This window comes from Pseudomonas sp. m6p (assembly GCF_055760375.1).
Map to the genome: position 1 here is coordinate 3,427,232 of NZ_CM147084.1, position 56,727 is coordinate 3,483,958.

A 56,727-nucleotide genomic window follows, 5' to 3' on the forward strand; every position below is an offset into this window, starting at 1 on the left:
CTGCCCAGGCAGTACCGTAAACGCGCTGCAGCTGCTCATTCTTGGCATCACCGCGCCAGTAGGCACCGGACAACTTGGTCAGCTTGAAAGATTTCAGGAAGCGAGTGTTCGGCACGTGCGGGCCGCGGCACATGTCGACGTATTCTTCGTGGTAGTACAGGCCCATGGCCTGCTCGTTCGGCATGTCCTCGACCAGACGCAGCTTGTAGTCCTCGCCGCGGGCCTTGAACACTTCGATCACTTCGGCGCGCGGAGTGACTTTCTTGATGACGTCGTAATCCTTGTCGATCAGCTGATGCATGCGCTGTTCGATGGCGGCCATGTCGTCCGGAGTAAAAGGACGCTCGAAGGCGATGTCGTAATAGAAGCCTTCGTCGATAACCGGGCCGATGACCATTTTCGCAGTCGGATACAGCTGCTTGACCGCATGGCCAACCAGGTGCGCGCAAGAGTGGCGAATGATCTCCAGCCCCTCTTCATCCTTTGGCGTGATGATTTGCAGCGTTGCGTCGCTGTCGATGATGTCGCAGGCGTCGACCAGCTTGCCGTTGACCTTGCCGGCCACGGTGGCCTTGGCCAGACCGGCACCAATGGATGCGGCGACCTCGGCAACGGAAACCGGGTGATCGAATGAACGTTGACTGCCGTCGGGAAGAGTAATAGTTGGCATGGCGCCTCCTCTCCTAGTGGTGACCCCTACCAAAGGTCACGTGGGTTGGGATGAGCCAGTACAAGATCCGATCCAGGCCATTCAATGACGAACGCCTGCCTTACAGCGGCAGGAGCCTTGCGGCCAACCGGAAAACCGAACCAGAGTGACTGGGATTCAAATCAGGGTTTCGCACGCTGACCGCTTCGGGGCTGAAGGCCATCCGGAGCCTGAGAACGCTTGAGCCCGGCATGCTAGCACAGATGAGCGGTCATCGAGTCGAAGGATTTTCAGTGCTGAAGATTTGTGCATTTTTGCGGCGCAAAGTGAACTTGGGATATACGCTTTGCCTCAAATAAGCTGAGAATCGTCGCCGATATCAACCCAAGGAGTTTCCGACATGCGCCTTATCCGACTTTTTGCTTACGCGGCCCCGCTGGCCCTGCTACTGCCGCTGAGCGCCAACGCGGCCTGGCCTGCCGGTGTCAAAGCCCAGTACATGAACGACTGCACCGCCGCAGCCAGCAAGAGCGTCAATCCAGCCGAAGCCAATAAACACTGCGCTTGCGGTGCCGATGTGCTGGAAAAGAAATTCACCACGCAAGAGATCGCGCAACTGATGGACAAGAACACCCCGCCAAGTGGTGAACTGGGTCAGCGCGCACTGAAAGAAATCTCGGTTTGCCGAGTGCAGAAATAAGCGCTGACGAATGTTTTTTCGGGCGTCCGGCAGACCAAAAACCGCCAAAAAGACCCCGAAATCGATAATTTACGCAGGTTTTATAGCTTTTTTTACACCCTCTTCTTTCGGCCAAAAGCCACTGAAACCGGGGCTTGCAGACATTTCAGAGGTTGAAATCGATGCAATATGAAAGCAAACAGCACGTCCGGGGGGCTACCAAAGCGAACATTTCGACTATGATACCCGGGTGTGCCCAGTTGGCCTGAGCAGCACAGTACTACTGAAAATATATGTTTCTTGGAGATACACCATGTCTAATCGCCAAACCGGCACCGTTAAATGGTTCAACGATGAAAAAGGCTTCGGCTTCATCACTCCTCAAGGTGGCGGTGACGACCTGTTCGTACACTTCAAAGCTATCGAATCCGACGGTTTCAAAAGCCTGAAAGAAGGCCAGACCGTCTCTTTCGTGGCTGAGAAAGGCCAAAAGGGTATGCAAGCTGCACAAGTTCGCCCAGAGTAATTTCCCGGCGCACTAAAAAAACCCCGTCCATGTGACGGGGTTTTTTATGCCTGCAACAAAAGCGCTCTGCGATCAACCGCAGCTGACGCGAGTGACCACCAGGTTGTTGTCGGTGTTCAGATTCAAGCGATCGGAGCGGTATTCCAGCGTGATCATGTCGGTTGGCTTGAGGAAACGGGCGTTTTGCGCGCCAGACTTGGCACGCGCCTGATCGAGCAGTTCCGGCGAAGCCTTTTTACCGATGGCAAATTCCGCTGCCTTTGCTTCACAGCGGCTGTGACCGGCATCGGTCGCCACAGGATCCTTTGCCGACTCGCTGGAGGTCGTGCTGCAACCGGCCAACATGGCAACGGCCATAAGTGCACCCAGAGACGCGAACTTCAAAGGCATGAAGCCTCCTTCTTTCAAATGGTTAAGCTGAGATCGTGCGACCGCCAATCTGGCGTTTGGTTTCACAACCAATGCTGCCACCCTGCCCCACGATCCGGAAAAACGCTGAGTCTGCCTGAAGAGCGTGCAGCGCATCCTCACACAATCGTCACCGAATATTAACGAAGCTCAATAGACGTCGATGTAGTCGAGCGGCGGATTCGGCCAGTTGTCTTTCAGCGCATTGAAAATCTGCATCACCCAGACTTCATCGCTGGCCGCGACGTTGCCGACATACCCCGAACCCTTGGCCCAGGTCTCCAGGCGAAAGAGCAGGCCATCAATATCCTGCCCGCCGGTCACACCGGACGAAATATAGGCAATCCCCCCCTTGGTCACACGCAGCTGCGTATGCACATCATCGCTGGCCGACGCGAGCAACTGGCGCACAGCGTCGAGTGTGAGGCCGTCGGGGGAATTCAAATCGATCTGCACAGCACATTCCTTGGTTCAGCCGGAAAAGACCAAGTGTCGCATAGCGTCGCGCCCATGCCTAAGTCGCAGTGCCAAACGCCCGACAAAGTGGTTAACTCGCGCTCAGACATTCCCGACTTTTCGAGCGCACTCATGAGCACCGTAAGCATCTCCGCTGACATCAAGGTTTTGTGGCCGAAGGGACACAGTTCGTATAGCCCTGGCAGTTCGGAGGAGCTGGCGCTGATCAGCATCGATCTGCTGGTCAAGACGATGGGAACCCAAGGCGCACAAACGTTTATCGCTCAAGTGTTCGAGCGGTACCAGCATGACGACAAGAGCACGCAGGACACGGAGAGGGATTAAAAACCCGCAGGCTTGCACCTGCGGGTCCTGGCCTTACTTCAAGCGCTTCAGACGCTCAGTCAGCAGATCGAAGAAACCTTGGGCATCGCCATTCTCGACCCAAAATGCGTTTTTCGGCTGTTTCAGACCGTCGTACCAGTCGACCACGGTCTGACCGAATGTGATCCCCTCACGGCTGTCGATGGCCACGTTCACCGAGCGACCAGTGAATAGCTCCGGCTTGAGCAGGTAAGCAATGACGGTAGCGTCATGCACCGGGCCACCCGGAATGCCGTAGTGCTCCATGTCGCCCTTGATGTACTCGTTGAGGATGTCGCCGACAATCTTGCTCGCATTGTTGTTGAGCGCGGCAATCTGCTTCAGGCGGGCGTCGCTGGTGAGGATCTTGTGGGTCACGTCCAGCGGCAGATAGGTCAGTTTTACACCGCTCTTGAGTACCACTTCTGCCGCTTGCGGGTCGGCAAACAAGTTGAATTCGGCCACCGGGGTGATGTTGCCGCCATTGAAGTGCGCGCCGCCCATGATCACCACTTCCTTGATACCGTTAACGATCTCCGGCTCCTGGATCAGCGCCAGCGCCAGGTTGGTCTGCGGGCCAAGCATGGCGATGGTGATGCTGTGCGGCTTGGCTTTTTTCAGGGTATCAATCAGGTAGTTGACCGCATTGCCTTCGGCCAGGCCTTTTTTCGGCTCATGCACGGTGACACCCGACAGGCCTTCCTTGCCATGGATGTTCTCGGCGTAAATTGGCGTACGCATCAGCGGCTTCGGCGCACCGGCGTAAACCGGAACATCCTCGCGCCCTGCCCACTCGCGAGCCAGGCGCGCGTTGCGCGACGTTTTGTCGAGGCGTACGTTGCCGGCCACGGTGGTCAATGCGCGAATGTTCAGTTCATCCGGCGAAGCCAGGGCGAACAGCAAGGCGACCACGTCGTCGGCACCCGGATCGGTGTCGATGATCAGGTCGATCTTTTCAGCAGCCTGAGCGCTGGTGGCGGAAATAAAAGACAAAAGCAGCAGACTCCGAAGCAATTGATGGAGTTTTTGAGCATAGCGGTGCATGGCGCATTCCTTGTGCTGATGAAAATGAAAAGGGCGAAAACCCTATTAGAACGTTACTCCGGCCACCAGCACGATGTTGCAGTACGGCTGACATTCGCCTGTACGAACAATCGCCCGTGCCTGTCGGCTAAGAACCTTGAATTGCTCATGAGTCAGCAGATCGCGCCGACCGAGGGCGCCCTCTTCTTGCAACTCGTCCAGCACAACCATGGCGGTCGGCTGCTTGTCGAGGATTTCGTTGGCCAGCACATGGCTTTCCACCTGCATCTCGCTGAGCACGACTTTCAGGGTACTGACGAAATCCGGAACGCCGTGGGTCAGCGCCAAATCGATCAATTCAACGCCAGGAGGAACCGGCAGTCCGGCGTCACCGATCACTACCATGTCGCCATGGCCCAGGGATGCGATCAGCCGCGACAACGCGACGTTGAGCAAAGGAGTCTTTTTCATGCGGGTTTGAACGCCTGTACGTCGGACATGGTGGGAATGGAAGGCTGTGCGCCGGCCCGGGTCACAGATAACGCTGCAGCGACTTGCCCGTAACGGATCGCCTCAGCCTCGGATTTGCCACTGGCGAGCGCTGCGGCAAAACCACCAACAAAGGTATCGCCCGCGGCGGTGGTATCGACCGCCTTCACCTTGGGCGCCGGGAAATGCTCGAAACCTTTGCCATTGGCAAATAGCGAACCTTGCGCACCGAGGGTAATGATGACCTTGCCCGCGCCCATGGCGATCAACTGGCCGGCAGCGCTTTCTGCGGCTTCCAGCGAATCGACTGGCAACCCGCTCAACGCAGCGGCTTCGCTTTCGTTGGGAATCAGGTAATCGATGGCGGTAAACCAGTCTGCCGGCAACGGACGACTGGCCGGCGCCGGGTTTAAAATCACGGTCTTGCCCAGCTCACGCGCACGCTTGAGCGCATGCCCCACCGTGGCATCCGGGATCTCGAGCTGGCAGATAATCACGTCGGCCGCTTGCAGCACCGCATCAAAACGGTCAATCACCGCCGGGGTCATTGCACCGTTGGCGCCAGCCACGATCACGATGGCGTTCTGACTGTTGTCATCGACCACAATCAGCGCCACGCCACTGGAGTCGGCAACCGTGCTCACCGCCTGACAATCGATCTGCTCGGCCAGCAATGCGTCGCGCAATTGCACGCCGTAGTCATCGTTGCCAACACAGCCGACCATCGCCACCTGCGCACCCAGGCGCGCAGCAGCGACTGCCTGATTGGCGCCCTTGCCGCCGGAAACGGTGGCAAAGGAATGACCGATCAGCGTTTCACCACCCTTTGGCAGCCGTGGCGCCCGGGTGACCAGATCCATGTTCAGGCTGCCTATTACCACTACATTTGCTGGCATACATCACTACTCGTCAATTCGATTTCAGCGGTACTCGGTGAACACGCCTGACAGCGGTGCAGTCGATTCGCGCAAGACAATACTCGGGGTCACGATTCGTTGATCGGTGACCAGACTCGGGGTAGCAATCCTTCGCAGCAGCACTTCGGCAGCCATCTCGCCCAACTGCAGGATCGACTGACCAACGGTGGTCAGCGCCGGGTACACATAACGGCTCATCTGGATATCGTCGAAGCCGATCACCGAAAGCTCGCTTGGCACGCGCACATTGCGCTCGGCCGCCGCACGCAGCACACCGATACCGATCATGTCGTTTCCGGCGAAGATCGCGCTCGGCGGATTGCCTTCGAGCAGGATCGCCGCCGCGCTGTAGCCACCAGTACTGGTGAAATCGCTTTCCAGCATGCGTTCGGGCCGCACGGTGATGCCCGCCTCCTGCAGCGCCCGACAAAAACCGGCCTGACGCATTTGCGCCACGCTGGTGCTCGACGGACCACCGATGGTGGCGATGTCACGATGGCCCAGCTCCAGCAGGTGCCGCGTCGCCAGATAGGCACCATATTCATGATCGATGCGCACCAGATCGGCGTCCACGCCATCCAGTCCACGGTCGACGATGACCATCGGCGTTTTCACCCCGGCCAGCCCTTGCGCGAGCCCGATGTCGCCACCGGCGGAGGCGACGATCAGGCCGTCAATGCGCTTCTCCAGCAGCACGCGCAAATAGCTGCGCTGTTTTTCCGGGTTATCGTCAGAGTTGCAAAGGATCACGCAATAGCCGTTACGCTCACAGTAATCCTCGATACCCCGAGCCAACTCGGCAAAATACGGGTTGAGGCTGTTAGGCACCAATAAGCCAATGGTCGCAGTGGTCTTGGCTTTCAGTGAGCGCGCCACGGCACTTGGCACGTAATCGAGGCTTTTGATGGCCGCCTCGACCTTCAACCGCACCTCCTGACTGACCGGCCGGGTCTTGTTCACCACGTGAGAAACCGTGGTGTAGGAAATCCCCGCGAGCGCCGCCACATCCTTGATCGTTGCCATGACTTAGCCCCGTCGACTGGCGCGTTGACTGCGATAGGTATCGAGTACCACCGCAATGACGATCACCGCACCGGTGATGATGCGCTTGGTCGGCTCGGTCGCACCGATCTGCGCCAGACCGGCGGCGAGCACCGAAATGATCAACACGCCGAAGAAGGTGCTGATCACCGAACCACGCCCCCCCATCAGGCTGGTGCCACCAATGACCACGGCGGCGATCACTTGCAGTTCGAGGCCGGAGCCGGCATTCGGATCCGCCGCTTCCAGACGGGAAATCTGGAACAGCGCGGCGATGCCCGCAAGCAGCCCCATCAGGCTGAACACCAGAATCTTGTACGGTTTTGGATTGATCCCGGCCAGACGCACCGCTTCTTCGTTGGTGCCGATACCAATCAGGTAGCGACCGAACACGGTACGGGTCAACACCGCTTGCGCGATGAAGATCACCAGCAAGGCAATGATGAACGACGGCGAGATACCGAAGGCGATCGGGTTCGACAGCCAGGCAAACGAATCACCGATGTAGGCGGTGCGCGAACCGGTCATCTGATAAGCCAGTCCACGGGCCATTTCCAGCACACCGAGCGAAACGATGAATGACGGAATACGCCACGCCACAGTGATCGAACCGGTCACCGTACCCGCCAGTGCAGCCACCGCCATTCCAAGCAGAGCGGACGGCAACACGCTCCAGCCCCAGCCGAGAATCGCTACGCTGACTGTCGAGGCGGCAAGTGCCAGCACCGAACCGACCGACAGGTCGATGCCGCCGATGATCAGCACGAAGGTCATGCCCACCGCCAGCACCATCAGATCGGGGATCTGGTTGGCCAGCGTGCTGAAGGTGTCATAGGACAGAAAGTGGCTGCTCATGACCGAGAACAACGCCACCATCGCCAACAAGGCACCCGCCAGGCCCAGATAGGTGCCAAGACCGTAGAAATTGCCACCACGTTTGCCGGCAGAAGATGCAGTTTTCATGGGAGTTCCCTAGGCGCCGCTTCATTGAGCTGCGCATCACGTTTTTGGTAGCCGGCGAACGCGGCAGCAAGCAAATCATCCTGGGTCCAGCTGTCGCGCTCGAAGGTATCGATCAAACGCCCTGCCGACAGAACGCCGATCCGGTCGCAGATCAGCATCAGCTCGCGCAGGTCACTGGATACCACCACCAGCGCCTTGCCCTGACGTGTCAACTCGCCCAGCAAGGCATAGATATCGAACTTGGCACCCACATCAATGCCGCGAGTCGGCTCGTCGAACAACAGCACCGAGCAATCACGCTCCAGCCAGCGCCCGATCACGACCTTCTGCTGATTGCCGCCAGACAGCTCGGAAACCAATTGGGTCGGGCTCGAACTGCGGATGCGCATGGCGTTGATCTGACGCTGCGCCAAGGAAATTTCGTTGCTGTTATTGACGACCCCGGCCCGGGAAATTTCCGGCATGTTGCCCAAAGCAATGTTGGCGCTGATCGACTGACTGAGCAGCAGGCCTTCGCCCTTGCGGTCTTCGGTGATCAGGGCGATGCCGTGCTTCACTGCATCAACCGGTGAACGCACACTGACCTCCCGCGCCGGCGAACCCAGCGCGATCGTGCCGCTGTCGGCCAGATCGGCACCGAAGATCAGCCTTAGCAATTCAGTGCGCCCGGCTCCGATCAGCCCGGAAATCCCGAAAATCTCGCCAGCACGCACTTCAAAGGAAACATCGCGCACCTTGTCGGAGCGGGTCAGGCCCTTGACCGTCAGGGCTGGCGCGCCAATCTTGCGCGGGCCCATGTCGATGTGTTCGCCCAGCTCACGGCCGACCATCAAGGTCACCAACTGCTCACTGTTATAGTTGGCCATCGGCTCGACGCAGACCAGATTGCCGTCACGCAGCACAGCAATGCGTTGCGCAACTCGGGCCAGCTCTTCCAGGCGGTGGGAGATATAGATGATCGCAACGCCTCGCGCCTGCAAACGGGTGATCTGCTCAAAGAGCATTTCCACTTCACGGGCAGTGAGCATGGCCGTCGGCTCATCAAGAATCAGCACATGACAATCGCCGATCAGGTTGCGCGCGATCTCGACCATCTGCTGATGCCCGATACCCAACTCGCCGACCAGAGTGTCCGGATCAATCGCATCGAGACCGACCTGCGCCATGGCTTCGATGGCGGCCTTGCGCAATTGCTTGCGACTGATCCAGCCGCCGTTGCTGGGCAGGTTGTCGAGAAACAGGTTTTCCGCCACCGACAGGGTTGGCAGCAGATTGAGTTCTTGCATGACCATGCGCACGCCCAGCTCTTCAGCCTGGGTACGGCTGCCGGGGCGGTAGTCTTTGCCCTGGAACTGCATCTGGCCTGTGGTCGGCGTAACCAGACCACCAATGATCTTCGACAGCGTGCTTTTACCGGCACCATTCTCGCCGGTCAGCGCCAGCACTTCACCGCGCATCAGCGTCAAGTCGATGCCCGTGAGCACCGGCTGCGCATAGGTCTTACCGATACCGCTGACCGAGAGGACAGCGTTCGGGGCGGAAACTGACATAAAAACTCTCCATGCGCTCGTCCGGACGGACGAGCGCCGTTGTGTCGCCGGAAGACTTACTGGGTGACCAGCTCGACTGGCGTTTCGATCACGCCATTGGCGCCGCTGTCGACTTTTTCGCCCTTGAGGATTTTCAGCGCGGTCTCAATACCGAACACAGCCTGCTTGGCAGCGAACTGATCGGCCGTCGCCAGCACGCGACCGTCCTTGAGCATCGGCTTGATCGCGTTGATATTGTCGTAACCGACCACTTGTACCTTGCCCGCCTTGCCGGCAGCGCGCACAGCGGAAACAGCGCCGACAGCCATGCTGTCATTACCCGCCAAGAGCGCTTTCACATCCGGGTATTCGCTGAGAATCGAAGCTGCAACCTTGTTGCCCTTGTCGATTTCCCAGTCGCCCGATTGCAACGAGACCACCTTGATCTGCGCCGCATCCATCGCATCCTTGAAGCCGGCGGTGCGCTGCTGGGCGTTGGTGGTGGTGGACACACCTTCGATGATGCCGACTTCGTCACCGGCCTTCAGTTGCTTGGCCAGGTACTCACCGACCAGACGCGCACCCTTGCGGTTGTCCGGCCCTACGAATGGCACACTGATATTTTTGCTTTTGACGATTTGCGGATCGAGCTGGTTGTCGATGTTGATCACGGTGATGCCGGCATCGACGGCTTTCTTGATCACCGGCACCATGGCCTTGGAATCGGACGGTGCAATGACCAGCGCGTTGACCTTGGCCAGAATCATCTGCTCGACGATGCGGGTCTGGCCGGCGGTATCGGTCTCGTCCTTGATGCCGTTGGAGATCAGGTCGAAATCAGCGGAGTGTTCTTTCTGGTAAGCCTTGGCGCCATCTTCCATGGTCAGGAAGAATTCGTTGGCCAGGGATTTCATGACCAATGCGACTTTGGGTTTTTCCGGGGACTCGGCGAAGGCCGAAGAGACAGGTAGTGCGGCGGCTGCGGCAGCCAGCATAGCGACAGCAAGAAGACGTCCAGCGAATGGCAGCTTCATGGGTTCACTCCGATCTTATGATTATTGTGAGCAACGCTCGCGCTGGCGTAGGCTTCAGCGCTCTCTTCCGGCCAATAGTGCACCGGGGAAGCCGCGCAAACGTTTGCGTAGACCGAACTATGCGAATCCCGCTGACATTTGTCAACAATCAGAAATCATCGTTTTATTGCAGGGCGAATCGTCGGATTCGCCCTTCCCCGCTTAAGCCGTGGTGCTGACCAGGTTGCCGCTGGTTGAATCCTTGGACATTTCCTTGACCAGTGCCGCCGCGACTTCCATCAGCGCGCCGCTGGTTTGCGCGATCTGGCCCTGAACGGACATGACCGCCTGTGACTTGGCCTCGGGCGTCGGATAACTTGCCGCCTGCGCCGCCGCCAATTGCTGTTGCTGTTCTTGCAGTTGCTTCTGCAATTCCTGCATCCGCTTGAGCAGCATTTTGACGGTGATGCTCAGGCTATCGCCGCTGTCAGCATTACTCGCCTGGCTGGCTTCTTGCGCAGGCCCACCGGTTCTGACCTGGTTGCTTTGCTCTTTTTCAACGCCCAGCGCCTCTTCGGATGCGTCTGCTTCCGCCTGGTTCATTGCATTGATTGTCGCTGCGGTTTTACCGCCGATGGTGACTGCGCCGGGATGTGAAAAACCGATCGTCAGTGACATGTGAACTCCCTAAATAATCGTTTCCTTTAACACCCATCGGCCTGCTGACGGGTTTCTTTAGCAGAAAAGCCGAAACCGGGAAGCCGTTTCGTTCACCAAGGCCTGTAGTCCTTTTCGGTGAACCGAACATGAAAGGCCCCAATATTCGGAAACCCGGACAGGTGATCGGCCCAACCATTGGCCATTTCAAAAAAACCTGATGCAAATCATGAAGTTAAACATCTCTCTGAAGCAAAGTAGCACTGGTACGGATCCTGCTCCCTAGCCTGCACCCGAGCATTCAGATCGGCTCGGGGCGCATCTAGATGAACCTGCATCAGCACCGTCTCACTACTAGAGAGAAAAATAATGAAATCTGCTTTCAACACCTTGGTACCGGGCGCTTTGGCCCTCCTCCTGCTCCTGCCAACCGCCCTTCAGGCAAAAGAAGTCGAAACCCAGACCAAACTCGCCAACGTCGTGGTACTTGCCACTGGCGGCACCATTGCCGGTGCCGGCGCCAGCGCAGCCAACAGCGCCACTTACCAGGCGGCCAAGGTTGGCATTGAACAACTGATTGCCGGCATCCCCGAGTTGAGCAAACTGGCAAACGTGCGTGGCGAACAAGTCATGCAGATCGCCTCGGAAAGCATCACCAACGACAACCTGCTGCAACTGGGTCGCCGCGTATCGGAACTGGCCGACAGCAAAGACGTCGATGGCATCGTCATCACCCACGGCACCGACACCCTGGAAGAAACCGCCTACTTCCTCAACCTGGTAGAGAAGACCGACAAGCCGATCATCGTCGTCGGCTCGATGCGTCCAGGCACCGCCATGTCGGCGGACGGCATGCTCAACCTGTACAACGCCGTCGCCGTCGCCAGCAGCAAAGAAGCGCACGGCAAAGGCGTGCTGGTGACCATGAATGACGAGATCCAGTCCGGTCGCGACGTGAGCAAAATGATCAACATCAAGACCGAGGCGTTCAAAAGCCCTTGGGGTCCGCTGGGCATGGTGGTTGAAGGCAAATCCTATTGGTTCCGCTTGCCAGCCAAGCGCCACACCATGGACTCGGAATTCGACATCAAGAACATCAAGAGCCTGCCTGACGTAGAAATCGCCTATTCCTACGGCAACGTTGATGACACCGCCTACAAAGCACTGGCCCAGGCCGGCGCCAAGGCCATCATCCATGCCGGTACCGGTAATGGTTCGGTTTCTTCGCGCGTAGTGCCGAGCCTGCAAGCCCTGCGCAAAGACGGCGTGCAGATCATCCGCTCGTCCCACGTGAACGCTGGTGGTTTCGTTCTGCGTAACGCCGAACAGCCTGACGACAAATACGATTGGGTCGTCGCTCACGACCTGAACCCGCAAAAAGCTCGGATCCTGGCCATGGTCGCCCTGACCAAAACCAACGACAGCAAAGAGCTGCAACGGATGTTCTGGGAATATTGATTGACCCTCGCCTGAGCCTTTCCGGATCGGGCAACCTGCTCACCACTCGCCCGCGCGGCGGGTGGTGCAGCCACCTACGCTGCGCGCGACTTTTTCGCACAAAATAATCGACCCGGCTTACACCAAAATCGCAAAAGCGCTGTCAGAGGATTTTCTTGAATTTTAAGCAGTTGCGAAAATGCTTACAGTTAAATACTGTATACACGTACAGCTTAATAAGGATAACCTCGTGGCCACCTCCCCTGATGCTCCTGACGCTTACGAACGCATGGGTATGCGCGTTCAAAAAATCATCAATTCCCCTACCGCACAAAAAGCCAAAGCCGCCTTGATCTTCCGTCTGCCGGACGAGCCTGTGGATGCATGGGAGCAACTGCTCGAGGAAATCGACGAGAACGACAACGTCACACTCGCCTATCGCGACGATGGCGGCGTGCAGATTTTTTGGGTTGTGCCGAAGGAAGATTGATTCAATGAGTGTCCGCTGTTTTGCATTATTGTTGCTGTTCATCGCTTTTGGCGCCCAGGCTGGCGCTCCCCGCACCTTTACCGAGGCCAAGAAAGCCGCCTGGAAGCTGTATGCACCGCAGTCCACCGAGTTTTACTGCGGATGCAAATACACTGGCAACAAGGTGGACTTGAAGGCTTGCGGTTATGTGCCACGCAAAAATGCCAAGCGCGCTTCGCGCATCGAATGGGAGCACATTGTCCCGGCGTGGGAATTCGGTCACCAGCGTCAATGCTGGCAGTCGGGCGGGCGCAAGAACTGCACACGCTACGACCCGAGTTATCAGAAAGCCGAAGCCGACCTGCACAACCTGGTACCGAGCATTGGCGAGGTCAACGGTGATCGCAGCAATTTCAGTTATGGCTGGCTGCCGGTGCAATCCGGTCAGTATGGCTCGTGCCTGACTCAAGTCGACTTCAAGGCCAAGAAGGTCATGCCTCGCCCGTCGATTCGCGGCATGATCGCGCGCACCTATTTCTACATGAGCAAGCAGTACGGCTTGCGCCTGTCGAAACAGGATCGGCAGCTTTACGAAGCCTGGGACAAGACGTACCCGGTGCAAGACTGGGAACGCCAGCGTAATCAGAGCGTGGCGTGCGTCATGGGACACGGCAATGAATTTGTCGGCCCGGTGAACCTGAAAGCCTGCGGCTGACCCTCCAGCTCAAAGGAAAAGGCCTCGAACGTGATGTTCGAGGCCTTTTTTGTGCCTAACTGCCAGCCTTGTCGTAGCGCCAGTAGCCCATCAGATTGAGTGACTCACGGGGGATACCGCATTCCTTGATCAGGTATTTGCGCAGACGCATGACCGCAGCACTTTCGCCGGCAATCCAGCCATAAAAACCTTCGGGGGCCGTGTTGGCGATCTCCCAGAGAATGTCTTTGTCGATATCGACTTCGGCGAGTTCGGCTGCTTGCCCGACCGATGAATCCTCTGCAGGCAAGAACGCCTGCTGCACCGCCTCGACCATCAGCGCGCCAGCCACTGCTTCTGGCCCCTGATCGCGAACCAGCCACTGCACCGCCAGCCCGGGCCAGTCTGGCACCGAGAGTATGTCTGCCAAACTGTCGACTTCAAAGTACGCCTGAGTCTGGGGCGGCTCAGCCATGGCGGACAATTCTTCAAGAATACCCATCGCCGCCGGCAATGCCGTGGCATCGGCCACCAGCAAAACCTGTTTGAGTAGCTTTGGCGGTTTCCATTCGAACCCTCCGGCGTCCTGCGCGGAAAAACCGCTGCCGGGAGCAAGAATCTGCATCGACGCTCCCGGCTGCGCACGCAGCGCCCAGCGCGACGCGGGACCGGTCTCGCCATGCAGGACAAAATCGATGTCGACCTCGCCCAGATCAGCGCGTAAATGACGAATGGTGTAAGTGCGCATTGCCGGTCGACGGCTCGCCAACATCGAACGAAAACGCGCGTACCAGCCCTCCTCCTGTGCAAGGCTCGCAGGGGATCCATCTTCAGCAGGGAAGAACAGTTTGACGCGCTGATCCGGCGCCCAAGTGGCCATGCCACCTATTGAAGGGTCGGCGAGCGTGATCCGCATCATGTGCGGACTCACCAGCGTCTTGCGGCGCAAAACCGCATTGAAAAGCTTATAGGGAGCGGCGGAGGCCATGCGGAGCTCCTTCGAGAAATCGTGATTGACTCGTATAAGACGAGTCGACTGCGATGTCCTTTAGGCCGCTCCGCTGAAAGTGCGGCTTACGGTGCGAGCGGATGCTCGACGATCACCGATTCGACGTTCTGCTTCTTGGCCTTCACCAATGCTGCATCCACCTCGACCTTGCGCGCTTGCGCGTCGGCCTGGGAGTTGAACGGACCAATCAGGATCCGCGTCTTGCCGCTGCTGTCCTTGATCACGGTCGGCACGAACGCATGCTCGATCAACCAGCCACTCAGGTCGCTGACAGCCTGAGGTGTTTCGCCGCGCACTTCGAGGTCCCACTGCGCAGAAGATGCCGCCACAGGCGCGGCTGCGACTGTCGTTTTCGGCTTCTGCACGTCTACACTCTTGCCTTCGCCACACCCTGCCAATGCCAGTGCCGCGACCATCCAGACCAATTTGCGCACAACGCTTTCCTCGAAAATCACAAAGCGGCGATCTTAACATTCATAAATACTTCGCGAGGCCCGCAAAATGGGCACAAAACAACGAGATTGATGATTGCAGCCTCTGTATAGTTACGCCCTGGGAATTAATGCCGCATCTGCGCGTCAGAAAGAGGCACCCAAACCGTGAGACTTCGCACTAATCTATACGTACCACCGACCTCTGCACTGTCTGAATCAGGTGCCCTACAAAGCAATCAAGGAGAAGACCATGCTGATACTCACCCGCAAAGTCGGTGAAAGCATAAATATTGGTGATGACATTACGATCACCATCCTCGGCGTAAGCGGTCAGCAAGTCCGTATCGGCATCAATGCTCCGAAAAACGTTGCCGTACACCGTGAAGAAATCTATCAGCGCATTCAGGCCGGCCTGACCGCCCCGGACAAGCCACAAACGCCCTGAACCGCATTGCAGTCAGTAGCCAGTTCGTTTGCTTTGCATAATGACTGGCTAGAGATACACGCGCCGTATTGCCATCCGCTCCCCAGCCCACTGGGCACGGCGCCTGACACATCCCATCGCTCTACTTCATTCGCCCCCGTCCTCCCCTGCAGCGCGATACTACCTGCGACTGCCCAGCCTGGCTGTCAGACATTTCCGAGAGCACACAGGGAATTGCTCCTTGTTAGCCGAACGTCACGCCGCGCGCCATGCCGGTGGCTGCAATCACCATCAATACCAACAACAGCGCCTCGACGTGACTGATCCGTGCATACAGCTTTGCACGCGTGGTATCGAACACCTTGCCTCGCGCCAATGCGATCCGCCATTTGACCAGCGTGATCATCGGCGCCAGCTCAATCAACAGAAGCAGCACGAACAACGTCATCTTCAAATGAAACAGCGGCTGGTGCAGATAGTAGTCAGCGCCCTTTTCAAACCCGCCAAAGGCGCGCATGCCGCCAGTCACCAGCAGCACCAGCGCAGCAATGCCCCACAGATTATCAGCGAGCAAAACCCGCTTTGCTTCACCGACGCCAGTCGCCAGACGACTGAACGCCGTGCCACGGGTCAACACGGCCCAGAAGCCCAGTGCAAAAGCCAAGAGATGAATAGCGGCGAGAAACCAATGAACCAGCATCGACGAACTCCTTGAGAAAGCCGTGGAAAACGCCAGTCAGTAGTAGTCGAAAAAAACCGGTTTCGCCCGCACACAGCAGTGGGACTGGAAAGCTTCGCGCAGGAAGCAAGGGGACAGAGAACGGGATTGGCCAAATCGCAGGCAAAAAAAATCCCAAGCAGCTGATGGAAGCTTGGGATTTAAAAATGCATAAACCGTGGTGGTGAACGCGGGGCAGATGTTACTGAAGTTCACGATCAGCAACAACATTTTTTTGATCACCGGCCGGTTAAAAATACGGGTAACCCCTTCAATATCCACACTTTTTCGACGGATCCAAAAAAAGCACAGAACGCCATATCAGCAGGTCGTGTTATTTCGAAACACGCTAAGCGGTCAGGGTAACGAAAGATCGGATGGATTGAGGCGAGCGCCTGGAGCAAGGCTTTGACAAATCGCAGACAACAAAAAAGGGCCCACCTTTCGGTGAGCCCTTCCAGACCGCCCAGCAGAGCGGATTTTGTTTGGTAGGCGCGATTGGACTCGAACCAACGACCCCCACCATGTCAAGGTGGTGCTCTAACCAACTGAGCTACGTGCCTGCTGTGAGGCGGCATTCTACGGAATTCCGGAGGGGTGTCAACACCTTTTTTTTACCTAACCCTATGAATATGCAAAATATTTAATTTCGGGCCGGTAGATAAGATTTTCCGGTGGCTGGCGGAGGTTTTTCAACTCGGGTAGGATCGGCGCACTCGTAAAATATATTAAACAGAGGCTGCAGGATGGCGAACACCCCTTACCCAGAGTCTTATTACGCTGCGTCGGCCAATGCCGTACCGCCACGTCCGACCTTGCAGGATGATGTGGAGACGGATGTCTGTGTGATCGGCGCCGGGTACACCGGGCTGTCCTCGGCGCTGTTTCTGCTGGAAAATGGTTTTCGCGTCACGGTACTGGAAGCGGCGAAGGTCGGTTTCGGTGCGTCGGGGCGCAATGGCGGGCAGATCGTCAATAGCTATAGCCGCGACATCGACGTCATCGAGCGCACAGTCGGCCCCAAGCAAGCACAACTGCTCGGGCAGATGGCCTTCGAAGGCGGTCGGATCATTCGTGAGCGCGTGGCCAAGTACAACATCCAGTGCGACCTGAAGGACGGCGGCGTGTTCGCCGCCCTCTCCGCCAAGCAGATGGGTCACCTGGAATCGCAGAAGCGCCTGTGGGAGCGCTTCGGCCACACGCAACTGGAACTGCTCGACCAGCGCCGCATTCGCGAAGTGGTCGCCTGCGATCAGTACGTCGGCGGCATGCTCGACATGAGCGGTGGTCACATCCACCCGCTGAACCTGGCGCTCGGTGAAGCCGCTGCGGTGGAGTCCCTCGGCGGCACGATTTATGAGCAATCGCCGGCCGTGCGCATCGAGCGCGGTGCCAACCCGGTGGTGCACACGCCACAAGGCAAGGTCAGGGCCAAGTTCATCATCGTCGCCGGCAACGCCTACCTCGGCAATCTGGTGCCGGAATTGGCAGCCAAATCGATGCCGTGCGGCACTCAGGTGATCACTACCGAACCGCTGGGCGAAGAACTGGCAAAATCCCTGCTGCCACAGGATTACTGCGTCGAGGACTGCAACTACCTGCTCGACTACTACCGCCTGACGGGCGACAAGCGCCTGATCTTCGGCGGCGGTGTGGTTTATGGCGCGCGGGACCCGGCGAACATCGAAGCGATCATCCGCCCGAAAATGCTCAAGGCTTTTCCGCAGCTCAAGGACGTGAAGATCGACTACGCCTGGACCGGCAATTTCCTGCTGACCCTGTCGCGCCTGCCGCAGGTCGGACGCCTTGGCGACAACATTTATTACTCGCAGGGCTGCAGCGGCCACGGCGTGACGTACACGCATCTGGCCGGCAAAGTGCTGGCGGAAGCGTTGCGTGGTCAGGCTGAGCGTTTTGATGCGTTTGCCGATCTGCCGCACTACCCGTTCCCGGGCGGGCAGTTGCTGCGCACGCCATTTGCGGCGTTGGGTGCGTGGTATTACGGGTTGCGTGACAAGCTGGGGTTCTGATCAGTTTTCTTGACTGGCAAACAACTGTGGCGAGGGAGCTTGCTCCCGCCGGTTCGCGCAGCGGACTCCCTTTTATCTGAAAAGAAGGCCTGCTGCGCAGTCCAGCGGGAGCAAGCTCCCTCGCCACAAATATTTGCAAAATCCAGATCAGAGCTGATCCCGGGCGATCCCGCTACGAATCCGCAAGATATCCGCCAGCACCGCCAAAGCGATCTCCGCCGGTGTCTTGCTGCCCAGGTTAAGCCCGATCGGCGCATGAATCCGCGCCAGTTCGATCTCCCCCAGCCCACCAATCCTGCGCAGGCGCTCAAAACGTTTCTGCGAGGTCTGCTGCGAGCCCATGACGCCGATGTAAAACGCTTCGGTGCGTACCGCTTCCATCATTGCCAGGTCGTCGATGCGCGGATCATGGGTCAGCGCTACCACCGCGGTATCGCTGTGACAGCCGCCATCGGCGATAAACACTGACGGCAATTGCCGACGAATCTCCACGCCATTCAGCACCACGCCTTCGAGCACTTCGTCGCGCGGATCGCAAAGAATCACTTCGAAGCCGAGACCGACCGCGAACTCGGCACAGGCCTGCGCCACGCTGGAGTAACCCGCCAGCAGCAAGCGCTGCGCGGCACCGATGCGAATCCGCACCCGGTCGATCTCGCGCTCGATGCGCGCGCCCTGCTCGCGATCCGCGAACAGACTGCGCGCACCACTGCCCAGATCGACCTCGCGAATCAGACGACGCTGGCCGAGCAACGCCGATTCAAGCTCAAGAAGATGCGCCTGCACTTCACCGTCGGCGTCAAATTTCTCTACCAATACGTCGAGAATACCGCCACAGGGCAGGCTGACCCGCGAGCGCGGATCATCACCTTCGCCGTAACGCACCACATTGACCGCATCGAGAAACGCACCTTCAGCGACGCGCGCGAGAAAGTCTTCCTCGACGCAGCCACCGGACAGCGACCCGATCCACTGGCCGCTATCGTTCACCGCCAGCAGCGAACCCGGCGCACGCGGCGCCGAGCCGTAAGTGGTCAGCACCGTACAGAGCCAAATGCGCTGCCCCGCCACCGACCACTCCAGTGCCCGCCGCACAACCTGTAGATCGAGATGCTGCATGTCAGTGCGCCTTGTGCTCGACGGCCGGAGCGTCAGCCTGCAGCTTCTGCACGTCGCTGACCGCCAGTTCAGCCGATTGACCGCCCCAGCCTTGACGCAGGTAGTTCAGCAGATCGGTCAGTTGCTCAGGCTTGAGCTTGTCGGCGAAACCCGGCATCGGCTGCATGTGTTCGAACCCGGCGAATTTCTGCTCGCCGATGCCGTCCTCGATCACCCGCAACAGATTGCGCGGATCTTCCAGACGCAGCGTGGTGTTGCCGCGCATGGCCACGGCGATGTGCGGCTTGCCTTCGCCACCGGCAGCATGGCAACCGGCGCAGACGTTCAAATATTCCTGACGGCCGCGCTGGGCGCTCGGGCTGAGCTTGTCCAGCGACACTTCAGTCAGCTCTTTCGCCGCGGGCGGCTTGTCGCCAAGCAGGAACGTCGCCATCGCCGCCAGATCCTGATCGTTCAGGCCCTGGGTGCTGTTGTGAAACACCGGGAACATCTCGTTGAACATCGTGCCCTGGGCGCTCATGCCGTGCTTGAGGAACGCGCTCAAGTCCTGCTGATTCCAGCCACGCGCCGCCAGATCGGTGGCGAGCAGGCTCGGTGCCAGATAACCGTTGAGGATGCCGCCGGTCAGGCGCTTGTCCAATTGCATCGCGCCCGGCAGACCGCGTGGCGTGTGGCATTCGCCGCAGTGACCGAGCACTTCGACCATGTACTGGCCGCGCTTCCAGGCTTCGCTTTTGCCTTCGGCAGATTCCAGCTTCAAGGCCTTGCCGTACAGCATGTTCCAGCCGATCAGACCAGGACGCACGTTGAACGGAAAACTCAGGCTGGTGACCGGCGCGGCGCGCTCGATTGGCTCGATGGTTTTCAGGTACGCATGAATCGCGTCCGAGTCTTCCCGCGGCACCAAGTGATACGAGGTGTAGGGCATCGCCGGATACAGATTGGCGCCGTCGCGACGCTTGCCTTCGGTCAGCGCAGCGAAGAATTCGTCATCGCTGTACAAGCCGATGCCGTGCTCTTTGCTCGGGGTGATGTTGGTACCGTAGATCGTGCCGAATGGCGAGACGATCGGCAGCCCGCCAGCAAACGGCGCGCCGCCCGGTGCGGTGTGGCACGCCATGCAGTCGGCCGCGCGGGCGAGGTATTCGCCACGCTTGACCTGATCATCCGCGTGAGCAAACAACACCGGCGCAGCCAGCCCGACCGCCAGGGTCAGGCGGGTCAATAGATGCTTCATGCTCAACCCTCCTTGACCAGGCCGAGATCGGTCAGCACGTTGCGCGTGGCGTTGTAGTAACGCACGTACCCGGTGCAACGGCAGATGTGGTGGCCGAGGCTGTCCTCGATGACTTTTTCCAGCTGGCTTTTGACGATCGGCTGGCGCTGCAGCTTCTCCACCAGCACCGTCGCGGCGTTGACGAAGCCCGGCGCGCAGTAGCTGCACTGGAAGGCGAATTCGTCGACGAACCGCTGCTGGATCGGGTTCAGCTCGGTGACCTGACCGCTCTCATCACGCTTGGCATGACTTTCGATGGTGCGGACTTTTTTGCCTTCGAAGTAATGCGCGCCAGTGATGCAGGTGCGCACTTCTTCGCTGGTGCCGTCCGGGTTGTCGACGATCACCACGCAGGCGTGGCAGATACCCTGGCCGCAGCCCAGGCGCGAACCGGTGAGGTTCTTGTATTCGTGCAGATAGTCGATCATCGGCAGGTCATCAGGGATGTCCACCGGGCCGACGGATTGACCATTGAGGGTCAGTTGAAGCGGACGGTTAGCCATTGAGGGCCTCCTTGATGCGCGCAGCAGTGATTGGCAGATCGCGAACACGTTTACCGATGGCGTGCGCCACCGCGTTACCGATGGCACCGACCACCGGGATCATCACCACTTCAGCGATGCCTTTGGACGGATCGCTTGGTGACAGCGGCGGCAGAATCTCCGCAGTCTGCTTCCACACCGCGACGTGACGGGCCATCGGCAGGCGATAACGGTTGAAGTTCCAGTCACCCTCCCCCGGTCCGCCTTCGTACAGCGGCATCTCTTCCATCAATGCGTGACCGATACCCATCGCGATCCCGCCTTCAAGCTGGCCCTTGACCAGTTCTTCGACCAGCACCCGACCGCACTCGACCCACGAATGGTGGTTGAGCACTTCGACTTCCGCCGAGCCTTTATTGACCTTCAGCTCGACCAGCGTCGCGACCGGGCTGTAGTAAGTCACCGCAGCGTTGTTCAACTGAACCACCGGGTAGTTGATGTTCTGGCGATCCAGCAGGTGGAAACCCGCCGTGTTCATCAGCGCCTTCTTCGCCTTCGGCGCACCATCGCCGTACTTCACCGCCAGACCGTCGAGCGGCAGACGCTCGCGCACACCGTCGATGCTGTATTCGGCCTCGGCCCAGCTCCAGCGGTTGAACGCGTGAACGGTGGCGCCGGTGACCAGACCGCGCTCGTGAGCGCGCTTGGCCAGCTCTTCAAAACTCAACGGCTGCATGCCGTTGGCAGTGAGTTTGCCGTCGACCCAATGCGCATCTTCACGACGCACCACGTAAGGGTTGGCTTGACCGCCGTAAGGGCCCTGACGCCAGATTTCCATAGCCGCCGGCCACAAGCCGTTGTTGAACAGCACGCGCGCCGCTTCACGGGTGGCGTGGCTGAAGTAGTAAGCCGAGTTGGTCGCGGACGATGCCGAGGCCAGCTTGCCAACCCAGCGCGGGTTGCGCAGCAGGTTGTCCTGCTCGGCCTGACTCATGATGTAAGGGTTGCCGCTGGTGATCAGCTGCATTTCCTGCCATTCGGTTTCGCCGGTCTTCACGTCGTGCGCCGGGCTGCCGAGGAAATCGGCAACGACCAGCGCCTGCGACGTGGACATGCCGGTGCCGATTTCGATACCGATGTGGCGCAGGGTGATGCGACCTTCAGCGGTGAATTCGATGCTGGCCATCGGCGCTTCCGAACCGGTGCCGAAGTCTTTCTGGCAAATGGCGAAACCCACGCCGTACCAGTTGTCCGGGTCGGCAGCTTCGCGCTGTTTCTTGATCGCGTCGCGGTTTTTCCAGACTTCGTGCACCGAGGCCTTGTCGAGAATTTCGTGCAGGCGCAAAGCACCCGCCGGGATCGCGCCCTGGGTGTTTTTCATCCCCGAACGCAAGGCGTTCTTGCGACGCAGATCAATCGCGTCAACGCCGAGACGATTGGCGATTTCGTCGACCATCATTTCGGTCGAGGCCATGCTTTGCAGGGTACCGTAACCGCGCATCGAACCCGCCTCAACACCTCGCGAATGGTAAGCGGTGACCTGCAGGTCATTCTGCGGCATGTAGTAGATCGACTGCGCAGCCGTAGCACCCACCGCCGCCACCGACGGGCTGTAGTTGATGCGACCGCCACCATCGACGCTCATTTCAGCGCGGAAAATCTTGAAGCTGTAGTCGTTCTTGTCCACCGCCAGTTGATAGCGGATGTCGAACGGGTGGCGCTTGATGCCGCTCTGGAACTGCTCGTAGCGGTCATTCGCCAGACGGATCGGCACACCGGCACCGTACAGCGCCGCGAGGGCCGCGTAGTAGACGAAGATGTTGTGGTCTTTGGAACCGTAACCCACGGTGTAACCCGGGTGCATGTTCAGGTTGGCCAGGCCGAAGCGCGATGGCGCGATCATTTTCGCGGTCTCGGTCGCCGCTTCCAGCGGGCACTGAGTGGCGACCACGAAATGCAGGGTCTTGGTTTTCGGGTCGTACCAGCCGTTGCCGTTGTCCGGCTCCATTGCGGCCGGTTCGATCGACGGGGTCTTGTAGCGCTCGTCGAACACCAGCCAGTTGTCTGGCGGGGTGTCGATCTGTTTTTTCATGCGATCGGCGTAGAACAGACCGCGCTCAGTCAGGTTGCCGTGCAGGTTCGGCTGGGAATTCCACACCGGCCGACGGTTCTTCAGCATCGGGAACAGGATCGAGTCTTTCAGGCTGGCGAATTCGTCTTCGTCGGCCGAGGTCGGACCGCCCACGCGCACGTAGCGGAAGCTGCCATAAGGGTCGCCTTCGTAGTACGGCACTTGTGCACCGTAACGAATCGCCTTGTCATTGAATTTGAGTTTGTTCTTGGCCTGGCGGAAACGCTCGAAATCGTTCCAGATCAGGATTGCTACCGGGTGACCGATGAACATCGGCACTTTGCCTTCCGGCAGCAAGGGGTCCGGCGCGTGCTCTTCCGGGAAGACGATGCCGTCCTTGTCCAGATCGGCGGCGGTGACGATGCGGTCAGGTTGCAAGTCGGCACCGAGCCACGACAGGTCGTAGCCAGCGTAGATACGGTCGGCCTTGATGGTTTTCAGCAGCATGGCGTGGCCCTGTTGCTCAGGCCAGCCCGGCATGTCCTTGGAGCGAATGTCGCGGGCAAATACTTTGCTGCCGCAAACTTTGGACAGCGCATCATTACGTTGACGCGCCTTGCCGTTGTTGCCGAGCCACTTCTCGGACGGCACGGTGACGCTGGTTTCCATCAAGGCAGCCAGCGCCTGGCTGCTGAGCGGCGTGAGCGTGACGCTCACACCCGCCACCAGCCCGCCCTGGAGGAACGAGCGCCGGGATATATCACGGTTGGACATGGATCATCCTCTGGGCGGTTATGTGTCCGCCCTTCTGGTTATCTACTGGGAATCTCGAGTCTTGCAGAAGCCCTTCTTGGCGAAACAAAGGGCGTGTTGACAGTGCAAAGCTGACCGAAAGGTTAACTTTAAAGGTTTCCGCGCTCGCAGCAAACAACCAGTTACAAAAATTTGACTAAAGAATCAAAAAATCAATGCGACGTGGCACCGCAGCAGATCGCAGGGCATATCGACACCCCTTGTGGGAGCGAGCCTGCTCGCGAAAGCGTTCTTCCAGCCAATACTGATTTTTAACGTGCCGACGCCTTCGCGAGCAGGCTCGCTCCCACAGGGATTTGCGCTGGATTGAGGAGGGAGGAAGAGAGGAAAGCCAAATTTCAGACACAAAAAACCCCGGTCTTTCGACCAGGGTCTTTGCTATCGATTCCGAAACAACCAGCGGTTGCTTTCGGTGTTTCAAGGCGTTCAGTGGTCCTTGAAACAGATATGGCGCAGCGGACGGGACTCGAACCCGCGACCCCCGGCGTGACAGGCCGGTATTCTAACCGACTGAACTACCGCTGCGTATCGCTTTGAGCTTGCGCTCAATTAACTCGTTTTGACTGAAAGCTTCGGTGCTTTTCAATCGCGAACCAGACAATGTCTGACTCGTAAAATATGGCGCAGCGGACGGGACTCGAACCCGCGACCCCCGGCGTGACAGGCCGGTATTCTAACCGACTGAACTACCGCTGCGCGTCGGTGGAGGCACTTTCAGCCTACCTCTTGCTTTCGCAAGTTTCTCGGGAGTGGTGGGTGATGACGGGATCGAACCGCCGACATTCTGCTTGTAAGGCAGACGCTCTCCCAGCTGAGCTAATCACCCGTTTGCATCTCCGAGGCCGCGAAATTTACGCAGGTAGCGAACCTAAGTCAATAGCAGGATTGAAGTTTTTCTGAAAAAGACGAAATTGTTTCCATCCTGCAAGACTGCATTCGCGAGCAAGCTCGCTCCCACAGGGAAATGCATTCCTCATGTGGGAGCGGGCTTGCCCGCGAAGACGTCAGTTCATTCAACGCAAATTCAGTAGAAAAAGGAGATCTACTCGCTGTAGATCATCTTTTTCGTCATGCCACCATCCACGACGAATTCCTGCCCGGTCACAAACCCGGCATTGCGCGACAACAGCCACGCAACCATCGCCGCCACATCCTCGACCGTCCCTACCCTGCCCGCCGGATGCTGCGCATGATCGGCATCGGCCAGCGGCTCAGCTCGACGCGCAGAAGGATCCCGCGCATCGATCCAGCCGGGACTGACCGCGTTGACCCGAATCTCCGGCCCAAGACTGATCGCCAACGCATGAGTCAGCGCCAACAACCCGCCCTTGCTCGCCGCATAAGCCTCGGAATCTGCCTCCGACTGCCGCGCACGGGTCGAGGCCAGATTGACGATCGAGCCGTTGTGCGCGCGCAGATACGGCGCGCAGTGCTTGGCCAGCAGCATCGGCCCGCTGAGATTCACTGCCAGCACCCGATTCCAGTACGCCAGATCCAGACTTTCCAGGGTGATGTTGTGCGGATCAGCCACCGCCGCGTTGCACACTAACGCATCGAGACGACCGAATTGCCCAAGCACTTCAGCAACACCCAATGCCACCTGACTTTCATCCGCCACGTCCATGGCGATGAACCAGGCATTCTCGCCCAGCACCTTCGCCACTTTCGAACCGCGTGCCCGATCAAGATCGGTCAGCACCACTTGCCAGCCTTCGCTGATCAGCCAGGCCGCGATGCCCAGACCGATGCCACGCGCGGCGCCGGTGACCAGCGCCACACGGCCATGGGTACCCGCCGTCGGCGTCGACAACTCGATCACAACGCCGCCAGACCGCGCGACAGGTCGGCCTGCAGGTCCGCCACGTCTTCCAGACCGACCGCAATGCGGATCAGGCTGTCACGAATCCCCGCCGCCTCACGCTCCTGCGGCGCCAGACGGCCGTGGGAGGTGGTGCTCGGATGGGTGATGGTGGTTTTGCTGTCACCAAGGTTGGCAGTGATCGAGATCAAGCGGGTGGCATCGATAAAGCGCCATGCGCCCTCTTTGCCGCCCTTGACCTCGAAACTGACTACCGCACCGAAGCCCTTCTGCTGACGCTGGGCCAGCTCGTGTTGCGGATGGCTCTTGAGCCCGGCGTAATGCACCTTCTCGATACCGTCCTGCTGCTCCAGCCACTCGGCGAGTTGCTGAGCGTTGGCGCAGTGCGCCTTCATCCGCAGGTTCAGGGTTTCCAGGCCCTTGAGGAAGATCCACGCATTGAACGGGCTCAGGGTCGGCCCGGCGGTGCGCAGGAAACCGACGACTTCTTTCATCTGTTCGCTGCGACCGGCCACCACACCGCCCATGCAACGGCCCTGGCCATCGATGAACTTGGTCGCCGAGTGCACGACGATGTCCGCACCGAGTTTCAGCGGTTGCTGCAAGGCAGGCGTGCAGAAGCAGTTGTCGACCACCAGCATCGCGCCTTTGGCGTGAGCGATTTCCGCCAGCGCGGTGATATCCACCAGCTCGGCCAACGGATTGGACGGCGACTCGACGAACAACAGCTTGGTGTTCGGCTTGATTGCCGCTTCCCAACCCGACAGATCGGCCAGCGGCACGTAATCAACTTCCACGCCGAAACGCTTGAAGTACTTTTCGAACAGGCTGATGGTCGAACCAAACACGCTGCGCGACACCAGCACGTGATCGCCGGCGCTGCACAGGCTCATCACCACCGCCATGATCGCGGCCATGCCCGTGGCAGTGGCAACCGCTTGCTCGGCGCCCTCCAGCGCAGCAATACGTTCCTCGAACGCGCGCACAGTCGGGTTGGTGTAACGCGAGTAAACGTTGCCCGGCACTTCCCCGGCAAAGCGCGCGGCCGCGTCGGCGGCGGTACGGAACACATAGCTGGAAGTGAAGAACATCGGATCACCGTGTTCGCCTTCCGGCGTACGGTGCTGACCGGCACGTACGGCCAGGGTATCGAACGCTACGCCTTCGAGGTCGCTGTCCAGCCGACCGGCATCCCATTCCTGACTCATGCTGTCACTCCTTGCCCTGTTCTGAATAAATGAAAGTCTTTTGCCAGATACAAAACCGGCCCCTCAGGGCCGGTAGAAACTCAGTTGTTGTACAGATCGATAATCGCACTGACCGCCTGGGTCTTGACCTTGGAAGCATCGTTGCGTGCCTGCTCGATCTTGTCCAGGTAAGCCTCGTCGACGTCGCCGGTGACGTACTTGCCGTCGAACACCGCGCAATCGAAGTTTTCGATCTTGATCTTGCCGCCACCGACCGCCTCGATCAAGTCAGGCAAGTCCTGATAAATCAGCCAGTCTGCGCCGATCAGATCCGCCACGTCCTGAGTCGAACGATTGTGTGCGATCAGTTCGTGAGCGCTCGGCATGTCGATGCCGTAAACGTTCGGGAAGCGTACGGCCGGGGCCGCCGAGCAGAAGTAGACGTTTTTCGCGCCGGCTTCACGGGCCATCTGGATGATCTGCTTGCAGGTGGTACCGCGCACGATCGAGTCGTCGACCAGCATCACGTTCTTGCCGCGGAATTCCAGCTCGATGGCGTTGAGCTTCTGGCGAACCGACTTCTTGCGCGCCGCCTGGCCCGGCATGATGAAGGTCCGGCCGATGTAACGGTTCTTGACGAAGCCTTCGCGGAATTTCACGCCCAGATGGTTCGCCAGCTCCAGCGCGGCGGTGCGGCTGGTGTCCGGAATCGGGATGACCACGTCGATGTCGTGCTCCGGACGCTCGCGCAGGATCTTCTCGGCGAGTTTCTCGCCCATGCGCAGACGCGCCTTGTAAACCGACACGCCGTCGATAATCGAATCCGGACGCGCCAGGTAAACGTGTTCGAAGATGCACGGGGTAAGGGACGGGTTGGTCGCGCACTGACGGGTGTGCAGCTTGCCGTCTTCAGTGATGTAGACCGCTTCGCCCGGGGCCAGGTCGCGGATCAGGGTGAAACCGAGCACGTCCAGCGACACGCTTTCGGAAGCGATCATGTACTCGACGCCTTCGTCGGTGTGACGCTGGCCAAACACGATCGGACGGATGCCGTGCGGATCACGGAAACCGACGATGCCGTAACCGGTGATCATCGCTACCACCGCGTAACCGCCGACGCAACGGTTGTGCACGTCGGTCACGGCGGCAAACACGTCTTCTTCGGTCGGCTGCAGCTTGCCGCGCTGGGCCAGCTCATGGGCGAACACGTTGAGCAGCACTTCCGAGTCGGAACTGGTGTTGACGTGACGCAGGTCGGATTCGTAGATTTCCTTGGCCAACTGTTCAACGTTGGTCAGGTTGCCGTTGTGCGCCAGGGTGATGCCGTAAGGCGAGTTGACGTAAAACGGCTGCGCTTCGGCCGAGGTCGAGCTGCCGGCGGTCGGGTAACGCACGTGGCCGATACCCATGTGGCCGACCAGGCGCTGCATGTGACGCTGCTGAAACACGTCACGCACCAGACCATTGTCCTTGCGCAAGAACAACCGGCCATCATGGCTGGTCACGATACCGGCAGCGTCCTGGCCGCGGTGCTGGAGCACGGTTAGCGCGTCATACAGCGCCTGATTGACGTTCGACTTACCGACGATACCGACGATGCCACACATGCGACGCAACCCCTACTTAATGGATCTGAACTGAACAACACTCACTGAGGCGTTTTGGCCGACGGCAAGAGTTGCTCCTTGAACGGAATATCAGCGGGTACGCTGATTCCGCTGGCAAGCCACTGACTGCTCCACCCGAGAATCAGGTTTTTGGACCAGTCGGCGACCAATAGAAACTTTGGCACGAGCTGTGATTCTTTCCACCACCCGTCCTGCTGTACCGGCCCCAGGCTCAACAGCCCGACTGCCACGACCACCAGCAACACGCCACGCGCCGCGCCGAAGGCCATGCCCAGGAATCGGTCGGTGCCAGACAACCCGGTCACGCGCACCAACTCGCCGATAAGATAATTGATCATTGCGCCCACGATCAGTGTGGCGACAAACATGATGGCACAGCCCGCGATCACGCGAGCCGATGGGGTTTCGATGTATCCGGCGAGGTACTCGGACAGTGAGCCACCGAACATCCAGGCAACCGCTCCTGCGATGATCCAGGTCACCAGCGATAATGCTTCCTTGACGAAGCCGCGGCTCAAACTGATCAAAGCGGAGATGGCGATGATTGCAACGATCGCCCAGTCAACCAGGGTAAATGGCACAGTGCAGCCTACAGACGGATAAGGCGGCGCATTTTAGCAGAGCGCACCGCTGTCGGTAAGCTGCGATTTTCAGTGCATTTCAATCGAATCGATAGATCCTAGCCGCGCTCGGGCTGAAAGCGCACGACAAAACCCTTGAGGTTCTGCTGACGGCTCAACACATCCCGCAGGCGATCAGCCTCGGCACGTTCGATCAGCGGCCCGACGAACACCCGATTCTTGCCATCGGCGGAACGGATGTAAGCGTTGTAGCCTTGGCTGCGCAGGGTTTTCTGCAGCGATTCCGCGCCCTCTCGGCTCGACAGGCTGGCCAGTTGCACCGACCAGCTGACCGACAGACCGTTCGCATCGACCCGGCTTTGCGCGGTGTCAGGTTTGGTCGCAGCCGCAGCAATCGGCTGAGCCGGTGCCGGAGCAGGTTTGGCAACGGGCGCAGGCGCAACCGGTTTGGCTGCCGGAGCCGGGGTCGGCGCGGGTGCCGGTGCAGGTGCTGCGGCAATCGGCATCGACGGCGCCGATTGCTCGGCCACTTCGTCATCGCTCGGTACCGGCTCCTGCGGCAGCGCTTGCGGCTCAGGCACGGCCACCGGCTCGAGCTGCACTTGCGGCACAGCCGGCGCTTGCGGTGCAGATGGCGCCTCGACTGTCACTTGACGTTGCTCGTCCTGGCGGGAAAACAGCATCGGCAGGAAAATCACCGCCAGTGCCACCAGCACCAGGGCGCCAACCATGCGCTGCTTGTACGCTTTATCCAGCAAAGCCATTTGCCGCTTCCTCCGTGGAGCGCCGGGCCAGCCATTCAAGGGCCTCGGCGACACAATAAAATGATCCGAACAACAGAATCTCGTCGTCACTGGTGGCCACTGCGCACTGCCCTTCCAGCGCCGCCGCGACACTGTCATAGGACGTGACGGATGCGCCAAGGTTCTGCAACCCGGCGTGCAATTCACTGGCCGGACGCGAACGCGGCGAATCCAGCGGCGCGACCGCCCAATGCTGGACACTAGCATTCAATTCGCCGACAACACCATCCAGATCCTTGTCGGCCAGCAAGCCGAACACCGCCAGACGTTTGCCCGCCGGTGGCCGACTGACCAGACGCCGCGCCAGATACTCCGCCGCGTGCGGGTTGTGTCCCACATCCAGCAGCAGGTTCAAGCGCTTGCCATTGAAGTCAAAGGAGCGACGATCCAGACGCCCGACCACGCGAGTCGCCTGCAAGGCTGCAACGATCTGCGAGGCATCCCACGGCAGACCGAGCAACAGATACGCCTGCAAGGCCAGCGCAGCGTTTTCCATCGGCAGATCGAGCAACGGCAAATCATGCAGTTCGACCTGCAGGCCTTGCGCATCGGTACCGCGCCATTGCCAATGCTGATCAGTGATACCCAGATCGAAATCACGCCCACGCAGGAAAAACGGACACGCCAATTCGCGCGCCTTGTCGAGCAGCGGTTGCGGAGGATTCAGATCACCACACAAGGCGGGTTTGCCCTGACGGAAAATCCCGGCCTTCTCGAAAGCCACGGATTCACGGGTGTTACCCAGGTATTCGGCATGATCAACGCCAATGCTGGTGACCAGCGCGACATCGGCATCTACCACATTGACCGTATCCAGACGCCCGCCCAGACCGACTTCCAGCACCACAGCGTCAAGTTTTGCCTGTTGAAACAGCCAGAACGCCGCCAGGGTGCCCATTTCGAAGTAAGTCAGGGAAGTGTCGCCACGCCCGGCCTCGACTGCAGCGAAGGCCTCGCACAGCTGTGCGTCAGTGGCTTCGACGCCATTGAGCTGCACCCGCTCGTTGTAACGCAGCAGGTGCGGAGAATTGTAGACACCTACGCTCAGGCCCTGCGCCCGTAGCAATGAAGCCACGAAAGCGCAGGTTGAACCCTTGCCGTTGGTGCCGGTGACCGTGATCACCCGAGGCGCCGGCTGGCCCAGTCCCATGCGGGACGCTACCCGTTGCGAACGCTCCAGCCCCATGTCGATGGCCGATGGATGCAACTGTTCAAGGTAGGCGAGCCACTCGCCAAGGGTACGCTCGGTCATACGTTGGCAGGCACCGGTGGAACGACGATTGGCTCGACAGGAGCGGCGACGTAGGTCGGTGTCGGCTGACCGGTCAGCTGCGCCAGCAGATTGCCCAGACGTGGACGCAGTTCACGACGATCGATGATCAGATCGATCGCGCCATGCTCCAGCAGGAACTCGCTACGCTGGAAGCCTTCCGGCAGCTTTTCACGCACGGTCTGCTCGATCACGCGCGGACCGGCGAAGCCGATCAGCGCCTTTGGCTCACCGACGATCACGTCGCCGAGCATCGCCAGACTGGCGGAAACACCGCCGTAGACCGGATCGGTCAGCACCGAGATGAACGGAATGCCTTCTTCACGCAGACGCGCCAGTACGGCCGACGTCTTGGCCATTTGCATCAGCGAGATCAGCGCTTCCTGCATGCGCGCACCACCGGAGGCGGCGAAGCAGATCATCGGGCAACGGTTTTCCAGGGCGTAGTTGGCGGCGCGCACGAAGCGCTCTCCGACGATGGCACCCATGGAACCGCCCATGAAGTTGAATTCGAACGCCGACACCACCACCGGCATGCCCAGCAAGGTGCCGCTGACGGAGATCAGCGCGTCCTTTTCGCCGGTCTGCTTCTGTGCGGCGACCAGACGGTCCTTGTACTTCTTGCCGTCGCGGAATTTCAGACGGTCAACCGGCTCCAGGTCTGCGCCCAGCTCGTTGCGACCTTCGGCATCCAGGAAGATGTCGATACGCGCCCGTGCGCCGATGCGCATGTGGTGGTTGCACTTGGGGCAAACATCCAGGGTCTTTTCCAGCTCAGGGCGATACAGCACAGCCTCGCAGGACGGGCATTTGTGCCACAGACCTTCAGGCACCGAGCTCTTCTTGACCTCCGACCGCATGATCGAAGGGATCAGTTTGTCTACCAACCAGTTGCTCATGCTTTCTTTCTCCAGTACCGGCGGCCCGAACGCTCTGGTTCGCAGCCCCGCGTATGCCCTTCAGCTAAATTCATGTGTGTGGCGATGGTTGGTGGAACGCCGCGGTCAGCGCGAAACATGACCTGCGTGCAACTCCAGAAACCCTCAGCCTCGCCTGCTTTGTGCAAGTGCATTGATGGACGGCGGCAGACTGCCAGCCGTCACATCGAAGTAGACGCTCCCTGCGAGCTGCTGCGTACGGCATTGATGAACGCGCGGATCTTCGCAGGATCCTTGATGCCCTTGCTCGCCTCTACCCCGCCGCTGACATCAACGGCGTACGGTTTGACCCGGGCCACGGCGTCGGCGACGTTTTCCGGAGACAGGCCACCCGCCAGGATCAGCGGTTTGCTCAATTGCTGCGGAATCAATGACCAGTCGAACGCCTCACCGGTTCCGCCAGGCACGCCTTCGACGTAGGTGTCGAGCAGCACGCCACTGGCACTCGGATAGGCATCAACGGCAGCCGCGATGTCGTCGCCGGCCTTGACCCGCAATGCCTTGATGTACGGACGATGCCAGCCTTCGCAATCTTGCGCGGTCTCGTCGCCATGGAACTGCAACAGATCCAGCGGCACGGCATCGAGGATTTCCCCCAACTCGCAGCGGCTGGCATTGACGAACAGGCCCACCGTCGTCACGAACGGCGGCAAGGCCTGGATGATCGCCCTTGCCTGCTGCACGCTCACTGCACGCGGGCTCTTGGCGTAGAACACGAACCCGATCGCATCCGCCCCGGCCTCGACCGCTGCCAACGCATCTTCTATGCGGGTAATCCCGCAGATCTTGCTGCGAACGGCTGACATATCGAGAAAAACTCCGCGTCAAATTCGGGAAAGTCCCGGATGGTAACAAATGCGTTCGAGGGCGTCAGCCGTCAAGTTCCGAGAAACCCGTAAGGAAATGTGGCCCGATAAAACGCTCGGGCAACGGAAATTCGTCGTGATACTCGACCTGCACCAGATACAGCCCGTACGGATGCGCCGTCACGCCACCGGAACGGCGCTCGCGGCTTTCCAGAACTTCCTTCATCCACTCGACCGGGCGCTCGCCGGCACCGATGGTCATTAGCACACCGGCAATGTTGCGCACCATGTGGTGCAAAAAGGCGTTGGCGCGAATATCGATAACGATCATCTTGCCGTGACGGGTCACGCGCAGATGATGCATCTTCTTGATCGGCGACTTGGCCTGACACTGGCCGGCGCGGAACGCACTGAAATCGTGAGTGCCGATCAGGTATTGCGCCGCTTCAGCCATGCGCTCAACGTCGAGTGGGCGGTGGTTCCAGGTGATCTCTTCGTTGAGATGCGCCGGACGAATCTGATCGTTGTAGATGACATAGCGATAACGGCGGGCGATGGCTTTGAACCGCGCATGGAAATGCGCCGGCATCACCCGCGCCCAACTGACACTGATGTCGTGGGGCAGATTGATATTGGCGCCCATCACCCAGGCTTTCAGCGAACGATCGACCGGCGTATCGAAGTGCACCACCTGCCCGCACGCATGCACCCCGGCATCGGTGCGACCGGCGCACTGCAGCGAAATCGGCGAATTGGCGACTTTCGACAAGGCTTTTTCAAGCTCTTCCTGCACCGTGGCCACGCCGGTCAACTGACGCTGCCAGCCGCTGTAGCGCGAGCCTTTGTACTCGACGCCCAGTGCCACGCGGTAAAAGCCTTCGGGTGCCATTTCGGCGGCCGGATTATCTATGTTTGCCAAGGTGGGACAGCCTGCTGATGTACAAAGGCGGGCATTATAAGGCTGTGGGTCGGGGATGCCAGTTTCAAGATCAAAAGATCGCAGCCTTCGGCAGCTCCTACATGAGATTACGTTCCTCTGTAGGAGCTGCCGAAGGCTGCGATCTTTTGATATTAAAAAGCAAACAAAAACGGCAGCCTTGATCGGGCTGCCGTTTTTGATTTACCGCTGACTCAAGCCAGGTGCGAAAGCATTTCCTTGGCCTCGCCCCGCTGCTTCTCGTCACCTTCGGTCAACACCTCGTTGAGGATGTCGCGCGCGCCGTCATTGTCGCCCATGTCGATGTAGGCCTGGGCCAGATCGAGTTTGGTGGCGGCTTCGTCGGTGCCGGCGAGGAAGTCGAAGTCGTCTTCGCCCAGTTCATCGCCCATGGCCGCGTCGGCTTCGGTGAAGGTCGGCTCGGCGATGCTCTGCGACAGACGATCCAGCTCGGCGTTGACGTCATCCAGCTCTGCCGCGAAGGCATCCGGTTCGGCCGGGTTGGTGTCCATTTCGTCGGCCAGCGACAGATCGAAATCGGCGGGCAGCTCCAGATCGTCCTGTGGCACTTCGCTGGCGACCACAGGCTCGGCCGGCGACAGGTCTTTCACGCCTTCGTCCAGATCCAGCAGGAAGTCATCGTCCGCCAGGTCAGCCATCGGGGCTGGCGCAGGCTCGGCACCGAGGTCCAGATCGAGGTCGAAATCCGACAAGTCGTCGAGATTCTCTTTGATTTCGGTCTGCTGTTGCAGCACCGACTCAAAGCTCAGATCGTCGTCAGCCGGGAATTCGTCCAGCTCCACCGGAGCTTCAGGTGCGACGACAGGCGCAGGCTCAACCGGGGTGATGTTGTCGAGGTCGTCCAGACTCAGATCGAACGCGCTGTCCAGATCATCTGCCGCAGGCTCAGGTGCAGGCGCCTCTGGCTCGTCAAGCAGCAGCTCCTTGACGTATTGCGCATCGAGTTCGGCAGCGGCCGCCGCTGCAGCCAGACCCGCAACCGCGACTACAGCCATGGCCGGGAAGCGTTTTTTCAGCTCTTCGACCTTGGCGAAGTTGTCGCCATTGGCCACCAGCTGGCGCTCCTGACCGACGAACGCATCGCGGTCACCCTGTTGACCATAAACTTCCATCAGTTTCAGCCGCAGATCACTGCGTTGCGGTTCAAGACTGACGCCCTCTTCCAGCAGCGCGGCAGCCTGATTCAAGCGACCGGCATTGATATGCGACTGAGCCTTGTCCAGCACGTCATCGGAACGCTCGGCGGCCGGCGCGACCAATGGCGCGGCAATCGGCTCGGCCATCACCACCGGAGCCACTACCGCAGCAGGCGCTGGCGCAGATGCCGGGGTGTTGAGCTTGACGCTGGCGGCAGGTGTTTCCAGACCTTCGAAGCTGCTTTCCGGCAGATCCTGCTCGGCAGAGAACTCCTGCTCTTCAGCCAACGCGCGGGCCATGCGCAGGTGTTTCTCGGCTTCCTGCTGGGCTTTGCGGCGACGGGCCAGCAGCAACAGCAGAAGCAGCAGCACCACCGCACCGCCGCCGATCAGCCCCAGCAGGATCGGATTGGTCAGCAGTTCATTGAAGGTTTTGTCTTCATCGACTACCGGTTTTGGCGCAACCACTGGCGTCTCGGCAGGCGTGTCGACCGGTGGCGCAATCGCCGATTCCGGGGTAGGTGCGGCCTCCGCCGGCGTCGCTGGCGGCGTTGCGGCCAGTTCGGCGGTGATCGCCGGTACGGCAGCGGTGGCGGCTGGCGCAGTGCCCGGACCCTCGGCCTGCATCTTCGCCAGTTGATTGTTTTTCAGCTCGATCAGGCGCTGCAGCTTGTCCAGCTGACTTTGCAGATCAGCCATGCGGCTTTTCAGTTCTTCGTTGTCACGACGGGTCGTGTCGAGGCTTTCCTGAGTCACCGCCAGTTTGTTGCTCAAGGCCTTGGCATCGCCGGCCGGGCCTTTGCCCCGCGCCTTGGCACTTTCGGCGGAGACCAGGCTCAAGTTGTCTTTGGCATTCTGGCCGGTGCCGGCGTTGCTGCGACCACGCTTGGTTGCGTCGAGTTGCTGCTGGCCGGTACCCGGCTTGGCCACATAGCGACGGCCCTGACGCCAGGCTTCGTTCTGCGCGGCAACTTCGGCAATCGCCTTGGACTGTGGCAGCGCGGTGCTTTCCACCGAGTCCGGCAGGCGCAGCACCTGACCGGTTTTCAGCCGGTTGATGTTGCCATCGATGAACGCATCCGGATTCAGCGCCTGAATCGCCAGCATGGTTTGCTGCACGGAGCCGCCGGTGCGCGCCTTCGCGGCGATCTCCCACAAGGTATCGCGCGGCGTGGTGGTGTACTGATTCGGGTGCGTGGCGCCGGTGGTCGGTGCGGTGATGGTCTGCGACGGCGCCGGTTGCGCGGCGGCGTCAGCGGTCTGTGGCGAGAATTTCGACGGATCCAGCAGCACACTGTAATCGCGCAGCAGACGGCCATTCGGCCACATCACCTGCACGAGGAATTTCACCATCGGTTCCGACAGCGGCTTGCTCGACGTCACGCGCAGCACGCTCTTGCCGCTGGCGTTGAGCACCGGGGTGAACGTCAGGTCGTTGAGGAAGGCCTGGCGATCAACACCGGCCTTGGCGAAATCTTCGGGTGAAGCCAGGCTCGGCACCACTTCGGCAGCGGTGAGATCCTTGACGTCGAGCAACTCGATCTCGGCCACCAGCGGCTGGTTCAGGGTCGACTTCAGGGTCAGCTCCCCGAGCCCGAGGGCATGCGCCATACCGGAGGACAGCGCCGAGGCGGCCGCTATTGCTAACACCAGTTTGCGAACTTGAACCATAGCCTCATCCTTTGTTTGAACGTTCCTCGGCCAGCGAGAAGATGTTGATTGCCGCTGCCGTAAGGCATTGCGCGCGACGACGACACAAGCCGCGCGCGATCATTTCTTTGATGCCCCGGAAAGTCCCGGAGGGTGACACGTTATCAAGTGCTCCGGGCAAGCATAGCGCTCACCTAGAATCAGTCGACAAATTGTTGCCAAGTATCTTTTACAGCAGGTCTTTTATCAACAATTCAGCAACCTGCACAGCGTTGAGAGCCGCACCTTTGCGTACGTTATCTGACGTCAGCCACAGATTAAGTTCCGCCGGGTCGTCGACACCGGCGCGCACACGGCCAACATAGACAACGTCCTGCCCCACCGCGTCACCCACCGCTGTCGGGTAATCGCCGGCTTCAACCAGCTCGATGCCGGGTGCGTCTTCCAGTGCGGCGTTGACCTTTTCCAGGTCGACCGCGCTCGCTGACTGCAAGGTCACGCTATAGCTATCGCCAAAAAACACCGGGGCTTGAACGCAAGTAGCGGAAATCTTTAATAAAGGCTGCGCCAACACCTGACGCAGCTCGCGCACCAGGCGTTTTTCCAGCAGCGTGTGGCCTTGAGCGTCCGGCGTGCCGACCTGCGCCAACAGGTTGAAGGCCATCTGCCGATCAAAGAAAGTCGGCTCCAGCGGACGCATGTTCAGCAACTCAGCGGTCTGCCGCGCCAGCTCGGTCACGGCTTCGCGACCTTGGGCGGATACGGCCAGATTGGCGGTGACGTTGACGTATTGCAGTTCGAGCAAATCGAGCAGCGGCGCCAGCACCACGGCCAGCGTCGTCGCCGAAGGGCTTGGGCTGCTGACCTGGAACGGTGCTTTCAGACCGGCAATGACCTCGGCGTTGGCCTCCGGCACCACTTGCGGCGCCTGCTCGGCCGGCAATGCGCCGGACAGATCGATCAGCGAGCAACCGGCCGCGTGGGCCCGCGCCGCATAGCTCAGGGAAACCGCAGCGCCAGCGGCGAAGAACACCAGTTTGACCTTGCTGAAATCGAACTCGTCGACTTCACGCACGCGCACGTTCTTGTTGCGAAACAGCACCGAGCTGCCAGCGGATTCGCTGCTGGCCAGCAGGTGCAGGTTACCGACCGGAAAGTCGCGCTCTTCGAGAATCTGTACGAGGGTTTCGCCGACAGTACCGGTGGCGCCGACGACGGCAATATCAAGGGTCTGGGTCATGGTTCTACCTCTGGCGAAACGGGGGGAGCGGCACTTTACCGGGTGACTGGCGGTTCGGCAATTTAGAGCAAAAGATCGCAGCCTTCGGCAGCTCCTACAGGAGTTGCGTGTGAACCCGATTCTGTAGGAGCTGCCGAAGGCTGCGATCTTTTAAAATGCCATAAAAAAACCCGCACCTCTCACAAGGCACGGGTTCTTTCATTGCATCAAGCTATCAACGCTCAAGCAGGATCCGCAGCATGCGACGCAGCGGTTCGGCCGCGCCCCACAACAGTTGGTCGCCTACGGTGAAGGCACCGACGAATTGCGAACCCATGTTCAGCTTGCGCAGACGACCCACCGGGACGTTCAGGGTGCCGGTGACCTTGGTCGGACTCAGCTCCTGCATGCTGATGTCGCGGTTGTTCGGTACCAGTTTGACCCAAGGGTTGTGCTGGCTGATCAGCCCTTCGATGTCGGCGATCGGCACGTCTTTGTTCAGCTTGATGGTCAGCGCCTGGCTGTGGCAACGCATGGCGCCGATGCGCACGCAGATACCGTCGACCGGGATCGGGCTCTTGAAGCGGCCGAGGATCTTGTTGGTTTCGGCCTGGGCCTTCCACTCTTCACGGCTCTGGCCGTTCGGCAGTTCCTTGTCGATCCACGGGATCAGGCTGCCGGCCAGCGGTACGCCGAAGTTCTCGGTCGGGTACGCGTCGCTGCGCATGGCTTCGGCCACACGACGGTCGATGTCGAGGATCGCGCTGGCCGGATCGGCCAGTTGATCGGCCACCGCAGCATGGGTCGCGCCCATCTGCTTGATCAGTTCACGCATGTTCTGCGCGCCGGCACCGGAGGCCGCCTGATAGGTCATGGCGCTCATCCACTCGACCAGGCCGGCTTCGAACAGACCACCCAGGCCCATCAGCATCAGGCTGACGGTGCAGTTGCCGCCGATGTAGTTCTTGGTGCCCGCGTCCAGTTGCTGGTCGATGACCTTGCGATTGACCGGGTCGAGAATGATGACAGCGTCATCGTTCATCCGCAGGCTGGAAGCCGCGTCGATCCAGTAACCCTGCCAGCCGGCTTCGCGCAGCTTCGGGAACACTTCGCTGGTGTAGTCGCCGCCCTGGCAGGTCAGGATCACGTCGAGGGTTTTCAGCTCTTCAATGCTGTAAGCGTCCTTGAGCGGAGCAATGTCCTTGCCCACGGACGGGCCTTGGCCACCGACATTGGAAGTGGTGAAAAACACCGGCTCGATAAGATCGAAATCCTGCTCTTCCAGCATCCGCTGCATGAGCACGGAACCGACCATGCCGCGCCAACCGATCAGACCTACACGTTTCATCGCAACTACACCTTCTTGAAAAGTGGGCCGCTGCTTTGTATTGAATTTCGCAGCGGGCCCGAGAGATTACAGATTCCGCAGCGCGGCGACTACTGCGTCACCCATTTCCTGCGTTCCGACTTTGGTACAACCGGCTGAATAGATGTCACCGGTACGCAAGCCTTGATCCAGCACCACGCTGACGGCTTTCTCGATGGCATCGGCCGCATCGTGCAGATTGAAGCTGTAACGCAGCATCATCGACACCGACAGAATGGTCGCCAACGGGTTGGCAATGCCTTTACCGGCGATGTCCGGCGCCGAACCGTGGCAAGGCTCGTACATGCCCTTGTTGTTCGAATCCAGCGAAGCCGACGGCAGCATGCCGATCGAACCGGTGAGCATCGAGGCTTCGTCGGACAGGATGTCGCCGAACATGTTGTCGGTGACGATCACGTCGAACTGCTTCGGTGCGCGCACCAGTTGCATGGCGGCGTTGTCGACGTACATGTGGCTGAGTTCGACTTCAGGGTAATCCTTGGCCACTTGTTCGACCACTTCACGCCACAGTTGGCTGGACGCCAGCACGTTGGCCTTGTCCACCGAGCACAGCTTCTTGCCGCGAACCATGGCCATGTCGAAACCGACGCGGGCGATGCGGCGGATCTCGCTTTCGCTGTACGGCAGGGTGTCGTAGGACTGACGCTCGCCGTTGTCCAGGGTGCGGGTGCCACGTGGCGCGCCGAAGTAGATGCCACCGGTCAGCTCACGCACGATCAGGATGTCCAGACCGGCCACGATTTCCGGCTTCAGGCTCGAAGCGTCGGCCAGTTGCGGGTAGAGGATCGCCGGACGCAGGTTGCCGAACAGGCCCAGTTGCGCACGAATCTTCAGCAGGCCGCGCTCAGGGCGGATGTCACGCTCGATGGTGTCCCATTTCGGGCCGCCCACGGCGCCCAACAGGACGGCGTCGGCGGCACGGGCACGGTCGAGCGTTTCGTCGGCCAGCGGCACGCCGTGCTTGTCGATGGCGGCACCACCGATCACGTCATGACTCAGCTCGAAGCCCAGGCTGTACTTGTCGTTGGCCAGCTCCAGCACCTTGACCGCTTCGGCCATGATTTCCGGACCAATACCGTCACCTGGGAGAATCAGAATCTGCTTGCTCATGCTTTCCTCATGTCATCAGTCGGTGCGCCACTCAGGGCGCGCCCGGAAAAATTCTTATCGCTCAGCCATCAATACGATTACATCTGTACTGAACGAGCCGTCGGCATCAATCTCAAAATATTCGCGCACTTCGTTGCCCATCGACTGCTGCAACTGGCGAATCGCCGCGCGCATCACCTCGGGCGTGCGCATGCGCTCGACCCAGCTGCTGTACTCCAGACGCAGACGCTGACGCGTGGTGCTGCGGGTATGCAGCCCGGCCTCGCTGACCTGACGCAGCCACTCGCCGGCAGAATAATCGCGCACATGGCTGGTGTCGCGCAGCACTTCAACGCTCTGCAAATAGGTGTCGAACAACGGGCTGCCCGGTGACAACACGTCAACGAACGCCGCCACACCACCCGGTTTCAGCACCCGACGCACTTCGCGCAGGGCCACGCCGAGGTCGCTCCAATGGTGCGCCGAATAACGGCTGAACACGAAATCGAATTCGCCATCGGCAAACGGCAGACGCTCGGCGGCGCCGTTGACCGTGGAGATGTTGGCAAAACCGCGATCAACCGCCGCGGCGGCGACCACATCGAGCATTTGCTGCGACAGGTCGTAGGCCACCACTTCCTTGACCAGCGGCGCCACATGAAAACTCACATGACCGGCGCCGCAACCCAGGTCCAGCACCCGGGCCGCGCCCTGCCCGGCCAGTTCAGCCTGTAGCAGCGCGAATTCGGTGCCTTGAGCGTGAACAGCGCTGCTCAGGTAGGCGGCGGCCTGTTCACCGAATTGCTTTTGTACAACCTGGGTGTGCTGGGCGGTGCTGGTCATGGCGGTTTCCTTTCATTTTCAAGATCAAAAGATCGCAGCCTGCGGCAGCTCCTACAGGTTTACGCAGCCCATGTAGGAGCTGCCGAAGGCTGCGATCTTTTCCGTGTCGCCGCAAATCATTACGCGTCGCGAAACAACCAAGGCTGGCTCACACGATGCTTGGCCTCGAACGCGGCAATCGCATCACCGTCCTGCAAGGTCAGGCCGATATCATCCAGCCCATTCAACAAGCAATGCTTGCGGAACGCGTCGATCTCGAAGCGGTACACCTTGCCGTTCGGGCTGGTCACGGTCTGCTCGTGCAGATCGATCTGCAACTGATAGCCCGGCGCGGCCTCGACCTGCTTGAACAGTTCATCAACTTCAGCGTCGCTCAGAATGATCGGCAGCAAGCCGTTCTTGAAGCTGTTGTTAAAGAAGATGTCGGCGTAGCTCGGCGCGATGATGCTGCGGAAACCGTATTCTTCCAGCGCCCACGGGGCGTGTTCACGGCTGGAGCCGCAACCGAAGTTCTCACGGGCCAGCAACACGCTGGCGCCTTGATAGCGCTCGGCATTGAGCACGAAATCCTTGTTCAACGGGCGTTTGGAGTTGTCCTGATACGGCTGGCCGACATCCAGGTAACGCCACTCGTCGAACAGGTTCGGGCCGAAACCGGTGCGCTTGATCGACTTCAAAAACTGCTTGGGAATGATCTGGTCGGTGTCGACGTTGGCACGATCCAGAGGCGCGACAAGACCAGTGTGCTGGGTAAAAGCTTTCATGCTGCGCTCTCCTTCAGATCAATTCACGAACGTCGATGAAACGACCGTTCACCGCCGCCGCAGCGGCCATGGCCGGGCTCACGAGGTGGGTACGACCACCGGCGCCCTGACGGCCTTCGAAGTTACGGTTGGAGGTCGAGGCGCAATGCTCGCCGGACTCCAAACGGTCCGGGTTCATCGCCAGGCACATCGAGCAACCCGGCTCACGCCATTCGAAACCGGCTTCGAGGAAGATCTTGTCGAGACCTTCGGCTTCCGCCTGCGCCTTCACCAGACCCGAGCCCGGTACGACGATTGCCTGCTTGATCGTCGAAGCGACTTTGCGACCCTTGGCGATCACGGCCGCAGCGCGCAAGTCTTCGATGCGCGAGTTGGTGCAGGAGCCGATGAACACGCGATCCAGCTGAATGTCGGTGATCGCCTGATTGGCGCTCAAACCCATGTATTTCAGGGCGCGGACGATCGAGTCACGCTTGACCAGATCCATCTCTTTGGCTGGATCCGGCACGTTCTGATCAACGGCCAGCACCATTTCAGGCGAAGTGCCCCAACTGACTTGCGGCTTGATCTGCGCGGCGTCCAGTTCGACTACGGTGTCGAACTTGGCATCAGCGTCGGAAACCAGGTCTTTCCAGGCTTCAACCGCCTGATCCCACTGCGCGCCTTTCGGCGCGAACGGACGGCCCTTGACGTATTCGACAGTCTTTTCGTCCGCAGCCACCAGGCCCACACGGGCGCCGGCTTCGATGGACATGTTGCAGATGGTCATGCGGCCTTCGACGGACAGATCACGGATCGCGCTGCCGGCGAATTCGATGGCATGGCCGTTACCGCCGGCAGTGCCGATCTTGCCGATCACCGCGAGGACGATGTCCTTGGCGGTCACGCCGAACGGCAACTGGCCTTCGACGCGCACCAGCATGTTTTTCATCTTCTTGGCGACCAGGCACTGGGTGGCGAGCACGTGCTCGACCTCGGAAGTGCCGATCCCGTGCGCCAAGGCACCGAAGGCGCCGTGGGTCGAGGTGTGCGAGTCGCCGCAGACCACGGTCATGCCCGGCAAGGTTGCGCCTTGCTCCGGGCTGATCACGTGGACGATGCCCTGACGAATGTCGTTCATCTTGAACTCGACGATGCCGTACTCATCACAGTTGTCATCGAGGGTCTGAACCTGCAAACGCGAGACCTGGTCGGCAATGGCCGTGATGCCGCCCTTGCGCTCTGGCGTGGTCGGTACGTTGTGGTCCGGGGTCGCGATGTTGGCATCGATGCGCCACGGCTTGCGCCCGGCCAGACGCAGGCCTTCGAAGGCTTGCGGCGAGGTCACTTCGTGGATGATGTGACGGTCGATGTAGATCAGCGCCGAGCCATCGTCGCGCTGCTTGACCAAATGCGAATCCCAGAGCTTGTCGTAGAGCGTTTTGCCGGCCATCAGACGGTTCCTCATCAGCTTGTTTCTATGCCCTGGGCTTATCAATAACCCTTTGGCTTGTGAGGCCGATCCTATGGGGTTACATTAAATAACTCAAATTCATATTTTTTATGCTTTGGATAACCAACTGGAATACGAACCATGGATCTGGCCAACCTCAATGCGTTTATCGCCATCGCCGAGACCGGCAGCTTCTCCGGCGCCGGGGAACGCCTGCATCTGACCCAACCGGCGATCAGCAAACGCATCGCCGGGCTGGAGCAACAATTGAACGTGCGACTGTTCGACCGCCTGGGTCGTGAAGTCGGCCTGACCGAAGCCGGCCGCGCTCTGCTGCCCCGGGCCTACCAGATTCTCAATGTGCTGGACGACACGCGTCGCGCCCTGACCAACCTGACCGGTGAAGTCAGCGGTCGCCTGACCCTGGCCACCAGTCACCACATCGGCCTGCACCGTTTGCCGCCACTCTTGAGGGAATTCACCCGCCGCTATCCACAAGTGGCGCTGGATATTCAGTTCCTCGATTCGGAAGTGGCCTACGAAGAAATTCTCCACGGCCGCGCCGAGCTGGCGGTAATCACTCTGGCCCCGGAGCCGCACACGCTGGTCAAAGCCACGCCGGTGTGGGACGACCCGCTGGATTTCGTGGTAGCGCCGGAGCATTCGCTGATCAGCAACGGCGCCGTGAGCCTGGCGGACGTTGCCGGTCATCCGGCGGTTTTTCCCGGCGGCAACACCTTTACTCATCACATTGTCCAACGCTTGTTCGAAGCCCAAGGGCTGACGCCGAACATCGCCATGAGCACCAACTACCTGGAAACCATCAAGATGATGGTGTCCATTGGACTGGCCTGGAGTGTTCTGCCCCGCACCATGCTTGACGAACAGGTGGCGCGCATACCTTTGCCGGGCATACAGCTCAGTCGCCAGCTAGGCTATATCGTGCACACCGAACGGACGCTGTCGAATGCAGCAAGGGCTTTCATGGCCTTGCTGGATGCGCAAATCGATCTGCCAGGGACTCCAGGCTAACTTGTGCTACTCCTATAGAGCCGCTGTCCCTGTGCCTAACGCCACCATCAGCTCAAGGCCCGTTAACAATGCCGAAATCTGTTGACCGAATTCCGCCGATGCCGCGTATTCAGGCCATTGATCCGCGACGTTCCGAGCAGAGCTGGGAGAGTGCACCGCAACTGCTCGCCGCACTCAACGGCGCCCGGCTCGGCGCCTGGTATTGGGACATCGAGCGTGGTCAGATCAGTTGGTCACGGGGCACTCAGGCGCTGTTCGGTTTCGATCCACGGCAACCGCTGCCCCAGGACCTCGAATACCTCGACCTGCTGCCACCCGAAGACCGGGCGAAAACCGTGCGCGCCTTCCACGCGGTGATTGCCGGCGCGCCGCTGGAACAGGCGATGCACCACCGCATCCGCTGGCCCGACGGCAGCCTGCACTGGCTGGAAATCAGCGGCAGCCTGCTGCCGGACAAAAACGGCCGTCCCCGAATGATCGGGGTGATTCGCGAAATCACCCACCAGCGTCAACGCGAACAGGCCCTCAGCAGCTCGGAGAAACGTTTCGCCACACTCTTTCATCTGTGCCCGAACATGGTGTTGCTGACGCGCCAGGAAGACGGCCTGATCAGCGAGGCCAACCAGTATTTCGAAAGCCTGTTCGGTTGGCCGGTGCAGAGCGCCATTGGCCGCACCACCCTGGAGCTGGGCCTGTGGGTACACCCCGAACAACGTGCCGAACTGGTGAAGAAGACCAAGGCCAAAGGCGAACTGGTCAGCATGGAAGTGCAGTTTCGCGCCAGCAACGGGCAGATTCATGACGGCATTCTCAGCGCGCAGAAGGTCGAGCTCGAAGGCCAGCCGTATCTGCTCAGCACGTTCCTCGACACCACCGAGCGCAAAGCCGCCGAACACGCCTTGAAAGACAGTCAGGAACGCCTTGATCTGGCGCTGGACTCGGCGCAACTCGGCACTTGGGATTGGCACATTCCCAGCGGCATGCTCTACGGCTCGGCGCGGGCCGCGCAGTTGCACGGGCTGGAACCGATCCCGTTTCACGAGTCATTCGAAGAGTTTTTCGAAGGCGTGCCCGGTGAGGAGCGCGACAGCATGCGCGACGCCTACCGCAGCCTGCGCGAGGGCCCGGCCGGCAACTATCAGCTGACTTATCGCGTGCAACTGCCCGACGGCAGCTCACGTTATCTGGAAAGCCGCGCCCGCCTCTACCGCGACGAGAACGGCGCGCCGCTGCGCATGGCCGGGACCTTGCTGGACATCACCGATCAGGTCGAGCGCGAGCAACGCTTGGTGGCCTCGGAAGAGAAATTCGCCACGCTGTTTCAGGTCAGTCCGGACCCGATTTGCGTCACCCGTCAGGACAGCGGCGAGTTCATCGAAATCAACAACAGCTTCACCCAGACCTTCGGCTGGAGCGCCGCCGACGTGATCGGGCGCACCGCCGAGGACATCGGCCTGTGGGACGCCTCGGCAAAGAGCCTGCAACGCATCGAACGCGTCATCCGCGAACAGGGCCTGAGCAATGTCGCAATCATCGTCCAGCACAAGGACGGCCAGTCGCTGACGTGTGTGATTTCCAGTCGGCAGATCAGCGTCGGCAATCAGCCGTGCATCGTCACCACCCTGCGCGACATCACTCAACAGCAACGCTCCGAGGCCGCACTCAAGGCCAGCGAAGAGAAATTCGCCAAGGCGTTCCACTCCAGCCCCGACGCGATCACCATCACCGAGCGCGACACCGGGCGCTATCTGGAGGTCAACGACGGTTTCTGCCGCCTCACCGGCTATCGGGCCGAAGAAGTGGTGGGCAAAACCGTGTACCAGATCGGCATCTGGGCCGAAGAGAAACAACGCTCGGCGCTGCTTGCCGAACTGCAGATCAAGGGCCGCGTGCATCATCAGGAAATGCTCGGACGCAACAAGCGCGGCGAGTTGCTGACGGTGGAGGTGTCGATCGAACCGATCACCCTCAACGAAACCGCGTGCCTGCTGCTGACCGCGCGCGACGTCAGCCTGCTGAAAAATGCCGAGGCGCAGATCCGCCATCTGGCCTATCACGATCCGCTGACCAATCTGCCCAACCGCGCCTTGCTGATGGATCGCCTGAGCCAGCAGATTGCCCTGCTCAAGCGCCACAACCTGCGCGGTGCACTGCTGTTCCTCGACCTCGATCACTTCAAGCACATCAACGACTCGCTGGGTCATCCGGTCGGCGATACGGTGCTGAAAATCATCACCGCGCGGCTTGAAGCCAGCGTGCGCATGGAGGACACGGTGGCGCGTCTCGGCGGCGATGAATTCGTGGTACTGCTCAGCGGCCTCGAAGGCACGCGCAACGAGGTCAGCGCGCAAGTGCGGGAACTCGCCGACACCATTCGCGAGCTGCTCTCGGAGCCGATGTTCCTCGACGGCCAGCGCCTGCAAGTGACACCGAGTATCGGCGTGGCGCTGATTCCCGACCACGGCTCGACCCCGACCGACCTGCTCAAGCGCGCCGACATTGCCCTGTACCGGGCCAAGGACTCCGGGCGCAACACCACGCAGATGTACCACAACACCATGCAGAAAGCGGCCAGCGAACGGCTGCGCATGGAGACTGACTTGCGTCTGGCGCTATCCCGTGGCGAATTCAACGTGCACTACCAACCGCAGGTCGACGCACAGGACAACCGCATCATCGGCGCCGAAGCGCTGGTGCGCTGGAACCATCCGGAACTGGGCGCGCAATCGCCCACCGAATTCATCAAGGTGCTGGAAGACAGCGGCCTGATTCTGGAAGTCGGCACCTGGATCCTCGACGAGGCCTGTGAGGCGTTCAAACAACTGATCGCGCTGAAACTGGTCGACCCGCTCAACTTCAGCCTATGCGTGAACATCAGCCCACGACAATTCCGCCAGAACGACTTCGTCGAACGCATCGAACACAGCATGAGCAGCCACGGCCTGCCCTGCTCGCTGCTGAAACTGGAGATCACCGAAGGCATCGTCATCCAGAACCTGGAAGACACCATCAGCAAAATGCGTCGCCTGAAAAAACTCGGCGTGAGCTTCGCCATGGACGATTTCGGCACCGGCTATTCATCGCTGACTTACCTCAAGCGCCTGCCGGTCGATACTCTGAAAATCGACCAGTCGTTCATCCGCGACGCAACCACCGACCCCAACGACGCCGAGATCATCCGCGCCATCGTCGCCATGGCCCGCAGCCTGGAACTGGAGGTGATTGCCGAAGGCGTGGAGACGCCGGAGCAACTGGCGTTCCTGCAAGGGCTGGGCTGCCATTTGTATCAGGGCTATCTGCACAGTCGGCCGGTGGCGTTGGAAGAGTTGAAAAAGATGCTGTCGTGAGGCGGGCAGCTTGCAACAGATCAATAATTGTCAGGATTTGCGACAACCTGTAGGGTCGCGTTTTTTGCGCTGTTTCGAGATCGATCATGCAGGATGCAACCCTTCCCCGCCCAGCCCTGCTGGGCATTGACCTTGGCACCACCAACAGCCTGATCGCCGTCTGGCAGGACGGTCAGGCCCGATTGATCCCCAACGCCCTCGGCGAGGTACTCACCCCGTCAGTGGTCAGTCTCGATGAAGATGACACGATTCTGGTCGGCAAAGCCGCTCGCGCTCGCCTGACCACGCATCCCGATCGCACAGCCGCTGCCTTCAAGCGCTTCATGGGCAGCGACAAGCGGATCGAACTCGGGAAGCGCCACTTCAGCCCGGAAGAATTGTCGGCGCTGGTGCTCGGCTCGCTCAAACAGGACGCCGAAGCATTTCTCGGCTACCCGGTATCGGAAGCTGTAATTTCGGTGCCAGCGTATTTCAGTGACGAGCAACGTAAGCGCACCCTGTTCGCCGCCGAACTGGCCGGCCTCACCGTCACGCGCCTGATCAATGAACCGACCGCTGCCGCGATGGCCTACGGGCTGCACGAGCAAAAGTTCGAGCGCACATTGATCTTCGATCTGGGTGGCGGCACCTTCGACGTCACGGTGCTGGAATACGCACTGCCGCTGATCGAAGTGCATGCCTCCACCGGCGACAACTTCCTCGGTGGCGAAGACTTCACCGCTGCGCTGTTGCAAGCCTGCCTGAAAAACTGGCAACTGGCCCCGTCAATGATCGATGCTCAAGGCATGGCCAGCCTTGGCGACGCGTTGGAACAGCTCAAGTGCAAACTCGGCGAAGGCACCCAATCATTGCGCTGGCACCATGCCGATCGGTCATTTGAATGGACGCTGGACGAAGCCGCCGCCGTGAAGATCTGGGAGCCATTGCTCGCACGATTGCGCGCACCGATCGAACAGGCTCTGCGCGATGCACGCCTGAAGCCTAGGGATCTCGACAGCCTGGTGCTGGTCGGTGGCGCCACGCGGATGCCAGCGGTGCAGCAGATGGTCGCCACGCTGTTCGGTCGCTTGCCGTATCGGCATCTCGACCCGGACACCATCGTTGCACTCGGCGCGGCCACGCAAGCTGCGTGCAAGGCGCGAGATGGTGCGGTGGAAGAGTTGATCCTGACCGATGTCTGCCCTTACACGCTGGGGATTGCGACCATGCGCGGCAACGGTATCGACGGTGCCTTTTCGCCGATCATCGAACGTAACACCATCATCCCGACGTCACGGGTGGAGCGCTATCACACCACCCATCCCCGTCAGGCACAGATCCGCATTGCGGTCTATCAGGGCGAACGGCCGTGGGTACGTGACAACATCCTGATTGAGGCTTTCGATGTCGACTTGACGCCTTGCGAGCACATTCAGGAACTGGATGTGCGCTTCAGTTACGACATCAATGGGTTGCTCGAAGTCGACGTCACGCTGCTCGAGACCGGTGATCGCCACAGCCACAGCATTGACCACAGCCCCACGGGGCTGGATGAACAGGCGCGAAGGGAAAGCCACAACCGACTGTCCACACTGAAGGTCCATCCACGTGATGCATTACCCAACCGCACATTGCTGGCCCGCCTGGAGCGCGCGTGGATGCAGAGCCTCGGCACACAACGCGAAAGCATTGCCGAATGGCTGCACAGGTTCACTACGGTACTCGGCGGCCAGCAACCGTCAGAGATTGCCAGCCACCGCTCGGAGCTCAACAAGGCGCTGGATCAACTGCGCCTTTAGCCGTTGAGCCGGCGTAATGCGGCCTGCAGGCCGCCGGACAGCATGTCGCTACCACCGCTGTCCGGCGGCACGCCGTAGCGGTTGGGTAATTTATCTCCCGGAAAACCGAACAGCACCAATGGCAAAAATGGCAGGACCGGTGACAGCGCCATGAATATCAATAAGGTGGGAATGCCCCGGCCCATATCGTGCAACCGGCGGAGAATGGCGACGAGCAACAGCAGGACACCGAGTAACAGGATCAGAATGCCAGAGACCGTGGTACCACTGATCAGACCCGCCACCGGCGCAATCACCACACACGCCAGGACCTGAGCAATAAAAGCCTTGCGCCCCAACCGCGACCCCAGGCGCCAGATCGCGCTCGCCGGTACCGGCTGAATATTGCTGTTGGCCAGCAATAAACGCTCGGACCAGGACAGCAAGGCACACAATGCCAGTCGTAACCCGATACTATTCTGCACGTCATCCTTGCCCTGCTGCAATTGGCGCAGTACGCGCGTTTTCGGCACTCCGGCAGCGCCATAACGAATCAGGGACTTGAGTGCGTCCAGTGCCTCATAGGCCAGCAGTTTGTCGACACCGAAATCCGTCAACACCTTGCGCGGCGGCCACACCGGCTGGCCCTTGATCAAGCCGTCACGAAAACCTTCGAACCAGTCGTCCTCACAACTGACCGCCGCGATCGACTGCAACAAGGCACGATGCTGTTCGGCGCCCAGGCTCGGGTCGTGATAGAGCACGCCCCAGAACATCAACAAACCCAGCAGATCGTCACCGCAGGCTTCCCGGTCGCTTTCGACGCAGGTGTAAAGCAAGGTATTGGCAGGCAATCTGGCGCTGTCGAGAGCCTGTTGCACGCTGAACAATTGCTGCACCAACACACCATGAACCGGATCATCGCCTTGCAGCCATCCCAGTAAACCGTCGCAACTGCCTTGCTCACGCCGCAAGCGCTGCAACAGTGGCTGCAACCGAGCCAAAGGATGAGCAGGATTGAATGCCAGGCGCTGCAGGCACTGTGCATCAATCAACTGCAGCCAACGCCCGGGCTGCTCCAGCAACGCCAGTAAAAACAGGGTCTGGGCATTCCATTCCCATGTGGCCTGCCCCAGGCCAACCGGCGGCAATTCAATACCGCGACGGCTCAACTGCAGCAGCAGATCGAGTTCGGACAAGTCGCAGTCGTCTTTGACGGCGCTCAGGCTGAACGCTTCGGCCATTCGCTCCAGCGCGGCGGCGCTGTAGGGCCGCAAGCGCCGCAGCCACAAACGACAGACCTTGTGCGTTTCGCCTTTTGTCAGCACCTCGGGCAAGTTCCGCGAAATCGCGTCCGCCTCGCAGAAAGCGTCCATCGCCTGCGCAATCGGGGCACTGTTCAACCAGCGCAGATGCTGCCCGGCCTGATATTTGAAACCGCTCAGCACCAGGCTTTCGAGCGCATCGACCGGCAGCGGCGCATCCAGAATCTGCTGCAGCAACGCTGAATCCCCCCGATGCAACGCCCACGCGTGTCGGTACAGTTGTAACAATCGGCTGTCGGCATTTTCGCCCAACAACTGTGCTAGCAATGGGAGTTCATCGCCCGTCATGCGCCAGTCGACAAAGCTCTGCGCCAGACTATCAAGCTGCAACTGCCCGACATCCAGCCAACGATTCAGCGTCTCCGGGCGCTGTGACGGACTGCCATAGACCTGGCACTCATCCCCGAGATCCTCGGACCAGTCAGCGCAGTCCTGCAGACGATCGAATGCCTGAATCAGCAGCGGTAGAAAGGTCGGCTGTCGCTTGGCACACAGTTCCAGCAGACGGCTTTCAGCCATCGGATGACGATGTTCGCTCCACAGCCGGATCCAGCAAGGCAATGCATGATCGTCCCGGCCCAACAAGCTGTTCTGACACGCAAGCAAGTACAGCCAGTCCACATCATCCGGAGCTGCAAGTTGCTGCTCGACACAGCACTGCAAAAATGTCGACGCAGCGATTCCCGCTTGAGTGAACTGCACCAGCAAGCGCTTGATGAACACAGCATCATCCGGCAACGGCAAGCACGTGTGCTGACTGGCGAAGTCGGCGAACTCATGGAGGGGGCGCTGAGAGAAGATGAAGTCGAGACTACGGGCGTACCACAGCGATTCAGTCTGCGCAGCCTCTGACCAGGCGCTCATCAAATCCGTGTCGAATGGGTCGGGCGTTTCGATTCGCTGCAGAAAGGCTTCCACCCGGTGTGCATCGTCGAACTCCAGATCGAGCAACTGTCGATCCCAGGCCATTCGCCTGGCCAACAGGTTCGCGCAACGGTAGGACAACGGACCGGCACCCGCCATCCGGTGGTAGAGCCCCCAACTGAGCTCATCGAGCTCATCCAGTGACAATTCATCCAGTGCCAGGACAAATGACTGCCATGCCGCGAAATTGAACCGCCGCGCGGGATCATCAAGCAGCTCGCAGAAATTCACGAACGCCTGAGGGATCGCGACGATCTCCTGCTCTGCCTCTTCGGACTGTTCTTCGGACTCGTCCTCCTCTTCCTCACGCGCCAGACGCATCGCGTTTTCGTAAGCCATGCGCAACGCCTGAAAACCCTCCGGATCGGTCTCTGGATGATGCGCCGGCAGGCGTGCGCGGTAGGCATTGCGAATCAGGGTTTCGTCAGTAGTAGGCTCGATGCCCAGTCGGATCCAGCAACTCATGACCAGTCGAACTCCTTGAGCGATGCCGGCCGTGGCGACAGCTCAATTTCCATGTGCCAAGGCAAATCAGCCAGAAAGTGCGGAATATTCTGCGCAAGGCCACGAGTAATCCGCAGGTTATGGGCGCTGTTGCCCTGTCGGTCCAGTTCGCAAGCCAGCTCGTCATCGCTAGCGCTCAGGCAGCACCAAAAGGTCCGCCCCACCACAAAACCATTGAAATAATCCATCCAGTTGCCGTAGTGAAATTGCGCCCTGATGGCCAAGCGACTGTGCAGCCAGTTGCTCTCGACCAAATCGATCCACTGATTGCGTACCGCACACCGCAGTAGAAACCCCATCCGCCCATAATCCCAGGACAAAATCCCCCCAGGACCGCAACTGCCGAACGTACGGCTGGCGAATTCATGCAGGACACGCTCGCGGGGGCTTAATTCTTCGAGCAACGCCTGCCATTGACTCGGCAGACAACGCTGCCAAGCCAGATAGGCACCGCTGAGGTGCTTGGCATGGCCGTCATCGGTCATCCATTCGAGCATGTCGAACAATTGCCGCCGATCATCGATCCCCCAGCTGTCTTTCAGATCGATGTAGTGGTCGTCGCAGAACGCGGGGTCGTCGTACCCGGCGCCGGTATTGAGCGCAGCCATTGGTGCAGAAAGGGCGCACAGCCAGCGCTGTTGAATCTCGTCCATGAAAAAAGGCTCCAGGCCGACCGCCAAGGAGTGGGGCCGGCAAAACTGCGGCGGATTGTAGAGAAACCGCTGTCAGGGGCAAAGTCGAACAGCGCTTTTCTTGCGCCCACAAAAAAGGCCCCGACGGATCGGGGCCTTCATTCAGCGGCTCAGCGCCTGTTCAGGCATTTTGTGTCTGCACGTGACTCAGTGCTGCAGAACCGGCTTTTGCGCCCCGTTGATCGGGATACGCTTGGCTTTCGCTTCTTCCGGGATCACCCGCAACAGGTCGATGCTCAACAGACCGTTGCTCAGATCGGCGGCCTTAATCTCGATGTGATCGGCCAGGCGGAAGGACAGCTTGAAAGCCCGCTGGGCAATGCCTTGATGCAGGAAGGTCACGCCTTCGTTGGCATCACGCTTGCCGCCACTGATGGTCAGCACACCCTTCTCGACTTGCAGCTCCAGGTCTTCTTCCTGGAAACCGGCGGCCGCCACGACGATGCGGTATTGATCGTCACCGTGTTTTTCCACGTTGTAGGGTGGGTAGGTGCTGCCTGGCTCGTTGCGTAGCGCGGTTTCGAACAGGTCGTTGAAACGGTCGAAACCCACCGAGGAACGGAACAGTGGTGCCAGGGAAAATGCAGTACTCATGGTTCAAATCTCCTGAAAACAATCAGCAAGTTTTTGTGTCTCCGCGACCCGAATTCGGCATCGCGTAACCCTTAGATAGGGACCACCAAAATGATTTCAAGAGAGTATTTGAAGATTTTTTTCAGGCCGCTTCGGCGACCGGCAAACCCAGTAAACGCGAGACCTGGTCCGGTTCTGTCTCGCGACGCAGCACAGTAAATAGCTCGGTCGCCTCGGGATAATTGCGCGTCAGCATCGCCAGCCATTGCTTCAAGCGACCCGGCGATTGACGTGCAGTCATCTGCGCCTTGGCTTGCAGCCAGAAGTCCTGAATCAGCGGCAGCAGCTCAGCCCAGCTCATCTCGACCACCTCTTCACCAGCGCGCGCGGCGGCGATCTGCCTAGCCAGATCAGGGCGCGATACCAGACCGCGACCGAGCATGATGTCTTCGACGCCGCTGATCTCGCGGCAGCGGCGCCAGTCCTCGACGCTCCAGATATCACCGTTGGCGAACACCGGCACCTTGACGACGTCCTGCACCCGCGGAATCCACTCCCAATGCGCTGGCGGCTTGTAGCCATCGACCTTGGTCCGGGCATGCACCACGATGTGCTCGGCGCCGCCCTCGGCCAGCGCCGTGGCGCAGACCAGCGAGCCGTCCGGGCTGTCGAAACCCAGGCGCATTTTCGCGGTGACCGGGATGTGTGCCGGCACGGCGCGACGCACATGCTCGACGATGGAGTTGAGCAGCTCCGGCTCCTTGAGCAGCACCGCCCCACCCCGGGACTTGTTGACGGTCTTGGCCGGACAGCCGAAGTTCAGGTCGATCACTTGCGAGCCGAGTTCGCAGGCCAGCGCCGCGTTTTCCGCCAGGCACACCGGATCGGAACCCAACAATTGCACGCGCAGCGGCACGCCGGAACGGGTGCGGGCGCCGTTGAGCAGCTCCGGGCCGAACTTGTGGAAATAAGCCGGGGTGAGCAGCTGATCGTTGACCCGAATGAATTCGGTCACGCACCAGTCGATGCCGCCAACGCGGGTCAGCACGTCGCGCAGGATGTCGTCGACCAACCCCTCCATGGGCGCCAGGGCAATTTGCATGGGAAAAACACTACTCAGGAAGAAAAAACGTGCGGCAGTTTACTGGATTAAGCCGTTTAAACCCACGACCACCTGTAGGAGCTGCCGCAGGCTGCGATCTTTTGACTTTGATTTTTAAAGATCGCAGCCTGCGGCAGCTCCTACAGGGATTGGGTCAGGCTGGGGACTGGATCGCCGGGCCGTAACCCTCGATGAACTCCGCCGGCATGCGCTTGGGTCTGCCGGTGGACAGTTCAATGCAGACGAAGGTGGTCTGGGCGCGCAGCAGGGTGGCGTTGTCGCTGGGGCGGATCAGCTGGAAGTGCCGGGTCATTTTCAGACGCTGATCCCAATCGACGATCCAGGTTGCAAGTTGCAGTTCGTCGCCTTCATAGGCCGCCGCCAGGTAATCGATTTCGTGCCGCACCACGGCCATCGCCCGATCCAGGCGCCGGTACTCGACCAGATCCAGCCCCAGACGCTGCGAGTGGCGCCAGGCGCAGCGTTCAAGCCAGGTCACGTACACCGCGTTGTTTGCGTGGCCCAGCCCGTCGATGTCCTCGGCGCCTACTTGCAGATCAATGGTGAACGGCGTTGCCCGATCCCAGCCCATGCCCCACTCCCGGTCAGATTATTCAACCGGGGCAGTGTAACGGATGTCAGGCCGATTGCCGCGCCTGAAGGCTGCGCCCCGCCAACAGTGATAACACGCCATCAACCACTCGAGGGTCGGCCAGCACGCGCTGGTGACCGCCGCTTTCCAGGCGCAGCAGGCGACTGTCGAACCAGGACTCGTGGATCAATTGCGATTCTTTGACCGAGACGAAAGTGTCGTCCTCGGCATGCACGATCAGGCCCGGCATATCCAATTGATAGTGCGCGACATCGAGGGTGGCGGCGCGCATGCCGACGTCCTGCTCGACCTGACGGATGAAGGCGGATCGTGCCCGCGGCGGCATGCCGACGTAGCGGGCGAAACCGCGCAGCACGCCGAGGATCCGTGCGGGCGCCGCGATGCTGACCAGGGTTTCGGTACGCAGCCCCAGTTGCACCGCGAGCATGGCACTGGCGCCGCCCATGGAGTGGCCGATGACGGCTTGCAGCGGTGGCAGTTCGGCGGCCGCTTCGAGCATGGCGCGTGCGAACAGTACGACATTGGCCTCGCGCCCCGGCGAGCGGCCGTGAGCCGGACCGTCCAGAGCAACGACGGTGTAACCGGCCTCGACCAGCGCGGTGATCAACGCCGCAAACTGCGTGGGTCGCCCTTCCCAGCCGTGCATCAGCAGCACCGCCGGGCCTTGGCCCCAGCGCAGCGCCGACAGGCCAAAGCGCAAAGTAATGCGTTCGGAGCTCGCCAGCAGCGGCAGCTCCCAATCGCGCAGCGGCAACGTGCGCGGCGTCATGAACGCTGCGCGCATTTTGCTCGCCACCCGCTTTGGTGCAATCCAGCCCAAGGTGCCATTAACGCCACGAACCCACTTCAACGTGTTCATCGCTCTCTCCTCAGGCGTGTTGCCTTCAGGTCAACGCACCGCCGACTTGGCAGCGCGCAGCAATCGATCGGATAAATCGCCCGGGCCCAGCGCGCGTGCCAGCGCCAGACCACCCACCATCAACGCCACATCGGCCAATGCCTTGTCGGTGTCCTCGGGGCTGGACGCCAACTGCGCAATCATCAGTTCCAGGTGTTCGTTCAGTGCGATGCGGAAGGATTCCGGCAGACGCCCCAGTTCGCCAATCGAAGCCGGTATCGGGCACGCAGCGTCGCTGGAATCCCGATGCTTGCGCGACAGATAGAACGCAGCAACCAGGGCGCGACGCTCTTCGCCGGTCAGCTCGGCGTCCATGTCGGCAATCAGGTCGCGTCGACGGCTGAGCAGTTGCTTGAACGCTTCGAGCATCATGGCGTCCTTGCTTTCGAAGTGCGCGTAGAAACCACCGACGGTCAGGCCGGCGGCGCCCATCACTTCGCCTACGCTGGGGTCCGCCGGCCCCCGCTGCATCAGCGCAGCACTGGCAGCCTTGAGGATGCGTTCGCGGGTTTGAGCTTTTTTATCGTTCATCGTTGCCTCCGAATATTACGACTAGAATATTATTCGCATAATAATATTCTGCAAGTCGAGGATATGACCGCTGGTCTGAAGCACAGTGTAAGGAAAATGGAGAGTTGGCCAAACGCCAGACAAACAAAAGGGCCATTCAATAATTGAATGACCCTTATAAATCCCGCAGAGCGGGTAATCGTGGCGTCCCCTAGGGGACTCGAACCCCTGTTACCGCCGTGAAAGGGCGG

The 56,727-nt window shown here is 60.0% G+C and carries 53 protein-coding genes and 5 tRNA genes (2 of these 58 only partly in view); 11 read left to right on the plus strand and 47 right to left on the minus strand.

The window, feature by feature from the left end; all coding sequences use genetic code 11:
- Window positions 1–670, minus strand: the 5' end (the start) of a protein-coding gene (gene thrS, locus ACYZUM_RS15475; protein ID WP_007961251.1) for a threonine--tRNA ligase. 1,253 nt of this gene lie to the left of the window's left edge; only the first 670 of its 1,923 coding nucleotides appear in the window; it begins with the start codon at window positions 668–670; the stop codon falls past the left edge of the window.
- Window positions 671–1,049: 379 nt separating this feature from the next.
- Here thrS and ACYZUM_RS15480 point away from each other — a divergent pair, with 379 nt between their 5' ends.
- The gene (locus ACYZUM_RS15480) at window positions 1,050–1,349 is read left to right on the plus strand and encodes a hypothetical protein (protein WP_041066136.1); all 300 of its coding nucleotides are present in this window, start codon (window positions 1,050–1,052) and stop codon (window positions 1,347–1,349) included.
- Between the two features lie 292 nt (window positions 1,350–1,641).
- Window positions 1,642–1,854, plus strand: coding sequence for a cold-shock protein (locus ACYZUM_RS15485; RefSeq protein WP_003179963.1), 213 nt, complete (start codon window positions 1,642–1,644; stop codon window positions 1,852–1,854).
- A gap of 72 nt (window positions 1,855–1,926) precedes the next feature.
- Here ACYZUM_RS15485 and ACYZUM_RS15490 read toward each other — a convergent pair whose 3' ends face one another.
- On the minus strand, window positions 1,927–2,244 hold the full coding sequence (locus tag ACYZUM_RS15490) for an I78 family peptidase inhibitor (RefSeq protein ID WP_086793187.1): 318 nt from the start codon (window positions 2,242–2,244) through the stop codon (window positions 1,927–1,929).
- 168 nt (window positions 2,245–2,412) lie between these two features.
- Window positions 2,413–2,718: a hypothetical protein gene (locus ACYZUM_RS15495; protein ID WP_041066130.1), complete on the minus strand. Its 306-nt coding sequence runs from the start codon at window positions 2,716–2,718 to the stop codon at window positions 2,413–2,415.
- A 132-nt stretch (window positions 2,719–2,850) separates the two neighbouring features.
- Between ACYZUM_RS15495 and ACYZUM_RS15500 the strand changes: the two genes are divergently transcribed.
- Window positions 2,851–3,063: a hypothetical protein gene (locus ACYZUM_RS15500; RefSeq protein ID WP_086793391.1), complete on the plus strand. Its 213-nt coding sequence runs from the start codon at window positions 2,851–2,853 to the stop codon at window positions 3,061–3,063.
- A 33-nt stretch (window positions 3,064–3,096) separates the two neighbouring features.
- Here the strand turns inward: ACYZUM_RS15500 and ACYZUM_RS15505 are convergent, their stop codons facing one another.
- From ACYZUM_RS15505 to ACYZUM_RS15540, 8 genes are all read right to left on the minus strand, one after another.
- Window positions 3,097–4,125 carry a nucleoside hydrolase gene (locus ACYZUM_RS15505; protein ID WP_108183220.1) on the minus strand — a complete coding sequence of 343 codons (1,029 nt, stop codon included), beginning with the start codon at window positions 4,123–4,125 and terminating at the stop codon, window positions 3,097–3,099.
- A gap of 45 nt (window positions 4,126–4,170) precedes the next feature.
- Window positions 4,171–4,575: a D-ribose pyranase gene (rbsD, locus tag ACYZUM_RS15510; RefSeq protein ID WP_108183221.1), complete on the minus strand. Its 405-nt coding sequence runs from the start codon at window positions 4,573–4,575 to the stop codon at window positions 4,171–4,173.
- Window positions 4,572–5,489, minus strand: coding sequence for a ribokinase (rbsK, locus tag ACYZUM_RS15515; RefSeq protein WP_108183222.1), 918 nt, complete (start codon window positions 5,487–5,489; stop codon window positions 4,572–4,574). Before rbsK ends, rbsD begins: the two co-directional genes overlap by 4 nt.
- Before the next feature lie 24 nt (window positions 5,490–5,513).
- The gene (locus tag ACYZUM_RS15520; protein WP_108183223.1) at window positions 5,514–6,533 is read right to left on the minus strand and encodes a LacI family DNA-binding transcriptional regulator; all 1,020 of its coding nucleotides are present in this window, start codon (window positions 6,531–6,533) and stop codon (window positions 5,514–5,516) included.
- Between the two features lie 3 nt (window positions 6,534–6,536).
- Entirely contained in the window at window positions 6,537–7,514 is a 978-nt protein-coding gene (locus ACYZUM_RS15525) for an ABC transporter permease (protein WP_041066117.1), read from the minus strand.
- On the minus strand, window positions 7,511–9,064 hold the full coding sequence (locus ACYZUM_RS15530) for a sugar ABC transporter ATP-binding protein (RefSeq protein WP_108183224.1): 1,554 nt from the start codon (window positions 9,062–9,064) through the stop codon (window positions 7,511–7,513). The genes ACYZUM_RS15525 and ACYZUM_RS15530 overlap by 4 nt, the downstream gene beginning before the upstream one ends.
- A gap of 56 nt (window positions 9,065–9,120) precedes the next feature.
- Window positions 9,121–10,077 carry a sugar ABC transporter substrate-binding protein gene (locus ACYZUM_RS15535; RefSeq protein ID WP_041066111.1) on the minus strand — a complete coding sequence of 319 codons (957 nt, stop codon included), beginning with the start codon at window positions 10,075–10,077 and terminating at the stop codon, window positions 9,121–9,123.
- Between the two features lie 201 nt (window positions 10,078–10,278).
- Complete coding sequence (locus ACYZUM_RS15540; RefSeq protein WP_041066108.1) at window positions 10,279–10,734, minus strand: hypothetical protein; 456 nt, start codon at window positions 10,732–10,734, stop codon at window positions 10,279–10,281.
- Window positions 10,735–11,082: 348 nt separating this feature from the next.
- On the opposite strand from ACYZUM_RS15540, the gene ACYZUM_RS15545 reads away from it, so the two are divergent.
- The 3 genes from ACYZUM_RS15545 to ACYZUM_RS15555 all read left to right on the plus strand — a co-directional run bounded on the left by ACYZUM_RS15545 (window position 11,083) and on the right by ACYZUM_RS15555 (window position 13,334).
- Window positions 11,083–12,171, plus strand: a complete 1,089-nt coding sequence (locus ACYZUM_RS15545) for an asparaginase (protein WP_027611548.1) — start codon at window positions 11,083–11,085, stop codon at window positions 12,169–12,171.
- 178 nt (window positions 12,172–12,349) lie between these two features.
- Entirely contained in the window at window positions 12,350–12,640 is a 291-nt protein-coding gene (locus ACYZUM_RS15550) for a DUF1654 domain-containing protein (RefSeq protein WP_108183225.1), read from the plus strand.
- 4 nt (window positions 12,641–12,644) lie between these two features.
- A complete protein-coding gene (locus ACYZUM_RS15555) occupies window positions 12,645–13,334 on the plus strand; it encodes an endonuclease (protein ID WP_041066103.1) in 690 nt (229 codons plus the stop codon).
- Window positions 13,335–13,389: 55 nt separating this feature from the next.
- Here the strand turns inward: ACYZUM_RS15555 and ACYZUM_RS15560 are convergent, their stop codons facing one another.
- Together ACYZUM_RS15560 and ACYZUM_RS15565 are read right to left on the minus strand one after the other, a co-directional pair.
- Window positions 13,390–14,301, minus strand: a complete 912-nt coding sequence (locus tag ACYZUM_RS15560; protein WP_108183226.1) for a siderophore-interacting protein — start codon at window positions 14,299–14,301, stop codon at window positions 13,390–13,392.
- 86 nt (window positions 14,302–14,387) lie between these two features.
- The gene (locus ACYZUM_RS15565) at window positions 14,388–14,756 is read right to left on the minus strand and encodes a penicillin-binding protein activator LpoB (RefSeq protein ID WP_108184417.1); all 369 of its coding nucleotides are present in this window, start codon (window positions 14,754–14,756) and stop codon (window positions 14,388–14,390) included.
- Window positions 14,757–15,006: 250 nt separating this feature from the next.
- Between ACYZUM_RS15565 and csrA the strand changes: the two genes are divergently transcribed.
- Complete coding sequence (gene csrA, locus ACYZUM_RS15570) at window positions 15,007–15,201, plus strand: carbon storage regulator CsrA (RefSeq protein WP_003179932.1); 195 nt, start codon at window positions 15,007–15,009, stop codon at window positions 15,199–15,201.
- 223 nt (window positions 15,202–15,424) lie between these two features.
- Here csrA and ACYZUM_RS15575 read toward each other — a convergent pair whose 3' ends face one another.
- The 3 genes from ACYZUM_RS15575 to ACYZUM_RS15585 form a co-directional block, all read right to left on the minus strand.
- A complete protein-coding gene (locus tag ACYZUM_RS15575) occupies window positions 15,425–15,880 on the minus strand; it encodes a DUF2214 family protein (protein ID WP_108183227.1) in 456 nt (151 codons plus the stop codon).
- A 36-nt stretch (window positions 15,881–15,916) separates the two neighbouring features.
- Window positions 15,917–16,180, minus strand: a complete 264-nt coding sequence (locus tag ACYZUM_RS15580; protein WP_142579701.1) for a hypothetical protein — start codon at window positions 16,178–16,180, stop codon at window positions 15,917–15,919.
- Window positions 16,181–16,384: 204 nt separating this feature from the next.
- Window positions 16,385–16,461: transfer RNA gene (locus ACYZUM_RS15585), tRNA-Val, on the minus strand.
- Between the two features lie 183 nt (window positions 16,462–16,644).
- Between ACYZUM_RS15585 and ACYZUM_RS15590 the strand changes: the two genes are divergently transcribed.
- The gene (locus ACYZUM_RS15590; RefSeq protein ID WP_108183228.1) at window positions 16,645–17,928 is read left to right on the plus strand and encodes an NAD(P)/FAD-dependent oxidoreductase; all 1,284 of its coding nucleotides are present in this window, start codon (window positions 16,645–16,647) and stop codon (window positions 17,926–17,928) included.
- A 147-nt stretch (window positions 17,929–18,075) separates the two neighbouring features.
- On the opposite strand, the gene ACYZUM_RS15595 is transcribed toward ACYZUM_RS15590, so the two are convergent.
- The 23 genes from ACYZUM_RS15595 to leuC form a co-directional block, all read right to left on the minus strand.
- Window positions 18,076–19,047, minus strand: a complete 972-nt coding sequence (locus ACYZUM_RS15595) for an XdhC family protein (RefSeq protein ID WP_108183229.1) — start codon at window positions 19,045–19,047, stop codon at window positions 18,076–18,078.
- Window position 19,048: 1 nt separating this feature from the next.
- Window positions 19,049–20,284, minus strand: coding sequence for a c-type cytochrome (locus ACYZUM_RS15600; protein ID WP_108183230.1), 1,236 nt, complete (start codon window positions 20,282–20,284; stop codon window positions 19,049–19,051).
- 2 nt (window positions 20,285–20,286) lie between these two features.
- A complete protein-coding gene (locus tag ACYZUM_RS15605; RefSeq protein ID WP_003226408.1) occupies window positions 20,287–20,826 on the minus strand; it encodes a (2Fe-2S)-binding protein in 540 nt (179 codons plus the stop codon).
- Window positions 20,819–23,650: a xanthine dehydrogenase family protein molybdopterin-binding subunit gene (locus ACYZUM_RS15610; RefSeq protein ID WP_108183231.1), complete on the minus strand. Its 2,832-nt coding sequence runs from the start codon at window positions 23,648–23,650 to the stop codon at window positions 20,819–20,821. The genes ACYZUM_RS15605 and ACYZUM_RS15610 overlap by 8 nt, the downstream gene beginning before the upstream one ends.
- A gap of 487 nt (window positions 23,651–24,137) precedes the next feature.
- Window positions 24,138–24,214, minus strand: a tRNA-Asp gene (locus ACYZUM_RS15615).
- Window positions 24,215–24,308: 94 nt separating this feature from the next.
- Window positions 24,309–24,385, minus strand: a tRNA-Asp gene (locus tag ACYZUM_RS15620).
- 54 nt (window positions 24,386–24,439) lie between these two features.
- Window positions 24,440–24,515: transfer RNA gene (locus ACYZUM_RS15625), tRNA-Val, on the minus strand.
- A gap of 216 nt (window positions 24,516–24,731) precedes the next feature.
- On the minus strand, window positions 24,732–25,508 hold the full coding sequence (locus ACYZUM_RS15630) for an SDR family oxidoreductase (protein ID WP_041066071.1): 777 nt from the start codon (window positions 25,506–25,508) through the stop codon (window positions 24,732–24,734).
- Complete coding sequence (locus ACYZUM_RS15635; protein ID WP_108183232.1) at window positions 25,505–26,716, minus strand: O-succinylhomoserine sulfhydrylase; 1,212 nt, start codon at window positions 26,714–26,716, stop codon at window positions 25,505–25,507. The genes ACYZUM_RS15630 and ACYZUM_RS15635 overlap by 4 nt, the downstream gene beginning before the upstream one ends.
- 80 nt (window positions 26,717–26,796) lie before the next feature.
- A complete protein-coding gene (gene purF / locus ACYZUM_RS15640; protein WP_003226416.1) occupies window positions 26,797–28,302 on the minus strand; it encodes an amidophosphoribosyltransferase in 1,506 nt (501 codons plus the stop codon).
- 41 nt (window positions 28,303–28,343) lie between these two features.
- Window positions 28,344–28,904 (minus strand): CvpA family protein, encoded by a 561-nt coding sequence (locus tag ACYZUM_RS15645; protein ID WP_007961197.1) that lies wholly within the window; start codon window positions 28,902–28,904, stop codon window positions 28,344–28,346.
- 98 nt (window positions 28,905–29,002) lie between these two features.
- Window positions 29,003–29,668 (minus strand): SPOR domain-containing protein, encoded by a 666-nt coding sequence (locus ACYZUM_RS15650; protein WP_041066065.1) that lies wholly within the window; start codon window positions 29,666–29,668, stop codon window positions 29,003–29,005.
- Complete coding sequence (folC, locus tag ACYZUM_RS15655; RefSeq protein WP_108183233.1) at window positions 29,652–30,959, minus strand: bifunctional tetrahydrofolate synthase/dihydrofolate synthase; 1,308 nt, start codon at window positions 30,957–30,959, stop codon at window positions 29,652–29,654. The genes ACYZUM_RS15650 and folC overlap by 17 nt, the downstream gene beginning before the upstream one ends.
- Window positions 30,956–31,876, minus strand: a complete 921-nt coding sequence (gene accD, locus ACYZUM_RS15660) for an acetyl-CoA carboxylase, carboxyltransferase subunit beta (protein WP_041066058.1) — start codon at window positions 31,874–31,876, stop codon at window positions 30,956–30,958. The genes folC and accD overlap by 4 nt, the downstream gene beginning before the upstream one ends.
- A gap of 200 nt (window positions 31,877–32,076) precedes the next feature.
- Window positions 32,077–32,721 (minus strand): phosphoribosylanthranilate isomerase, encoded by a 645-nt coding sequence (locus tag ACYZUM_RS15665; RefSeq protein WP_108183234.1) that lies wholly within the window; start codon window positions 32,719–32,721, stop codon window positions 32,077–32,079.
- Window positions 32,722–32,785: 64 nt separating this feature from the next.
- Complete coding sequence (gene truA, locus ACYZUM_RS15670) at window positions 32,786–33,610, minus strand: tRNA pseudouridine(38-40) synthase TruA (protein ID WP_198758510.1); 825 nt, start codon at window positions 33,608–33,610, stop codon at window positions 32,786–32,788.
- Between the two features lie 242 nt (window positions 33,611–33,852).
- Window positions 33,853–36,486, minus strand: a complete 2,634-nt coding sequence (locus ACYZUM_RS15675; protein ID WP_108183236.1) for a motility hub landmark protein FimV — start codon at window positions 36,484–36,486, stop codon at window positions 33,853–33,855.
- Window positions 36,487–36,694: 208 nt separating this feature from the next.
- A complete protein-coding gene (locus tag ACYZUM_RS15680; RefSeq protein WP_108183237.1) occupies window positions 36,695–37,705 on the minus strand; it encodes an aspartate-semialdehyde dehydrogenase in 1,011 nt (336 codons plus the stop codon).
- Window positions 37,706–37,919: 214 nt separating this feature from the next.
- Complete coding sequence (asd, locus tag ACYZUM_RS15685) at window positions 37,920–39,032, minus strand: aspartate-semialdehyde dehydrogenase (protein ID WP_003226428.1); 1,113 nt, start codon at window positions 39,030–39,032, stop codon at window positions 37,920–37,922.
- Window positions 39,033–39,098: 66 nt separating this feature from the next.
- Complete coding sequence (leuB, locus tag ACYZUM_RS15690) at window positions 39,099–40,181, minus strand: 3-isopropylmalate dehydrogenase (RefSeq protein ID WP_108183238.1); 1,083 nt, start codon at window positions 40,179–40,181, stop codon at window positions 39,099–39,101.
- A gap of 54 nt (window positions 40,182–40,235) precedes the next feature.
- Window positions 40,236–41,003 carry a class I SAM-dependent methyltransferase gene (locus tag ACYZUM_RS15695; protein ID WP_142579995.1) on the minus strand — a complete coding sequence of 256 codons (768 nt, stop codon included), beginning with the start codon at window positions 41,001–41,003 and terminating at the stop codon, window positions 40,236–40,238.
- Between the two features lie 119 nt (window positions 41,004–41,122).
- Window positions 41,123–41,767, minus strand: a complete 645-nt coding sequence (gene leuD, locus ACYZUM_RS15700; RefSeq protein WP_108183240.1) for a 3-isopropylmalate dehydratase small subunit — start codon at window positions 41,765–41,767, stop codon at window positions 41,123–41,125.
- Between the two features lie 13 nt (window positions 41,768–41,780).
- Entirely contained in the window at window positions 41,781–43,199 is a 1,419-nt protein-coding gene (gene leuC, locus ACYZUM_RS15705) for a 3-isopropylmalate dehydratase large subunit (protein WP_095668812.1), read from the minus strand.
- A 141-nt stretch (window positions 43,200–43,340) separates the two neighbouring features.
- Between leuC and ACYZUM_RS15710 the strand changes: the two genes are divergently transcribed.
- From ACYZUM_RS15710 to ACYZUM_RS15720, 3 genes are all read left to right on the plus strand, one after another.
- A complete protein-coding gene (locus ACYZUM_RS15710; RefSeq protein WP_041066034.1) occupies window positions 43,341–44,231 on the plus strand; it encodes a LysR family transcriptional regulator in 891 nt (296 codons plus the stop codon).
- A gap of 68 nt (window positions 44,232–44,299) precedes the next feature.
- On the plus strand, window positions 44,300–47,578 hold the full coding sequence (locus tag ACYZUM_RS15715; RefSeq protein ID WP_108183241.1) for a sensor domain-containing protein: 3,279 nt from the start codon (window positions 44,300–44,302) through the stop codon (window positions 47,576–47,578).
- Between the two features lie 86 nt (window positions 47,579–47,664).
- Complete coding sequence (locus ACYZUM_RS15720) at window positions 47,665–49,356, plus strand: molecular chaperone HscC (protein ID WP_108183242.1); 1,692 nt, start codon at window positions 47,665–47,667, stop codon at window positions 49,354–49,356.
- Here the strand turns inward: ACYZUM_RS15720 and ACYZUM_RS15725 are convergent.
- From ACYZUM_RS15725 to ACYZUM_RS15760, 8 genes are all read right to left on the minus strand, one after another.
- Window positions 49,353–52,049, minus strand: a complete 2,697-nt coding sequence (locus ACYZUM_RS15725) for a J domain-containing protein (protein WP_108183243.1) — start codon at window positions 52,047–52,049, stop codon at window positions 49,353–49,355. The genes ACYZUM_RS15720 and ACYZUM_RS15725 overlap by 4 nt on opposite strands.
- Window positions 52,046–52,741, minus strand: a complete 696-nt coding sequence (locus tag ACYZUM_RS15730) for a DUF1266 domain-containing protein (RefSeq protein WP_108183244.1) — start codon at window positions 52,739–52,741, stop codon at window positions 52,046–52,048. The genes ACYZUM_RS15725 and ACYZUM_RS15730 overlap by 4 nt, the downstream gene beginning before the upstream one ends.
- Window positions 52,742–52,927: 186 nt before the next feature.
- The gene (locus ACYZUM_RS15735) at window positions 52,928–53,374 is read right to left on the minus strand and encodes an Hsp20 family protein (RefSeq protein WP_108183245.1); all 447 of its coding nucleotides are present in this window, start codon (window positions 53,372–53,374) and stop codon (window positions 52,928–52,930) included.
- A gap of 121 nt (window positions 53,375–53,495) precedes the next feature.
- The gene (locus ACYZUM_RS15740) at window positions 53,496–54,455 is read right to left on the minus strand and encodes a tRNA dihydrouridine synthase (RefSeq protein ID WP_108183246.1); all 960 of its coding nucleotides are present in this window, start codon (window positions 54,453–54,455) and stop codon (window positions 53,496–53,498) included.
- Between the two features lie 154 nt (window positions 54,456–54,609).
- Window positions 54,610–55,047 carry an acyl-CoA thioesterase gene (locus ACYZUM_RS15745; RefSeq protein ID WP_108183247.1) on the minus strand — a complete coding sequence of 146 codons (438 nt, stop codon included), beginning with the start codon at window positions 55,045–55,047 and terminating at the stop codon, window positions 54,610–54,612.
- 46 nt (window positions 55,048–55,093) lie between these two features.
- Entirely contained in the window at window positions 55,094–55,927 is an 834-nt protein-coding gene (locus ACYZUM_RS15750; protein WP_108183248.1) for an alpha/beta fold hydrolase, read from the minus strand.
- Window positions 55,928–55,957: 30 nt separating this feature from the next.
- On the minus strand, window positions 55,958–56,497 hold the full coding sequence (locus tag ACYZUM_RS15755; RefSeq protein WP_041066015.1) for a TetR/AcrR family transcriptional regulator: 540 nt from the start codon (window positions 56,495–56,497) through the stop codon (window positions 55,958–55,960).
- A gap of 181 nt (window positions 56,498–56,678) precedes the next feature.
- Window positions 56,679–56,727 (minus strand) — tRNA-Glu (locus ACYZUM_RS15760) (it continues 27 nt past the right edge of the window).

Coding starts and splice junctions, on each gene's coding strand:
- ACYZUM_RS15480 (WP_041066136.1), top strand. CDS start 1,050: ATGCGCCTTATCCGACTTTTTGCTTACGCGGCCCCGCTGGCCCTGCTA.
- ACYZUM_RS15485 (WP_003179963.1), top strand. CDS start 1,642: ATGTCTAATCGCCAAACCGGCACCGTTAAATGGTTCAACGATGAAAAA.
- ACYZUM_RS15490 (WP_086793187.1), bottom strand. CDS start 2,244: ATGCCTTTGAAGTTCGCGTCTCTGGGTGCACTTATGGCCGTTGCCATG.
- ACYZUM_RS15500 (WP_086793391.1), top strand. CDS start 2,851: ATGAGCACCGTAAGCATCTCCGCTGACATCAAGGTTTTGTGGCCGAAG.
- ACYZUM_RS15505 (WP_108183220.1), bottom strand. CDS start 4,125: ATGCACCGCTATGCTCAAAAACTCCATCAATTGCTTCGGAGTCTGCTG.
- rbsD (WP_108183221.1), bottom strand. CDS start 4,575: ATGAAAAAGACTCCTTTGCTCAACGTCGCGTTGTCGCGGCTGATCGCA.
- rbsK (WP_108183222.1), bottom strand. CDS start 5,489: ATGCCAGCAAATGTAGTGGTAATAGGCAGCCTGAACATGGATCTGGTC.
- ACYZUM_RS15520 (WP_108183223.1), bottom strand. CDS start 6,533: ATGGCAACGATCAAGGATGTGGCGGCGCTCGCGGGGATTTCCTACACC.
- ACYZUM_RS15525 (WP_041066117.1), bottom strand. CDS start 7,514: ATGAAAACTGCATCTTCTGCCGGCAAACGTGGTGGCAATTTCTACGGT.
- ACYZUM_RS15530 (WP_108183224.1), bottom strand. CDS start 9,064: ATGTCAGTTTCCGCCCCGAACGCTGTCCTCTCGGTCAGCGGTATCGGT.
- ACYZUM_RS15535 (WP_041066111.1), bottom strand. CDS start 10,077: ATGAAGCTGCCATTCGCTGGACGTCTTCTTGCTGTCGCTATGCTGGCT.
- ACYZUM_RS15540 (WP_041066108.1), bottom strand. CDS start 10,734: ATGTCACTGACGATCGGTTTTTCACATCCCGGCGCAGTCACCATCGGC.
- ACYZUM_RS15545 (WP_027611548.1), top strand. CDS start 11,083: ATGAAATCTGCTTTCAACACCTTGGTACCGGGCGCTTTGGCCCTCCTC.
- ACYZUM_RS15550 (WP_108183225.1), top strand. CDS start 12,350: ATGCTTACAGTTAAATACTGTATACACGTACAGCTTAATAAGGATAAC.
- ACYZUM_RS15555 (WP_041066103.1), top strand. CDS start 12,645: ATGAGTGTCCGCTGTTTTGCATTATTGTTGCTGTTCATCGCTTTTGGC.
- ACYZUM_RS15560 (WP_108183226.1), bottom strand. CDS start 14,301: ATGGCCTCCGCCGCTCCCTATAAGCTTTTCAATGCGGTTTTGCGCCGC.
- csrA (WP_003179932.1), top strand. CDS start 15,007: ATGCTGATACTCACCCGCAAAGTCGGTGAAAGCATAAATATTGGTGAT.
- ACYZUM_RS15575 (WP_108183227.1), bottom strand. CDS start 15,880: ATGCTGGTTCATTGGTTTCTCGCCGCTATTCATCTCTTGGCTTTTGCA.
- ACYZUM_RS15590 (WP_108183228.1), top strand. CDS start 16,645: ATGGCGAACACCCCTTACCCAGAGTCTTATTACGCTGCGTCGGCCAAT.
- ACYZUM_RS15595 (WP_108183229.1), bottom strand. CDS start 19,047: ATGCAGCATCTCGATCTACAGGTTGTGCGGCGGGCACTGGAGTGGTCG.
- ACYZUM_RS15600 (WP_108183230.1), bottom strand. CDS start 20,284: ATGAAGCATCTATTGACCCGCCTGACCCTGGCGGTCGGGCTGGCTGCG.
- ACYZUM_RS15605 (WP_003226408.1), bottom strand. CDS start 20,826: ATGGCTAACCGTCCGCTTCAACTGACCCTCAATGGTCAATCCGTCGGC.
- ACYZUM_RS15610 (WP_108183231.1), bottom strand. CDS start 23,650: ATGTCCAACCGTGATATATCCCGGCGCTCGTTCCTCCAGGGCGGGCTG.
- ACYZUM_RS15635 (WP_108183232.1), bottom strand. CDS start 26,716: ATGAGTCAGGAATGGGATGCCGGTCGGCTGGACAGCGACCTCGAAGGC.
- purF (WP_003226416.1), bottom strand. CDS start 28,302: ATGTGTGGCATCGTCGGTATCGTCGGTAAGTCGAACGTCAATCAGGCG.
- ACYZUM_RS15650 (WP_041066065.1), bottom strand. CDS start 29,668: ATGGCTTTGCTGGATAAAGCGTACAAGCAGCGCATGGTTGGCGCCCTG.
- folC (WP_108183233.1), bottom strand. CDS start 30,959: ATGACCGAGCGTACCCTTGGCGAGTGGCTCGCCTACCTTGAACAGTTG.
- accD (WP_041066058.1), bottom strand. CDS start 31,876: ATGAGCAACTGGTTGGTAGACAAACTGATCCCTTCGATCATGCGGTCG.
- ACYZUM_RS15665 (WP_108183234.1), bottom strand. CDS start 32,721: ATGTCAGCCGTTCGCAGCAAGATCTGCGGGATTACCCGCATAGAAGAT.
- truA (WP_198758510.1), bottom strand. CDS start 33,610: ATGGCACCCGAAGGCTTTTACCGCGTGGCACTGGGCGTCGAGTACAAA.
- ACYZUM_RS15675 (WP_108183236.1), bottom strand. CDS start 36,486: ATGGTTCAAGTTCGCAAACTGGTGTTAGCAATAGCGGCCGCCTCGGCG.
- ACYZUM_RS15680 (WP_108183237.1), bottom strand. CDS start 37,705: ATGACCCAGACCCTTGATATTGCCGTCGTCGGCGCCACCGGTACTGTC.
- asd (WP_003226428.1), bottom strand. CDS start 39,032: ATGAAACGTGTAGGTCTGATCGGTTGGCGCGGCATGGTCGGTTCCGTG.
- leuB (WP_108183238.1), bottom strand. CDS start 40,181: ATGAGCAAGCAGATTCTGATTCTCCCAGGTGACGGTATTGGTCCGGAA.
- ACYZUM_RS15695 (WP_142579995.1), bottom strand. CDS start 41,003: ATGACCAGCACCGCCCAGCACACCCAGGTTGTACAAAAGCAATTCGGT.
- leuD (WP_108183240.1), bottom strand. CDS start 41,767: ATGAAAGCTTTTACCCAGCACACTGGTCTTGTCGCGCCTCTGGATCGT.
- leuC (WP_095668812.1), bottom strand. CDS start 43,199: ATGGCCGGCAAAACGCTCTACGACAAGCTCTGGGATTCGCATTTGGTC.
- ACYZUM_RS15710 (WP_041066034.1), top strand. CDS start 43,341: ATGGATCTGGCCAACCTCAATGCGTTTATCGCCATCGCCGAGACCGGC.
- ACYZUM_RS15715 (WP_108183241.1), top strand. CDS start 44,300: ATGCCGAAATCTGTTGACCGAATTCCGCCGATGCCGCGTATTCAGGCC.
- ACYZUM_RS15720 (WP_108183242.1), top strand. CDS start 47,665: ATGCAGGATGCAACCCTTCCCCGCCCAGCCCTGCTGGGCATTGACCTT.
- ACYZUM_RS15725 (WP_108183243.1), bottom strand. CDS start 52,049: ATGAGTTGCTGGATCCGACTGGGCATCGAGCCTACTACTGACGAAACC.
- ACYZUM_RS15730 (WP_108183244.1), bottom strand. CDS start 52,741: ATGGACGAGATTCAACAGCGCTGGCTGTGCGCCCTTTCTGCACCAATG.
- ACYZUM_RS15735 (WP_108183245.1), bottom strand. CDS start 53,374: ATGAGTACTGCATTTTCCCTGGCACCACTGTTCCGTTCCTCGGTGGGT.
- ACYZUM_RS15740 (WP_108183246.1), bottom strand. CDS start 54,455: ATGCAAATTGCCCTGGCGCCCATGGAGGGGTTGGTCGACGACATCCTG.
- ACYZUM_RS15745 (WP_108183247.1), bottom strand. CDS start 55,047: ATGGGCTGGGATCGGGCAACGCCGTTCACCATTGATCTGCAAGTAGGC.
- ACYZUM_RS15750 (WP_108183248.1), bottom strand. CDS start 55,927: ATGAACACGTTGAAGTGGGTTCGTGGCGTTAATGGCACCTTGGGCTGG.
- ACYZUM_RS15755 (WP_041066015.1), bottom strand. CDS start 56,497: ATGAACGATAAAAAAGCTCAAACCCGCGAACGCATCCTCAAGGCTGCC.